Origin of the sequence: Pseudomonas lactucae (assembly GCF_016937615.1) — a bacterium.
Taxonomy (GTDB): Bacteria; Pseudomonadota; Gammaproteobacteria; order Pseudomonadales; family Pseudomonadaceae; genus Aquipseudomonas; species Aquipseudomonas lactucae.
The window spans coordinates 1-57,671 of the sequence record NZ_JAFHKI010000016.1 but is presented as its reverse complement, the minus strand read 5'-3'; the positions used below and the strand labels follow the sequence as shown (position 1 = coordinate 57,671).

Genomic DNA, 57,671 nt, shown 5'->3' with positions numbered 1-57,671 from the left:
AGATAGGAGCTGGCGGTACGCGACATGACCGCGCCCTGGTATGTCAGATGAACAAACAGGTTATTGACCAGTTGCGCGCGGACTTCGGCATTGCCCATGCCGCCGGAATGAGGGGCGCGTCCCGAGGTGTCATGCACATAGTTGTTGAGCAGCGTCAGGGTGTCGTGATGGCCCAGAAACAACCATACCCAGTAATGATGACCATCGCAGGTCGCGGAGTAGGGCGTGCGGCCGTCGAATTCGTTGTTGGAGATTGTCACATGGGTCGCGCTGCCCCAGCCGGTCACGATCATCTGTCGACCGATATGCGCAAAGGTGTCGTGATCGATCCATACGCCATCGGCATCGTCCAGCGTGAGTGCGTCGCCGCCCCAGACCACGCGGGGATTGATGTCCGAGAGGACCAGGTTGCGCACGATGACATTGTGCGCGCCGCTGCCGATGAACAAGCCCATGCCCTGGATACCGGCATGGGCGCCCACACCCAGCAGGGTCTTGTTCGAACCGATCTTCAAACGCTGCAAGCCTGCCTTGTCATACGTCACCGTGGCCGGCGGTTTAGACTGGCAAAAATGATTGGCGCCGTCGATTGCCCACTGCCCACCGCCGTGGGGGCAGGCGTTGGCCATGCAACCGGCATCCGTGACTTGGGCGCTGCCGTCGGACACAACCGAACCGCGAAAATCAAACGTATGGTCCAGAGCAATCACACGCGGGGTGTCATCGGTGCAATTGCCACGGGTGTCGAAGCTGGCGCAAAGAGCTTTTTTCAGTTCGTCCAGGGTTGCGGGATGCACGGTGCCAGCCTGGCCACCTCCGGTCACGTCTTTGGCAAAACCCTCGGCATGGCTTGCCCCCAGAGAGGGTTGCGCGACCAGCGCAGCGGCAGCTAACACGAGGGCTGAAAGACACTGGGGAATCGAGAACGTCAACGGCGGTTTCCTGAGGGTTCAATACAGGCGGCCAAGCCTTGCGAAACAGGCTCGCCATGATCTGAATAGGCGCGGTTATTTATCAAATGATTTAAGCCCGATAGTCATTGCCTTCAGCTGAGGTTCAGCAGGGCGTTATCAGCTAGCCGTTTTTAACCGGTTTTCGTCCGTCTCAACCCTGCCTCACGATGCTGCAGCCCGTTACCTTGGAGGTTGGTTGATGATCCCGAGGAGCGTTGCATGGACACCCCCTTTGAGTTGAAAGCTAATCCGCTCGACATTACGCAGCCCTGCGAAACCGAGACTGCCCAAGTCGCATTTGCGAAGGCCCGGCAGGCGTTCAGCACCCATTCTCAGCTGTCGATACGGGCACGTCTGGCGGAGCTGTCCAAGCTCAAACAAACGATTTTGGCCGATCGCTCGATGATCATCGCGCAGGTCATGCAGGAGGTGGGTAAATGTCGAACGGATGCGCTGGTCGCTGAAATTCTCGGCACCCTCGATTGGCTCAACTGGCTGGAAAGCAATGCCGAACGGCTGCTGAGGCCGGAAAAGGTCAAGACGCCGATTACGCTGCTGGGCAAGCAGTCGTTGCTGCTGCACGAACCCTTGGGCGTCGTGCTGATCATCTGCCCCTGGAATTACCCCTTCCATAACGCAATCACGGGCATCGCGGCGGCGATCGTAACGGGCAATGCGGTGGTCTATAAACCCTCCGAACATGCACCCTGCAAGGGGTTGGTCGAGCGCGTCCTGGCGTGTTCGCCCATTTTGCAAGCGCTGGTCCAAGTGGTGTACGGCACCGGCAGCCTGGGTTCTGTGTTGATCGATCAACAGCCGGCGAAGATCTTCTTTACCGGTAGCGGCCCCACCGGTAGCAAGATCATGGCCCAGGCCAGTCGCGAGTTGATTCCGGTCGAGCTGGAGTTGGGAGGTAAGGATCCGATGATTGTATTTGCCGACGCACCCATCGCACGCTCGGTAGCAGCGGCGCTGTGGGGCGGTTTCACCAACGCCGGGCAATCCTGCAGCGGGGTGGAGAGGCTGTTGGTGGAGCACAGCATACAAGATCGTTTTGTCGACAACTTGGTCAAGGAGGCGCAAAAGCTTGTTGTGCGTGTGGGCGATAATGGCGATGCCGATGTCGGGCGCATGACCGTCGATTTTCAGCGCGACAAGGTCATCGAGCATGTCCAGGATGCCCTGAACCTTGGTGCGCGCCTGCGATTTGGTGCCATCCCCAGTGCGAATTGCCTGACTGTGCAGCCGATTATTCTGGACCGCGTCACGCCCCGGATGCGGGTGTGGACCGAAGAAACCTTCGGGCCGGTGTTGCCGGTCATGGCCTTCAGCAGCGAAGCACAGGCCATTGAGTTGGCCAATGATACCCACTACGGCCTGTGTGCCAGTGTGTTTACTGCCAACCCGCAACGCGCGCTGCGGGTGGCCGGTGCGTTGGAAGTGGGTGGGGTGTCGATCAATAACGTCAACATGAGCGAGGGCAACCCAGGTTTGCCGTTTGGCGGCGCAAAGAAAAGCGGCTTCGGCAAACTGCGCGGGCCGGAGGGATTGCGGGGGTTCACCCGTAGCAAGGCGGTGCTGATCGACAAGTCCGGCAGCAAGATCGAAGCCAACTGGTACCCCTACACGCAGCGTAAATTCACGCTGTTCGAACGTTTTATTCAAGCGCTGTACGGGCCGCAACGCTTGCGCCTGCTGGCGATCGCCTGGCATGGCCTGCGGTTGGAAGCGTTCAGTCAAAAGCCTCGTGAGTGACGGTGGTCAAGCCCGCGTCTGGCGCGGGCCATGCCCGGTCCAGCGCTTGAACGCCTTGCGGAAGTTCTGCGCGTCGCTGAAGCCCACCTCATAAGCGACCTCATCCAGCGTCATGCGAACATTGCCCAGCAACGACAACGCGCGCTGCTTGCGCAGATCATCCAGAATGGCTTGATAGGGCCTCTGATTCTGCGCCAGGCGTCGGCGCAGGGTGCGCTCGCTCATGCACAGCTGCGCGGCTACGGCAGACAAGCTGAGGGGCGTGCGCAGATCGCGGCGCAGGATACGCTCGATGGATTCGACGAACTCGATTTCGCCGCCCCGTTCGGCACTCATCTCCAGCAACTCCACCACTTGTCGATTGCTCAACGCATCGTGAGTACCGATGGGGGTGTTGGCCCAGTGATTGGCACAGATAAACAGGTTGTCCTTGCAGTCGAAGTGCACCGGGCATCGGAACAGGTGCTCATAGTGGTCGGCGTAGGTGGGCCTTGGGTAAGTCAGCTCGATCGAGGACGGGCTGAACGCCGGGCCCGCGAGGGTACGCGCGATATTCAGGAGCATGCCGAAGGCTTCTTCCACCAGAAAGGTCAGGACCTCGGGTTCATGAAACGCGCAGGCGACCTGGAGCGTGATATGCCCTGGGGATTCAAGGTGTTCGAAGCTCAACAGCGCGCCGGTCTGCTTCTGCATGTCGATGCCCAGTGCGATCGCGTTGCCGAGGGTGGCGCTGGTCAACATCGCATAACCCACCAGGCCCATGGAGGCGATGGACTCGGTCGCGCTCATGTCCAGGCCCAGCCCTCTGTCGCGGCCCTGGGTCATGTCCAGGGCGCGCTTGATCATCAGGCACGCCTGAAGGATCGACACCCGGCTTTGCGGGTTGGCGAGGTCCGCGAGGTTGAAACCCAGCCCCAGGCACAGCCGATCCGGGTCCAGGCCCAGTTGCGCGATCAGCTGCGCCAGACTGCGCAGCAGGTTGACCGGTAAGTCGGCGGTGTGCCGCAGGGGACCGAGCATGCCGTACTCCTTGTCGCGCGGTTATTTGCCCAGCATCAGGCGGGTGACCAGGCGTGTCAGCCGCCCATACGGCGCCGCGACCTTATCGGACATATTGAAGGGGCTCAGCTTGAATACGCCGCGCGCATGGGACAGGCGCACAAACCCTTCATAGCCATGGTAGGCACCCGTGCCGCTTTCACCGACGCCACCGAAGGGCAGGTCGTCCTGGGTCGCGTGCAGCATGGTGCCATTGATCGTCACACCGCCCGAGCGTGTGTGCCGGACCACGTGTTCAACGCAGTTTCGATCGTTGGAGAAGCAATACAGCGCCAAGGGTTTGGGACGTGTATTGATAAATGCCAGCGCCTCGTCGAGGCTGTCATAGGCGACCACCGGCAACAGCGGGCCGAAGATTTCCTCGCGCATGATGTCGGTGCTCAGCGGCACGTCGGTCAGCAGGGTCGGTGGGATTTTGCGCTCGGTGGTCTTATCGAACGCGCTGTCCTGCCAGACCTTGGCCCCAGCCACGATGGCCTGATCCACCAGGTTCAACAGGCGCTCATAGTGACGCCGCGAAATAATCGAGGTGTAGTCTTTGTTGCCGTCGATGCTGGGGTACAGCTGCTTGGCCGCCGCCATCCATTCGGTGGCAAAGCGCTCGACCAGCTGGCGCGGTACCAGCACGTAATCGGGGGCGACACAGGTTTGCCCGGCGTTGAACAACTTGCCGATGGCGATCATGCGTGCGGCTTTTTTCAGCGGGAAATCAGCCGTGAGCACAACCGGTGACTTGCCTCCCAACTCCAGGGTCACCGGAGTCAGGTTGCGCGCCGCGGCCGCCATCACCAGGCGCCGACCTGGGAGGAACCGGTAAACAACAAGTGATCGAACGGCAGCTCACTGAAACGCCCGGCCAATTGCGCGTCGCCGATGACCACGGTGACCTGGTCGGCGGGAAAGGTCTTGGCCAGCAAGTATTGCAGCAACGCGGCGGTGCGCGGGCTCAGCTCCGACGGTTTGATCATCACCCGATTGCCCGCCGCCAGCGCTTCCACCAGCGGCGCCAGGGTCAGCGTCAGCGGATAGTTCCAGGGCGCCAGAATGCCCACCACGCCCAAGGGTTGATAGATCACCTTGGCCGATGCGGGCTTGAAGGCGATGCCCACCTTGCGTTTGCTGGGGCGCATCCAGGCTTTGAGGTGCGCGCGGATATGCTTGATGCCGTTGACGATGGGCATCAGCTCACTGAGTTGGGTCTCGGCGAACGAACGGTTGCCGAAATCGGCGCTCACCGCTTCCAACAGTTGATCATGGTGATCGCTCACCAGGCGTAACACCGCGTCCAGGGCAGCGATGCGCTGCGCGTAGCTGGGAGCACCCTGGGCATACACGGCGGCTTGTTGCGCGGTGAACAGCTCATTGAGCAACGGCACGGGTTCAAGCGAGGAGGGCAGGCTGCTGATGGGCTGGTTCATGACGGTATTCCTTGGGCGTGATGCCGGAAGAGGCGGGTTGGAGAGCGCGGGTCATCAGAGGAAGTTCTTGCCTTCGCCGCGATACGTCGGCACGCGTTCCATCACACGGCCGTTGCTGATCACTAGCAATTCATCGAAACGTTCACACAACTCGCCCGCCTTGGCGTGACGGAACAGCATCGGATCACCGATGTTCAAGGCGTCATCCAGGTTGCCCCGCAAGGGGGTCTGGACTTCGCCGGCGGCTTCGTTGTCGATCAAACGCCAGCCGCCAGGTAACCAGGGCTGGGGCAATCGGTCCTTGCCCGCAGGCCCGGAGGCGATGTAACCGCCGCCGGAACACACCATCACGCCGGGGGCCTGGGTGCGTGTCACGGGCAAGGCAAAGCCGGCGGCGGGCGTCAGTTCAAAGGCTTGGTAGTGGTCGAACAGAGTCGGCGCGTACAGGCCGGAGCCGGCCGCCAACTCGGTCACTGAAGGGTCGAGACGGGTGCTTTCAAAACTGCCCGTGCCGCCGCCGTTCACGAACCGCAAAGTGTGGCCGGCCCTGCGCAAGGCGTGCACCACCTGCTCACGGCGTTTATTGACCTGGGCAATGGAACGACGTTTGAGAAAACGGATGATCACATTCTTGATGGCTTGGCCCGGCACCGCGTCCATCAGCCCGGCGATCTGCCCTTCGTAGCCCATCAGGCCCTGCAGCTCGACGCCTTGCGAAGCGGCGATAGCGGTGGCCAGGGCCAGTGCACTCGCCTCGTCATTGATCGGCGAGCGGTGCACACCGAAGTACAGCCCTGGAAAAACCGAGGACATATCCAGATCGATGGCCAACGGCATGACCACGCCTTCCGTCACCGCGACCTCGTTGATCGCCTGCACCTGAGCCCGATTGTCGACCATCAGCGTAATCGAGCGTCCCCGGCGCAACTGGCAGGCGACTTTGACCAGGCTGCGCGCATCGACCGTCGGGTAGGCCACCACGATATCGTCGAAACCCAGGCTGGCCAGCCAGGCGGCCTCGGCGGCGGAGTAGCACAGCAGGCCCTGCACGAAGGGCGCTGCGCTCATGATCATCCGCATCATCTCCACCGAACGTATGGATTTGGTCACCAGCCGCACGGGCAGGCGCCCGGCACGTTTGCCCAACTGCTGGAGGTTGGCGGTCAGCGCATCCAGGTCGACGAACGCGGCAGGTAACCGCACCCCGTCCAGCACCTGGTGGTAATAGGCGTAATCGCGAGCGGGAAGCAGCGGGGCAGTTTCGACACGGCGCATGAAGGACCCAATGAGTTCAGCGGTAAGTGAAATGACGCGTGGTCTCGCCGCTGGGAGGGTAAAGCGTGCCTGGATGACGATGAAGGTGCGATGCGGCCGGCCAACGGGTTCACGCCGGCCATGTTCGCCCGCACTTCACTTCATGCGCTTGGAGCAGGCGCCAACCGATCCAGGTGGCTGACAATCATCGACGCGACCATCGCACATACATTTTTGGGGTCCATGGACTCATCGAACAACAGTTCGATCGTGGCGTGAATCATCTCCACCGCGACACGGGCAGCGGTGGCCAGCTGTTGAGGATCGGCCTGTGGAAATATCGCTGCGAGGATCTGCGCCTGTGCGGCGGACACCTTGCGGTGGGAGTCGAGCCGCACGTGCTCCAGTGCCGGTACGGCGCGCAACCCCTTGAGAATCCACATGCCGCCCAGCGTCGCCTGGGTGACCCGGTAGGTGTCCAGGATCAGCTCGGCGAGCGCCGACTCCAGGACTTCGGGCGGTCCGGACAACAGCTGCGGCGTGATCCAGTTGTCGATCAGGCCGTTCTGTTTCTCCAGCAGACGTTCACCCAGCACGCTCAGCAGTGCGTATTTGTTCGGAAAGTAGCGGTACAGCGCCGGCGGCGTCAGCCCGGCACATTCGCAGACCAGGTTGGTGGACAGGCGTTCGATGCCAACGTCGCACAGGGTCTGCGCGGTGGCGACCAGGATGCGTTCGTAGGTCTCGGTGCTGCGTTGCTGTGCAGGCGGCTTCTTGTGTTCCTGGGTTTTCCCGGTGGTGGCGGCGCGGGCGCTGGCAGTGTTGAGCTTGACCATAGGTACCTGGCAAAAAAGGGTGAAGAGTCAGCTTATCAAAATGAAAAAAAATGTTGCTGAGCTCGATAATGGTAGTTATAACTATCGTGTAGCGATGACTATCATAACCGATGCGTCGTTAGTGTGACGGTCTCTTAAAACAAAAAATACAGGTGACTACTTATGAACGCTCGGCAATGGCTTTTCCTTTCCCTGGCACTGGTGTGCTCTTCCAGCGGTTATGCGGCAGCGGGCCCACAGGAAGCCAAGGGCCTGTGGCTCACGTCGGAAAAGGACGCTGTGGTCAAGGTAGACGATTGCGCCGACAAGCCTGGCGCGCTGTGTGGAAAGGTGGTCTGGGTCAAGGACGTGGCCTCCACCACAAACGATTGCGGCGTACAGATCATGCAGCTGGAGCGTTTTGACCAGCAAGCGTGGCGCGATGGCTGGGTGTTCGACCCTCGTGATCATAAAAAATACAAAGGCGTCGTTCGGGTCAAAGAGGGAATCCTCAATGTCCGGGCTTTTGTCGGCACCGAGATTCTCGGCAAGACAGAGCAATTCGAACGCATTGCCTCACTGCCTCCTGCACCGGTTTGCACTTTGTAAATCCGACCTTTCTTGTAGGAGAGCCTCATGCGTGCAACAACACACCATTATCTGATGGCCGCCTTGCTGTGGCCCATTGTCAGCCCATCCCTGGCCTTCGCCGACGAAATGGCCAGCTATGCCATCGATGTCACGGCCAAGGCGGTATCCGACGTCCGCACTCGGGGCGTTTCGGATTCCTTGAATCATCCCGGCGCCCGCGTCACCGTTCAGGTTGCCCATGAAAGTGGCCTGGTCGCGCTTGCCGAGTTCACCACTGTCAGCAAAAAGCAGTTTCTTGAAGGTGATGGACTGGGCGTCTTGCTCGCCGGCGGTTATCGCTTTGGCGACCCGGAAGCGTGGCACTACGGCGTGGGCCTGGCGGCGGAGATGTTCCCGGGGGCGCAGTTCAAGGCGCCGAACAAATTCGACTTCGACACCTTCACTCCCACCGATGAACGCACGACCAACTACAACAGCCAGTTCGCTGTGCTGGAAATCGGCTACGGCGCGTTGGAGGGACGAGTCGCCAGGGTCTTGTCCAAGACCTATCGTGGCGCCAATACCGGAGGCGTGTGCGGGGCCCAGTTGCAGTTCCGCGATGACCCCACCAAGGGCCTTGAATGCTACGCCAAGGGCGATCGCAATTCCCGTGGCAGCATGCTCTATGACCTGGACTACAAATACGCACTCGGCATGAACACCACGCTCAAGCTGCATGCGGGCTATCAGCAAATCGTCAATTTCTCCGAAGCGAACGCGGCGGACTACGACATCGGCCTGATCCATCACTGGTGGGGCTTCGATTGGGGGCTGGACTTTGTCACCGCCAAGACGCGCGCGCGCGAGTTGTATATGGCCGAGGACGACGGGCATGTGCGCGCCACGGATGAAAACCGTTGGGTGGCGTCGATTTCGCGTACTTTCTGAGTAGACCTTTATGACTTCGCTTTTCTTATCCCGGACGCCTCAGGCGGCCACCGGTCTGGAGCAACTCGTTCTCGCGGTGGACCTCGGCACCTCCGGTTGCAAGTGCGCTCTGGTTTCACTGGAAGGCGATATTCGCGCATGGGCGTTTCACAGCGTGCCGCTGCATGTGAGCGGGTTGAGTGTCGAGCAGGAGCCGCAGGACTGGTGGGATGCCTTCCTGCGCGGCGCCAACGAACTGTTGAGCGCTGACCCGGTCAGGCGTCGCCAGGTGATCGCGGTGTGTTGTTCGACACAGAGCGAAGGCACGGTGTGCGTGGATCGAGACGGCATTGCCATTGGACGCGCGATGTTGTGGCTGGATAAACGCGGCGCCGGTGCGGTTAAAAAACGCATGGGCGGCGGGCGATTCAGCCTGGCCGGGTACGGGCCGCTCAAACTCTGGCGCTCACTGCGCCTGACCGGTGGCGTGGCTTCTTTGTCCGGCATGGATTCGGCCGGGCACATGGCCTACATCCTCGATCATGAGCCGCAGCGTTACGAGCGAACCCACAAGTTCCTCAACGTACTCGACTACATGAACCTGCGCCTGTCGGGTCGCTATTGCGCCACCAACGACTCGATGCTGACCGCCTGGATCACCGATAACCGTGACCCTCATCGTATCCGCTACGACGATGGACTGGTCAGGGCGCTGGGGATCGAGGCTGGCAAATTGCCCGATCTTGTCAGCTCCACGGATGTGATCGGCACGCTGCGCCCGGAGCTTGCCGACACCCTCGGGCTGGCGCGCGGCACACAGGTAGTGGCGGGCGCCGTGGACACCTCGGCGGTGGCGGTCGGCGCCTCCGTCAGCGATTTTGCCCCGCACCTTTACCTGGGCACTTCATCGTGGGTGGGCGCGCACGTTCCGTTCAAGAAAACCAGCGTGCGTCATCACATTGCGGCGGTGCCCAGTGCCGTCAACGGCCGCTACCTGGCGATGGCGATGCAGTCGGCGGCCGGCGCGAACCTTTCGTTCCTGCGCGACAAAGTGTTGTACCACCCGGATGAATTGCTCAGCGATGAACAGCAGCCGGATGTCTACGCCTTGCTCGACCGCATCGCCGCGCGGGTGCCGCCGGGGTCGAGGGGATTGATCTACACCCCCTGGCTGTGCGGCGAGCGCTCGCCGATCAGTGATCCCAGCCTGCGTGCCGGTTTGTTCAACCTGAAGCTGGAGCACTCACGCGAGGACATCATTCGCGCCTTCATGGAAGGGGTCGCGCTCAATACACGCTGGATGTTCGAGCCGTTCTCGCGCTTTCTCGGCCGGTCCAGCGACGTGATCGTGGCCACCGGTGGCGGCGCCCAATCCGACGTGTGGTGCCAGATCATGGCCGACGTTTGCGGACGCGTGATCCAGCAACCGCAGAACGCGATCCAGACCAACGCCCGTGGCGCCGCGTTCATTGCCGCGGTGGCGCTGGGCAAGCTGCAGTTTCACGACCTGTCGAGCCTCAAACGCCCGCATCGTCTGTTTGAACCGTCCCGTGCCAGTCGTGCGCTGTATGACGATCAATTCGCCACGTTCCAGGAAGTGCGTAAACGCCTCGCACCGCTTTATCGGCGCCTGAACCCCATGCAGGAGACTGCCTCATGAGTCATGTCCAACGACAAATCGTTGAGCTATCACAGCACCTGTGTCACCGCGGCTTTTTTGCGGCAACGGGCGGTAACCTCGCTTTGCGCATCGATGCGCAGCACATTGCGGTCACGCCGTCGGCCACCGACTATTTCACGATGCGCCCCGAGGACGTCTGTGTGCTGCGCCTCAAGGACTTGGCGCAACTCTCCGGTGACCGCGCGCCTACGGTTGAAAGCGGTTTGCATGCAAAGATCCTGCGCGCCCGCCCGGATGTGCAGTGCAGCATCCATACCCATCAACCCGTCGCCAGCGCCTGCACCTTGCTCGGGGAACCGCTGGATGTCCCGGACCCCAAGCTGTGGGACTCCCTGGGCAAACATATTCCCATGGTGGGGTACGCGCCCTCCGGCTCCAACTGGTTGGCCGGCAAGTTCGGCCGCACCATTCGCTGGGACTACAACGCCTACCTGATGCGCAACCACGGTGTGCTGTGCTGTGGCCCGGATATCGAGACGACCCTGGCGCGCCTCGAGGATCTGGAAACGTTCTGCCGTGACTACCTGCTGCGTCACATCAACGAACAGTCCCGCACCCAATCACAGTCACCCGCCGCCGTGGCACGCCTGGTCGCTGCGCTGGCGCGGTCCAGCGCAGCCGACGCTCACTTTTCTTCCGAGACCCCATCATGAACAAGCCTCTTGATCCCATCACACTGCCTGCGGTAACAGACTCTGCGGTTTCCCAATGGCCGGATGTCGATTCGCTGTATCGGCGTTTCGATGCGCTGGTCAAACAACCGATTCGACCCTTGAAGCGCGACGCGCTGAACAAGGTCATGGGTTACTTCGACGAACGCTGCCAGGGATCGCGGCGACTCTCCGAGGAGGCGAAAAAATACATACCCGGTGGCGTGCAGCACAACCTGGCATTCAACCACCCATTCCCGCTGGCCATCGCCCAGGCCAAGGGCGCGCACCTGACCGATGTGGACGGCAACCGTTATATCGATTTTCTCCAGGCCGGCGGGCCGACCTTGCTGGGCTCCAACCACCCGGCGATTCGTGAGCAGGTCAATCGCATCCTCGACGACTGCGGCCCGGTCACCGGCCTGTTGCATGAATACGAGGTGAAGCTGGCGCAATTGGTCTGCGAACTGATGCCCGGCGTCGACATGGTGCGTCTGCTGGGCTCGGGTACCGAGGCGGTCATGGCGGCGGTGCGTCTGGCACGTGCCTATACCCGCAAGAAATGGGTGATCAAGATCGGTGGGGCGTATCACGGCTGGAGTGACCAGTTGGTCTACGGCATGCGCTTGCCGGGCACCGGTCGCATGGAGGCCGTCGGCATTCCGCGTGGCGCCACGGCTCACACCCAGGAGAGCCCGCCGAATAACCTGGACGCGTTGCGGCGGCGCTTGCAGATCAATCGCCTGCGCGGCGGCACGGCGGCGATCATGGTGGAACCCTTCGGCCCGGAAAGCGGCACGCGTCCGGTGCATCCGGATTTCAACCGCCAGTTGCGCAAGCTGTGCGACGAGTTCGATACGCTGCTGATTTTCGACGAAGTGGTCACCGGTTTCCGTGCCGGTCTGGGCGGTGCACAAGCGTATTTCAATGTGATGCCGGACATCACCGTGCTGGGCAAGTGCCTGACCGGGGGCTACCCCATGGCGGGTGCGATCGGCGGGCGCAGGGATGTCATGCAGTTGCTCGCCGGTGGCATCGGCACTTCGGCGCGGCGGGCGTTTGTCGGCGGTACGCTGTCAGCCAACCCGTTGTCCTGCGTGGCGGGCTACTACGCGCTGCTCGAGGCGCGCAAACTGAATGCACCGGCGCTGGCGGGGCGTGCCGGCGACCGCATGCGCAAAGGGCTGGAAGAAATCATCAATCGCCGTGGCTTGCCATATGTGGCCTATAACATGGGTTCGATCGTGCATTTGCAGACCTCCGGCGTGCTGTTGCTCGACACCAGCAACCCGCTCAAGCTGCTGCGCGCGCGCAATGAGGCCAAGTCACGCAAGCACATGATGGAAGAGATGGGCGCCGCGTACACCGCGCACGGCTTGATCACGCTGGCCGGCAGTCGGATCTACACCAGCCTGGCCGATACCGATGACGTCATCGACGACGCGCTCGAGCGATTCGACGCCGTTTTCCAACTGGTGTGAGGAGAGCACGATGCAGGATGTACTGCGACAACAATGGCTGGAACTGCGCCAACGACTCATCGGCCTGGTGCAGGCGGGGGGCAGCGTCTCCTTGCGTATTCCAGGCAAGGAAAGCATGTGGTGGGGGCAGTTGACTGACCTGGTCCCCACCCGCATCGACTGGCCGGTGCATGCCATGGGGGACAGCCAGACCCACCATGTGGTCTACCATGCCCGCTCGGACGTCGGCGCCATTCTGCTGGGTGGGGGCGACTTCGCCAACAGCCTTGCGGACTTTGGCGGGGTCATGCCTATTCTGTTCGATGAGCAGGCGCGGCATATTGGTCATATGGGCGTGCCGGTGGCTTCGATCCAGGACATTGCCACGGGCTTGCAGCGCGGTGGCAACGCACTGTTGATCAAGGGCGTGCCCGCGGTCCTGGGCACCACCGGTGCGCGAATGGCGATGAATGCGCAGCTGTTTGAAAAGTGCGCCAAGGCCTTCACCCTTGCCAAGGCGTCCGGGGTCAGGATGACGCTGCTGCCCTGGTGGGTGGTGCGGGTGGCCAACAGTCGTTTGATGAAAGACGAGAAACGCGCGACGCAGTGCTTTGCCAGAGGCGAAATTCCGCCGGAAAACCGTGGTTACTAAAAGACCCTTCAAGAGGTGTAACGCCATGCACATGTCGTCCGCTGTTTCCCGTAAACACCTGAGCGCCGCTTTGGCGCTGGGCTCGATCGCTGTGCTGATGGTGGGGCTGCAACCCTTGCTGCTGGGGGAATTGCTGGAGCAAAACCGTCTGTCACTCGAGGGTGTCGGTCTGGTCGCGATGGGCGAAATCCTTTCGTTGGGTTTGGGAGTGGTCCTGGGGGATTTATTGCGTTCGGTGTTCAGCCTGCGCGTGATCACGGTCGTCGCCATTCTGGCGGCATCGGGCATGGATCTGGTCACGGCCAATACCACCGGGGATGGCGCGCTGGCATTGACGCGGTCGTTGGCCGGGTTGGCCGAAGGCCTGCTGCTATGGGGCACCGTCAACTTGATCATCCAGGGGCCGGCGCCTGATCGCGTCGCCGGTGTGTTCATGGTGGTGCAAACCCTCGGCCAGGCGCTGGTGGCGGCGGTGCTGGCGTACTGGGTATTGCCGCTTCAGCGCACCTCGTCTTTTGGCTTCGTGTTCCTGGGGGCACTGACGGCGGCGTCCCTGGTGTTGGTTCGGTGGCAGCCCACCCGGCTGGCCAGTCAGCAAGCACAGTGCAACGCGGATGCGGGTTTTTCATGGGGCCTCAACCATGTGTTGCTGCTGGGGCTGGCCTTCATGCAACTCAGCGCCATCGGTGGGTTGTGGGCCTACCTTGAGCCGCTGAGCAAATACGTGGGGCTGGATGCACAAAACGCACAACTGCTCGTCTCCGGCACATTGCTGATGCAGGTCCTGGGCGGGTGCCTGGGGATTGTGCTGGTGCGTCGCGTCTCGGATTTCGGATTGTTGGCCGTCGCCGCGGTGTTGTTGGGCGGCATTGCCCTGGGCATGTATTTGTCCGCCGATATGGGCGTTCGGCTATTTCTCGCGTTGTGCGGCGCGTTTGGCCTGGTCTGGCTGATGCTGACGCCGTTCCAGGTCCGTATCGCACTGCAGCTTGATCCTTCGGGACGCGTCGCGGCGCTGGTGCCGGGAATGCAACTGTTGGGGTGCGCCTTCGGGCCTTTGATGGCGTCGCAGTGGGTGGTGGGGGAGAACGCTCAGTACGTGTTGCTGGTCAGCGCCGTGTTCTCGCTGATTGCCCTGACCTTGGTTGGTTTGCTTCGCCGATGCCCGGCGAGCAAGCGCGTCAGTTTCGCGGGCAAAGTGGTGTTGGTGGTGGGCGCGTCCTCCGGCATGGGCCGTGGGCTGGCGGTGCGTCTGGCGCAGGAGGGCGCCTGTGTGGTGGCCACGGCCCGACGCAAGGAATTGCTGAGCGACCTGCAACTGGAAATCACGCTTCAGGGGGGACAATGCCGGGTTTCGGCGGTGGATGCCCTGAATGTACAGGCCGCCGCCGGCCTCGTGGATGAAATCGTCGAGCACTATGGCCGGCTCGATGTGATCGTGCTCAATGCCGGCGGCGCGCCCGCGTTGGATATGCGCGAAATGAAAGCCGCCGACGTCACCGCGTACATGCGCTCGAACTACGATGTGGTGGTCAACTACTTGTTCCCGGCCCTGGAACAGATGAGTCGCCAGGGCCATGGGTTTGTGGTGCACACCAACTCCCTCGCGGGTTTCCTCGGCGTGACCTTGCAAGGGCCCTACAGCGCAGCCAAGGGCGCACTGCGCTTGCTGATCGATACCTGCCGTATCGAGTTTGGCGGCCGTGGCATTCGCTTTCTATCGCTCTACCCAGGGTTTGTCGCCACCGCGCAAACGGCGAACGATGGCATGCCGGCACCGCTGGAAATTTCCGAAGCGGCAGCCGTCGACCATATGTTGTATGCCATGCGCAGTCAGCGCTGGGACTACTTGTTTCCCTGGCCGATGAGGTGGGTGATCCGCCTGGCCAGAGTCATGCCCAAGTCGCTCACATTGTGGGTGTTGCGCAAGGAACTGCCGAGCGCGCAGGTGGCGGGTGCGCAATGTGAGGCACGCATGTCACTGAATAAACCGGGTTGACCCTCAACGCCGGCGCTGTTCGCTGGGCAAGGTGCCGGTCCACCGCTTGAACGCCCGCCGCAGCACGCGGGCGTCGCTGTAGCCGAGGGTATGGGCAACTTGCGCCAGGGTCATGGCGGTATTGCTCAGCAAGTCGCGGGCGCGTTCGTGGCGGATCTGGTCGAGCAATTCGCTATAGGAAACCCCGGAGGCTGTCAGACGGCGGCGCAAGGTGCGTTCACTCATGTTCATCTGGCTGGCAAACGCCTGCAGTGCCTGCGGATCGTCCAGGTGGGTGCGAATATGGCTGCGTAGCGTTTCGATCAGCGCATCGAAACTCACGCCACGGTTGAGCAATTTGTCGAGTTTGGCGCGCAGAGGCGCACAGGTGATGTCGTCATAATCGGGCAAGCGCGTGGTCAGCCAGTGAGCCTGGCTGATCAAGCGGTTTTTGCCGGCCTTGAACTTGATGGGGCAGCGAAATACCCGGCTGTAGGTATCCGCATAGGCCGGGCGTGAATAGGCCAGTTCGACGCGCAGTGGCGTGAAGCCCTGGCCCACCAGCCGCCGCACAATGGCCACGGCGCTGGAAAACGCCTCTTCCACCAGAAACGGCTCGATGTCCAGGTCAAACACTTTGGGTTTGACCTCAATGATCAACGCCTCTTTCTGCCGGCTGGCTTGATGCTCCATCAAGGCCCCGGTGTCACCCTGATGCTCCAGCCCGTAGCTCATCGCTTCGCCGAGGGTCTTGCAGGTCAGCATCGCCAGCCCTGCAAAGCCCCATGACACCGGCGTCTGCCGTATCCCCGTCGATAACCCCAGCGCCGGATCGCCCATGGCCCGCTGTGCGCGGGTGATCAACGTGCGGGTCTGGCGGTAGGACAAGCGCATGTCCAAGTCCAGCAGTTCCTCATAGCCGAAGCCCAGCCCGCGGCAGAGGCGCTCGGTGGACAGCCCGCTTTCACTGACCAGGCTGAGCAAGGCGCGTGCAACGTTGGGCACCACCACGGCTTCGTTGTGCTGTGGGTGCTGGGTCCAATCGTGGGCGTCACCGGCTGTCTCGAACATGGGCAGGACTCGTGGCTTGTGAACAGGCGGGTATCGGGGCGCTAATTTGTCCGGTAAAGAACCCTTCCTGACCGCCAAAGTCCCGTTCCTGGATGATGCGTGCTTTAAATTCCAGGTTCAAAGCCTATCTAACAATAAAGGAAGGAATTAGCCATGAGTGCGCTCGGGAATACCTCTGTGATCGATCAGGGCGACAGCGTTTGTATCATCGGTTCGGGGGCGGGTGGTTTAAGTGCGGCGCGCGCCCTGAAAGCGCAAAACATCGCCTACGATCAGTTCGAGCGGCACGCGCAAGTGGGTGGCATCTGGGACATCAATAACAGTGGTACACCGATGTACGAGTCGGCGCACTTCATCTCTTCTCGTGACTTGTCCGGCTTCGTCGGTTTTCCCATGCCCCGGGATTACCCGGACTACCCCTCACACCGTCAAATCGCTCACTACCTCAGGAGTTTCGCCGACGCCTTCGGCTTGCGCGAGGCGATTCAATTCAATACCTCGGTCAGCCTGATCGAAAAAGACCCTGAAAACCGCTGGCGGGTGACGCTCAGCGACGGTGTTGTAAAACGCTATCGCTGGGTGATATTGGCCACCGGTACCAACTGGAAACCGAACCTGCCGTCATTCCGGGGTGAGTTCAACGGCGAAATCCGTCACTCCAACACGTTTAAATCCGGGCGTGAGTTCCAAGGCAAACGCGTGCTGGTGGTCGGTGCCGGCAATTCAGGCGCGGATATTTCCTGCGAGGCGGCGATCCATGCCGACCAGGCCTTTATCAGCATGCGTCGCGGCTATTATTTCATTCCCAAGCATGTGTTCGGCATGCCGGTCGACAAGTTCAACGAAGGCCCGCATTTGCCGTTGTGGTTGGCGCGGCCGGTGTTCAAAGGGCTGTTGCGCTTGTTGGTCGGCGACTTGACACGCTGGGGGCTGCCGAAGCCGGATCACGCGTTGTTCGAAACCCACCCGATCATCAATTCGCAACTGCTGCACCATCTGCAGCACGGCAATATTTCCGTGCGCAAAAACATTGACCGCTTTGAAGGCGACAGCGTGGTCTTTGAGGATGGTACTCGCGAGCAGGTCGACCTGGTGCTGTGCGCGACGGGCTACCAGTGGGGGGCCGATTGCGCGACGTCAGTTTTTCGAGTGGAAGAACGGGCGCCGCTGATGTACCTGTCGATGTTCAGCCGCACCCACCGCAACCTCTGCGCCATTGGATACCTGGACCAGAACTCCAGCGCGTTCAAAACCTTCGATACCCAGGCGCTGACCCTGGCCGCGTATTTCCGTGCGCAGCTTGAAGGCTCGGCGACGGCCTTGCAGTTCGAACAACTGATCCAACGCGATGAGCCTGACCTGAGCGGCGGTATTCAATTCGTCAAGTCGGACCGCCATGCGGTGTATCTGGACGCGCGCGCCTTCCTTGCCTACCTGGAAAAGCTGCGCGCCGACCTGAACTGGCCAGCCTTGGGCGAGCATACCTACGATGCCCTGAAGCAGTCCTCTCGTCAGGCAATGACGACACCCCAGCCGGCGCCGGTATTGCAGGAGGTCAGCGTCCATGGCGAGTAATCGGATGTTTACGGGCTGGGTTGCGCTGATCACTGGCGGCGCGGGTGGATTGGGCCGTGCGATTGCCGCCGCGCTGATCGGGCGCGGTATCAAGTGTCTGCTGGTGGACATCGACCCTGATCGCCTGGCACAGGCAAGCAGAGCCCTTGGACCGATGGCACTGACTTACCAGGCCGACCTGACGGACGCCACGGCGCTGGAAGGGCTGATCAACCATGTGCATGATGAGTTTGGGCGCCTGGACCTGCTGGTCAATAACGCCGGGATACTCAGCAACACGCCGTTCGAAGTCCGCTCAATGCAATCGATCAGCCATGAAGTGCAGCTCAACATGCTGGTGCCGATCGCGCTGACTCAGGCGCTCCTCGGGTTGCTGCAACAGGCTGTTGACGGTCGGGTGATTTCCATCGTGTCGGTGGGTGGGTTATTCCCAATGCCGGAAACCTGTATTTATTCGGCGTCGAAGTTCGGTCTGCGCGGAGCGATGCTGTGCCTGGGGCTGGATGGTAAACGGCTCGGCGTCACGTTCACCATCGTCAACCCATCGGCCACCGAAACGCCGATGCTGATGCGTGAGGCGATTGAGGACGGTAACAAAATGCAGTTCCTGGACCCACCGCAAATGCCCGAGGACGTGGCTCAAACCGTGCTCAAGGCGCTGGATAAACCTCGCTTGGAGATGTTCGTAAGACCGAGCGAATCCTGGACGGCACGCCTGGTGATGCTGGCTCCCGGTATCTTGCCCCGGGTGTTGCCGCTGTTTCAGCGCAAAAGCGAAACCGGCCATCGCAACTACCTGGTTTCCCTTGAGCAGCGGGGCTTGATAACCCGCGAGGGGCACGGCTGGCGCCTGAAGTTGCCGGAGAACTGATTGTGCCTTGCAGACGCACTGACTTTGCATCAGCCTCCGGCCAGTATCCCCAAGCCCAGAGTCCAGCGCTGAGCACTGGACTGACTTTATTGCAAGGGGCCCACTACTTGCCGATAACGCTCTTCCCCTTGCGGCGTCTGGCGGGTCAGCTTGATCTCCAGGCCAAGAGGGTCGTTCTTGCGGTTGCCGGCGAGCTGACGCCAGCCTTTGCCGGCTTCCCAGAAGCGTACCTGCAGGTCACTGATGCCGGACAACGCAGCCGCTGCTTTTTTGGGCGCAGGTAAGGGGTATCGGTCACTGGCCGCTGATGTGGCGCGGTACAAGGTGTCGCCGTCCAACCACCAGCGTACGCGTTGCAAACCGATCTCTGGAGGTGCTGCGCTACGGATGACGTCCAGTTGAAAATCATGATTGTCGGAGCTGCGAACGCTGACTGCCGGGAGGTCGTCGGGCTGCTCATCCTCGGTCAAGCCTGGGGTGCGCAGTTCGATACTCGCGCGCAGGGCCAGGTCGCGTTCCAACTGGTTCAATGTGCGCAATAACGCCTGGGTCTGTTCCGTACTGCTCTGCAGATGGCTGTCGGCCCGGCTCACGCTGTCGAGGCCGCGCCAAGCGATAAGGCTGACAATGGCCATCAGCATGATCGCCACCATGACCTCTATCAGCGTAAAACCGTGCTGGTCTGTTTTCATGGTTCGTTCGCCACGCGAACTTGCCCGGTCGCGGTGAGTTGAACTGTGAGTTGGTGCTGGCCATCCGAGAGCCGCAACTGGAGAGGGGAGGCGAACCATTCGGCATTCACTACCACTCGTTGCCTGGGGGTTACGCGCACGCTCATTGACGGGGTTTCCCAGGCCCGAGGACGCAGTTGCGGGTCGTTCACAAAATGATCCCAGCCGTGGCCTGATTCGCTGCGACGACTGAAGTGAAACCCTTTATTGTTTGCCTGCCAGGTGATTGGGCGGCCGTCGGCACGGGCTTCGGCCTGGGCGATTTGCAGCCGTTGGGCCACTTGGTTGGCGTCCTTGCGCAGTAACTGCAAGCCATTACCGATGAGGTCAAGGACACTCCGATTATCTACAGCAAGCCCGAAGGCTATGAGACGGTGCGCTATCCGCTGTCCGGGTTCCTGGGCACTGAACCGGACCGCGTAGCCACGGCGGCGCACAACGCGCAGTTCCAGGACCCGGCGAAGAACATCACCTACCTCAACGATAACGTCAGTACCTGGCTGAGCGGCCAGATCAAGATCGGTGGCAAGTGGCGCGGCGAGGTGTTCAGTCGCTTCGAAGCCTGCCTCGACTCTCCGAACTACACGCTGTTCTCCAATACAACCTCCGCCGGCGCGAAGAACGACGCGGACCCGGAGGGCCACCACAATGTACCGCTGGAGGAACCGCACAACTTCATGCACTTGGCAGTCGGCGGTTTCGACTACCCGGGGCAGGGCGACAGTTCAGCGATCCCCGGGGCCAATGGCGATATGGGCGAGAATGAAACCGCCGGCCTGGACCCGATTTTCTTCTTCCACCACTGCTTTATCGACTATGTGTTCTGGACGTGGCAGCGCCGACAAGGGGCCACCGATGAATTCAGCATCGACCCCAAGGATCCCGGCGCCACTTACTATAAGCCCGACGGTGTGCAGCCTCCTGCGGGCGGCGCCGGCCTGGACCCGAACGCCATCCTGAGCCTGGATACCACCCTGGACCCCTTCGTCAAGGCCGATGGCAAACCCTTCACCACCCGTGATTGCTTCAATATCGAGAAGCAACTGGGCTACGTCTATGGCGTCGGTTCCCTGGATGCCTATGCCCAACCCGCCAAGCAGTTGCTGTTCAAGGCCGAGGTAGCGCAGCCAACTGGCAAGACCTTGCGCATCAGCCGTATCAACCGAGCGAAAATCCGTGGTTCGTTCCTGATCTCGGCCTACGCCAAGGTTGACGGCAATCGCGAGTACCTGGGTACCCGGCCAATACTCAGCCGTTGGCACGTCGAAGGTTGCATGAACTGCCAGACGCACCTGGAAGCCAAGGCCACCTTCAAGCTTCCACTCAACGCCGATAACTCGACGATTGACGAAGACAGTATCGAGGTGGAAATACAGACCCGTGACACGGTCCTGAAGCAGCCAAATACGGCAGGTCTGCTCAGCACCGGCAACGCCGCCACTGCGCACGCGCCGTTCAAGCTGGAAACCTACTGATCCATAACGGACTCGCCCACTGCTGGCGTGGCGGCCGAAGGCAATCTTCGGTCGCTGCGCCTGACCGTCCAGGCCGGATGCTTCCCGTCCGGTTGGCTGGTTTGGAGTGGCCCCCCAGCGCTCTATTTATCAGTTCAGTGTGTTGCTGAAATCACGCAGGCGCACGTCGCTCAGGTTGCCGGTCGATGCCAACAGGTGCAATTGGGCCATCAGAATGGCATAGCGCTGTTGGGCGAGGCGTTGCTGGGTATCGGTGACTTTCTGCCGGGCATCCAGTACGTCGGTGTTGATACGTGAGCCGGCCTCGAAGCCGTGGGTCACGGAGGCGAGGTTGATCTGGCTGGAGTTGAGTGCCTGCTTGAGTGCCTGGTATTGGCTCATGCCGTTGGTCACTTGCAGATAGGCCTGGCGTGCCATCAGCCCGGCGCTGCGGCGCGCATCTTCCACCTCATCGGCCGCCTTGCTTTGCAGCGCGTGGGCTTCACGCACGCGGCTGCTGGTGCGGCGCCGCCGTAGAGCGGGACGCTCAGTTTGACCCCCACCACGGTCTGGTTATAGCGATTCTCCGGCAGCGTAACATCGTACACTTCACCGCCGACCGAGGCGAAACGGCCATGGGCGGCGATCAGATCAAGGGTCGGCAAGTGACCGGCCCGTTCCTTGTCGATGTCCATTTCGGCCAGGCGCTGGGCAATCTGCGCGGCCTGTACGGCGAGGTTTCCCTGTTGCGCACTGTTAGCCCAATCCCCGATGGCCGCGGGCACTGGGGCACTGAACTGCAGCTCTTTATCTGACCACGGCCGGGCCTGTGCGGCGGTCAATTGGGTGAGCGTTTCGTTGGCGATATCCAGTGCACCACGCGTGGCAATCTGTTCGGCGAATGCCTGGTCATACTTGGCCTGTACCTGCGCGAGCGCGTTGGCGGTGGTGGCGCCGTCGGCCAGCAGCCGCTTGCTGCGAGCCTGGCTCTCGCGCAGCGTTTGCAATTGTTGCGTGTGGGTATGCAAGAGTTCCTGATTGAGCAGTACGTCGAAATAAGCGCGGGCGACGCGCAGCATCAGGTCCTGGCGCGCCTGTTCGGTGTGTACCTCACTAGCACTGATCAACAGCTTGCTCTGGTCGTGGGCGATTACGTTCTGCCAGCGCAGCAGGGGTTGTGTGAGGACTACGGCATAGGCATTGGTGTTATTGCGATTGCGGTGGTAGTCGGACGAATCTTCGGCATCGACCCAGGCCGCGCCGCCGGTGACGGACAGGTCCGGCAGCAGGTTGGCACGGCTTTGCGGTTCCTTTTCCGCCGTGGCCAATTGCTGGGCCTGGGCGGCGGCGAATCGCATGTCGTGGGTCAACGCCTTTTGGTACAGGTGATACAAGTCATTTGCCGATGCCTGTGCGGACCCGCAGGCGAGGGCCAGCCAGCACAGGGGCGTGAGCAGGGTGGTGGTTTTGAGAGGCAGGCCTGGAATACGCAAGGGGTGTGCTCCACTGAAAAAATTATCGACTGGGGGGGCTTCTGCGCATCATCAGCACCATGGGGATACCGATAGCCATCACGGCTCCCAATGTGCCGAACAACATGCTGAATGCCAGCATTTGCCCTTGTTCGCGCGCTTGCAGGTAAGGCATCAGGGCTACGGCTTGTTGATGGCTCGCCAGGCCCAGGGAGAGAAACAGCGGGTCGGTTTCCACGCCTCCCCAGCCGCTGGCGACGAGGCTGGATTCGGTGACATGTTCGGATAGCAGGCGGTAGCGCTCCCACGAGAACCGCGTGAGCAAGGTGGCGGCGATGGCGATGCCAACGCTGCCGCCCAGTTGGCGCATCAGGTTCAGTACACCCGAGGCGCCGGAGATCAGTGTCAGCGGCAGGCGACGCATTGCCAGGTTGGTCAGCGGCACGAAGATCATGCCCAGGCCCAGGCCGCGGATCACCAGGGGCCAGTAAAGCGTGCCCGGGTTACTGTCGAGGGTGAACTGGGTGTGCAGGAACATCGCATAGCAGTACATGACGATGCCCAGGGTGACGAACACGCGCTCGTCGATCCTGTTTTCCTGGGACAGTTTGCCGATCACCAGCGTGCTGATGGCGCTGGCCACTGCCCCCGGAAAAATCACCAGCCCGCTCTGGTACGCGCTTTGTGCCAACAGGGTCTGCAGGAACAGCGGCACCATGAACAAGGTGCTGTACAGCCCGAAGCCCACGCAAAACGCACAGATGCACCCCATCAGGAACTCGCGGTTCTGGAATAGCGCGACGTTGACGATCGGGTTGGCCACACGCCGCTCCCACCAGAAAAAGCCCACCAGGCTGAAGCTGCTGAGCAACAGGCAGGCGACGGTCCAGTTGGACGCCATCCAGTCCCAATGTTCGCCGCGCTCCAGCAGGATCTGCAGGCTGCCGACGCCCAGAGCCAGCAAGCAGAAGCCGCTGTAGTCGACGCTGGTGGGTTTTTGCTCGTTGGGCGAGTCGCTGATACACAGCCAGCACAGCAGCAAGGCCACGGCACCGATGGGCAGGTTGATCAGGAAAATCCAATGCCACGACAATGTGTCGATCAGATACCCACCGACGGTGGGACCCAGGGTCGGCCCCATCATCACGCCCACGCCGTACAGCGCCATGCCGCTGCTGACCTTTTCCTTGGGGAATACGTCGTAGATGATCGCCTGGGAAATCCCCAGCAAACCGCCGCCCGCCAGGCCTTGCAGCACCCGGAACGCGACCAGTTGCCAGAGCTCTGCAGACATCGCGCAACCCAGGGACGCCAGGACGAAGAGCGCGGTCGATACCAGGTAATAAGTACGCCGCCCAAACCACGCCGACAGCCAGCCACTCACCGGCAGAATCACCACGTTAGCCACCACGTAACCGGTGGAGACCCAGGAAATCTCATCGACCGACGCACCGTAGGTGCCCATCAGGCTGGGAATCGCCACGTTGACGATGGTGACATCGAGCAACTCCATCATCGACACCAGCGTGACGGTGAACGCAATCAGGTAGGGAGACCTCATAGCGTCTGGCTGGCATTGTGGGGTGTGGCGACTTCGACAAAGGCGCTCATGCCCGGGCTCAACAGCGCCCTGTAGTCATCGGGCACACCGGTGAGCGCGATGCGTACCTGCACACGCTGCACCACCTTGGTGAAGTTGCCCGTGGCATTCTCCTGGGGCAGCAATGAGAACTTCGCCCCGGTGGCCGGTGCCAGGCTTTCGACGACGCCGTCGAAGGCGCGCCCGGGGAATGCGTCCACCGTGACGCGGGCATTCTGGCCGACACGCACGCGACCCACCTGGGTCTCTTTGAAGTTGGCGATAATCCACAGCGGGTCGGTGGCGATCAGGCTCATGAGCTTTTGCCCGGCAACCACGAACTGGCCGGGCTCCACCTCTTTTTTCGAGACAATGCTGCGCACCGGCGCGGTCTGGCGGGTGTCGTTGAGCTTGATCCTGGCTTGTTCCAGCTCGGCTTGCGCGACCGCGATCCGATAGTCCTGCACCTTGAGCTCGGCCTTGTTGGCGAGGGTGCTTTGGGCGGCGGCCTGGACATTACTGCGCGCCACTTCCTGGGCATGGCTGAGGGCGTCGAAACGCGCCTTGGCCACCTCCTGGTCCTGAGTGCTCAGCACGCCCTGCGCACCCAGGCGACGGGCACGCTGGTAGTCGTTGCGCGCCTGCTCAAGGTTGGCGCTCGACTGAGCCAGGGCCGCCTGCGCGGCCTGGCGCATGGCAATCGCACCGAGAATCTGGCTGTCCAACGCGCCCGGAGCGCCCGCGCGTCCGGCGGCCGCAAGCAGCGCTTGCCATTGCGCTTCGCGCTGCTGCAGCTGGTACTGATATTCGCTGTCGCGAATCTGAAATAGCAGGTCACCGCTTTGTACCGTGACGTTGTCCATCACCGGCACACTGATCACTACGCCCGACAGCCTGGCCCGCACCGGGATGATCACCCCGTCCAGTTCCGCATTGTCGGTACTCACGTAGGTGCTGGAATACTGCCAGCGTTGCCAGCCCAGTAGCAGCAACCCGCCGACCACGACGACGCATAGCGTCAGTTTTATCAGCTTGCCTTTGGTCATGTGGTACTCCCTGTCGTTGCGCGTCGGTGTCAAGCAGGCTCGGAAACTGTTTCGACCTCACGCACTGGACGGTTCGCAGTGGGCCGGGCCTTGTCCAGCAGGAACTGGTGCACGCCATTCCACAGGTCAATGCGCGAGTTGATCGCGGTCCTGGCGCTTTCGACCATGTGCAGGTGTTGCGCGGGGGTGGTGACAATTTCGGCGATGATGCGCTTGGCTGCCGGGCCGTGTTCGTCACCATCCATCTCGATGTGGCGCTTGAGGTAGTACGTGAGCATCGGTACATCGTTTTCACTGACCGACCATTGCGACAGCAGCCGCCCAAACATGTCGGGGATGATGTCTTCGCGACCAAAGAAAAAGTACGCCAGCACCGCTTCGGTAGTGCCGTGTTGTGCAACATCAAGGGTCTGGCACATGAACACCTTGGCGGCCGTTGGAATACCCGGGTCGTTGAGCGCCTTTGCCAGGGGCACCCTGGCTTGGATGGCGGCAAGGAAGCGGCGGAATACGGTGCTGTCGGCGCCGATTTCATCCATGGCCGTGAGGTACAGGTCCAGGTGGCTGATAAAACCACCGTCGGGGTGTTCGTCGGTTTCTTCACCGACCACGATTTCATTGATCAGGCGGGCGGCGGTGATGTGTACCGGCGGCACCCAGGGCAACTCCACACAGGTGAGGTCGCGCTGGATGCGCTTGAGCAGGGTCATGAAGTCCCATACGGCGAACACATGAAATTCCATCAGTGTGCGCACGTCTTCCACGGTGCGGATATTTGCAAACAACGGGTGACCGAACAGCTGCTCGCGCTCGGTTTCAATGTGGCTATCGATATCAAAAGACATGCGTGCTCCTGCGGCCTGAAGGTTCAGGCGGGAAATACAGTGGGAAATTAAGGGTGTGTGTCGCTGACCGTGTTTCCACGGTAGGGGTGGCGACTGGACGCGTATCGGAAAGACCGGACGAAGTGCTTTTCCAGCAGGTATTGCCGATCTGCGTACCACCCCGCGTCCAGCAGCTGGCGGTGTACCTTGGGCAGTCGCCAGCACGGTACCGCGGGGTAAAAATGATGCTCCAGGTGGAAGTTCGAGCCGGCGTGCAGCCAGGTGTTGAGGCGTGAGGTCCGTGAACGCGCGGGTGGCAGTTGATGGCCTGCGTCGAAAGCATGTTCCTGATAGGCATTGACCGCCGAGATCAGAAACGCCATCGCCAGGCTCAGGGAAAACCCCAGCAACAGCCCGTCGACACGCCACATGGCCAGCCCGTAAACGCCGAGCCAGCCAGCCTGGCAGGCGATATTGCAGCGGGCCAGACGTTGCACCTGAACCGCGCTCAACGGCAGTGGCGAGGGCGTGCTCAGTGGCCCGAACGCCAGGCGCCAGGTGGCCTGCATATAGCTCAGGGTGGCCATCAAGCGCGACAGGGTGATGCGGCTTGCCAGCGTGTGGTAGCGCGAAAAGAGCCGATAGTCCGGGTCCTTCTCGCTGTTGCTGTAACGATGGTGTTGCCAATGGTCCACGAAGTAACCGGTCACACAGAACCCCGGCAGCAACGCACTGGTGGCAATGCCCAGGTAGCAGCTGTGCAGGGGGTTTTCACTCAGGTTGAAGTGGAAACCTTCATGCCCGAGGATCGCTTGCAGAAACAGCCCGTATCCGGCCAATACCACCAGCGGCGAACACACCGCCACCCACAAGGGTGAGGCTGTGTTCGCCACCCACACAAACAGCGCGAGTGGCAGCAGGTACAGGCACAAGGCGTAGGCGATGATCAGCAAGGACTCTCTCGGCCGGGCCTTGAACAAGGCACGGTCGAGGCGCAGCTGGGGCTTGGGGTGCAGGTGGCTGGCCATTGGCGACGGCTTACTCGATCAGTTCAGGGTTGAGCACCAGATGGCCGCCACGCGTGAGCGTGCGCAGGCGCAGGGCGATAAAGGCATCGACCACGCTTGGCATACTGCGCGCGGTGTACATGGCCAGCGTGCCCATGAACGTCAGCCCACGGTTGCGCAGGCCATTTTTCTGGCAGGCGCGCACCAGGCCGCCAGCGGCCGCATCGAGTTTTTCTTCGAGGGACAGCAGGGTCTTGTCGCCCCACTTGAACGTCACCAGGCGCTTGACCGACAGGCCCACACGCTGCGCCGGCAAGTGGATCGCCGTGTCGATGAACCCCGGGTACACCGTGACCACGTCAAGTTCCCCGCGGTACTGCATGCGCAACACGTCCGAATAAGCGCTCAGCGCGCGTTTGCTGGCGGCGTAGGCGGCCACGTAGGGCGCATTCACCAATGCAAACAGTGAGGACACGTTGACCACTTTGCCGCGCTTGCGCAGCAACCCCGGCAGGAACCCCGAGACCAGTTGCCAGGGCGCGAACAGATTGACATCGACCGCGCGGGTCACCTCAGCGGTGACCCCGGTTTCGCCACGTTCCAGGGTCAGGGTGCCGGCGTTATTGACCAGGATGTCGATGTCACCGAAATCGGTGCTGATGGCGCCGATCACGGTGGCCAGGGCGTGACGGTCGCACAGGTCGACTTGATAAAACGCGTCCAGCAACCCGTCGTCTTGCGGCGCGAGGATGTCGATACCAATCACCGTGGCGCCTTGTTGCTTGAGCTTGCAGGCTGCCGCAAACCCCAGGCCGCGTGCGGTACCGGTGATAACAATGATTTTTCCGAGCAGGTTCATGAGTGCGTTCCGGTCATGCTGAAGGTTGAGTCGGACAAGTAGGTGTTGAGGTGGGTCGCCATCGAGATCTTCGCCGGCGGATGGAACTGCAAGCCGCGGCAGGCCATCAACCCGTTGGAACTCAGGTTGCTGGTGATGAACGCCATCCCGCCCAGCATGGCGTGGGCCTGGTCGGAGAGCTGGGCAAGCCGCTGTTCGATGCCATAGCGCACCAGCAGCAGACGGGCCAGCACGTTCGGCAAGTCCTGCGGGTTACGCTCGATATCCAGGGCGGCGCCTTCCAGCGCGCTGATCGCCAATTGCAGGTCGGCCGCCAGGTCCACGCGGTGATGCGCGGTCCAGCGTGCGGCGTTTGTCACCGACTCGATCAGACCAGCGCAGGCCCCGACATAGGAGGCGCAAATCAACAGTTCGAACCAGATAAAGCCCACGGTCTGCACGTCACCCAGCAGGTGTGTATAGCCTGCGGAAAACAGCATGCGCTCGGGTACCAGGACTTCGTTGAGGCGCACTTCGATACTTTCCGCGGCGGCCAACGCGCTGTTCTGCCAGAAGGCGCTACGGCTGATGCCGGGTGCCGTGGCAGGAATCAATGCGACCATCAGCTCTTCGCCATTCGGGGTCTGGCGGATGTAGCTGGCGGTGAGCAGGTCCATCGACTGCCCGAGGCAGCAGGGCTTTTTGCTGCCGCTGAGCAATACCCCTTCCGGGGTGTGCACCGCCTGCATCGCCGAGTCAAGGATGCCCGCCCCTGAAGTGCCTTCGGCAAACCCCGAAGACAGCAGTAAGCGATTTTGTGCGACGGCCGCCAGCAACAGACCTTCGGCGCCGCCGCCGTTTTGCGTGAGTGCCAACAAGCTCGCCACGGAAAACTGGTGCATGGTGCTCGCTACCGCCAGCGAGGGCGATCGGGCTCCCAGGGCGATCTGTACATGCATCGCGTCGAAGATGTCCGCACCCAGCCCGCCCGCTGCAGGGTTGACCAATAAGCCTACCGGGCCATGTCGCTTGAACAGGGCGATGACGTCGCTCTGGGGCGTTTCGCGTTCGGCGCAGGGGATGGCTGCCAGGCGCTCGTCAAAACCTGGTGCGTAGCGTTGAAGCAGGGCGCGTGAGCGGTTTAGCAATGACAGTGACATGGCTCAGGCCTTCAAATAGCTCGCCGGAAACAGGCCGGTGATGATCGAGTGGATATTGTCCCGGATGGCTTGTTTGGCCACGGGGTCGAGCATGTCCGCGAGCATTGGCAGGCCCAGGTCGAAGCGTGATTTAAAGGTGATGATCGCGTCCTTGCCGTCCGGCAAGACGTGCCAGGTGCCGGAGAAGTGATCGACATCGCCGGCCATTTGCTCGAAATGAATCTCCCGGGTGTCGGCATTGAAGGTGTCACGCTCCTGCCACTTGAGGATGCCGCTGTGGAAGTTGACCTCCCACGAGGTGAACGACACCTGCTCGCTGACCTTGTTGATGGTGATGTTGCGCACCGATTCGCAGAGTTCTTCGTAGTTGCTGAAATCGCTGATCACGGCAAACACTTCATCTGCGCAGGCATGAGGAATATGGGCCTGCACGTTGACTTCTTGCATGGGGAGAATCTCCATTCAAAGGGGGGGCATTGAGGTGGTCAGCGCCTGGGCGAAACCTTCGATCAACCAGTTGCAGTCCTGGGCGGTCAGCAGCGGCGACGGCGTGAGCCTTAGCACCCTGTGGTCATTGAGCGAATGGCAGACGATGATTCGCTGCTCGATCAGGGCCATGACCATGTTGGCGGTGATTGAGGCGTCGGCGAATTCAAAACCCAGCAGCAAACCGGCACTGCGCAGCACGACGCGCTCGGTCCAGCCCCGTTGCTGCAACAATGCGCTGAAGCGGGCGTGCAGGTCCTGGCCCAGCAACCGGGCACGCGCCACCAGGTCTTCCTGCACCATGACTTGCAGCGTGGCCTGCACCGCCGCCATGGCCAGCGGGTTGGCGCCGAAGGTCGAGGTATGGACCGTGGGGTTGCGGTTGAAGGGCGCGTAGATCGCGGGGCTGGCGACCATCGCACTGACCGGCACGCAACCCCCGGACAGGCTTTTACCCACCAGCATGATGTCGGGCACTACCTGTTCCAGATCGCAGCCCCACCAGAAGCCGGTGCGGCCCAGGCCGGACTGGATCTCGTCGATAATGAGCACCGCACCATATTGATCGCACAGTTCGCGCACGCGTCTGAGGTAGCCCGATGGCGGCAGGATCACCCCGGCTTCGGCCTGGATCGGTTCGAGGATCACGCAGGCCTTGTCCGGTGATGCGCGCAGTTGCTGTTCCAGTGCGTCGCTGTCGCCGAACGGCACGAACTCGCTGTCGCTGAGCAACCCACTGAACGGCTCGCGGTAGCTTTCGCGGCCGGTGACGGCGAGGGCGCCGAGGGTCTTGCCGTGGAAGCCGCCGAGGGTTGACAGCGTGCGGCGGCAGCCGTTGAGGCGGGCGAGTTTCAAGCCGGCTTCAGTAGCCTCGGCGCCCGAGTTGCAAAAGAACACATAGTCCAGATTACCCGGGCACTGCGCGGCCAGGGCATGCGCGGCCAAGGCCTGTTGCGGGTTGAGCAACAGCTTGCTGGCCAGGGCGTTTTGCTGCAGTTGCCGAGTGACCGCTTCCACGACCACCGGGTGGCCGTGGCCGAGGAAAAACACGCCATAGCCGCCGGCGTCCAGGTACTGGCGGCCCTGGTCGTCATAAATGTAGACGCCACGGCTGGATTGCTCGATCGGCAGGTTCATCAGTGAGGCGAGGCGTGCGTAGCCCGAGTTAACGTGCTGGCGCAGGTACTGGTCGACCTGTGCGGCGTCAACGGTGGGCTCAATGACCATCGGGTTCATGCTGCGCTTGCCTCTGTGGACAGTGGCACCGGCTGTTTGAGCACGCGGGTCAACGCCCCCAGCTTGGGCGCCAGGTGGTTGAGCGACAGCAGTAACTCACGGCTGACGTCACGCTGACTGAACGCGGGCTCGCCGAGTAACTGCGGCAACGATGTAGGCAGCGGCGTACGCAGGCAGGCATAGCGGCACAACTGGGTGGCGCGGGTCAGGGCGGCCTGGATATTGCCACTCAGCGCCGGCAGAAATACCGGGCGGATCAAGCGTTCATAAATGTCCGGCGCCATGCAGCGTGGCCGTGTGAACGGCTGCGCCTGGGCGTCCATGGACTGGCACATCAGGTCCAGCAGGCCAGTGAGATCGAGGGCCTGGGGGCCGCTGGTGAGAAAATAGTCGTCGCCGATCAAGCGCTGGCGCAACGCGTTGGCAATCGCCTGCGCCGCAACGTCACGGGCGATCAGGTCGATATAGCCTGCAGGTGGGCAGGGCACGATGGGCAGCACGCCGGACATCATCAGCCCCATGGTCATATGGAAGCCCTGGAAGTTGGGCATATGCCCGGTGTCTGCGTCGCCGATGATGATGGACGGCCGAAAAATCGACACATCGATACCGGCCGAGCGCACCAGGGTTTCGGCCTGGCGCTTGGCGACTTCGTAAGGGGTCTGCGCTTGCACACCTTCGTAATAGTCGCAGGGATGGGTAAAGGCGGTGCTGATGTGATACAGCGGCACCTTGGCCTGTTGCACAAAAGCCACGACGTTTTCGGTGCCAAGGTAGTTCACCGAAAAGATTTGATCGACATCGCCATCCAGGCGGGTCACCGCTGCGGCGTGGATCACCCAGTCGACACGCTCAAGCAGCGCGGCATAAGCGTCGGCAGCCAATCCGAGGCGAGGGCTGCAGATATCGCCCTTGAGCACTTCCACCCGTGGATCGCGGATGCGGCTTTTGCGCGCCAGACAGACCAAGTGAACATCCTCTGCCAGGCAGTCGATCAATGACTCACCCAGTACGCCTGAGCCTCCTGTGAGAAGGACGGTTAATTTTTGCTGTGCTGACATGTAGGGCGCTTCCTGCGGACTCATCGAAAGAATTAACGGGGCGTTTCGCCAAATCGCAGGCATGGGGGCCCGGGCGAACACGTGTGTATTCACTTTCGGTGGCGCTGAGATCCTCGGGGGAGCCAATCAGCGCTTAACGTTTTCGCGAATAAGATGCGATCGATATTGGCTTTTTGATATCAACGCGTCTTGAATGAAACGCTTGTCTTGCGCAAAACCTCGGCGGCGGTGCGCGGCGTCATGCCAATCATGCGGCGCATCATGCGGGCCAGATGCGCCTGGTCGGAGAAGCCACCGTCGGCGGCGGCGTCCGATAACGTCGAACCGCCGGCCAGGGATTTGGAGGCTCGCTCCAATTTGTTCCAGATGATCCATTGGGAGAGGGAGACCCCCATCTGGTGGGTGGCGACGCAGCGCAGGCGTGGGCTGGACAACCCCACCGCATGGGCGGCGCGACTGACGCTACCGGGGCCGTCGCGGTCCAGGCGCAGCATATTCAAGGCTTTGGAGAGCCGATGGTCGATCGGTGGGGTGATTGCCAGCAAACGCGAGAGAGCGTCGACAAAGTGCGGGAGGGATGCGGTATGGCGAAAGCACTCCAGCAGTTCATCACTGGCCAGGGCGATGCCATTGTCTTGCAGCAACGCATTGAGCGCACGGCCCAACGCAGTATCCGGACTGACATACACAAACGCCACCGGATGACTGTCGGCCACGGCGCGGTGTTCGACGTTGGGGCCGATGATCACACCCGCAGCACGGATCAACTGCCCGGGCAGCTCCAGAGTCACGGGTTGGCCTACGCCGATGCACAGTTGGATGGCGACATGGGAGTGGGCAGTGTTTTGATCCGCACGGCCAATGTAACCGGCCCATGAGTCGCCAAAGGTAACGCTGCCATCCCACATTTAAGGTCTTCCCTGACGCATTGGGTGATTGTTCTACGCGTGCAGGGTAGGCCTGCACAGGTCCGGATTCAAGCATTGAGCGCGGGCTTACCGTAGCAATGCTGCACAGGCGGGCCTGGTTGCCGCTCAGCAACACAGGGCGGTGTGGCGCACGGCCAGGGCTTTGACCGTGACGGCTGTATCGTCCTTTATACGCCGTCGTTGAGAGGCATCGCACAAAAGCGCTGGGCCCAACGATGCGCTTCACGAAATTGATGGACCGTCGAATAGTCGCTTCGACTGGCGAGTGCTTCAACGGCGGTTTTACGCAAGTCGCTGCCTTTATCCACGATCCAGACCCCCGGTTCACGGTCGCGCAGGGCCATTTCACCGAAACGGGTGGAGATGACGGGCAAGCCGAGGGCGCGATACTCATAGAATTTGATCGGGTCCACCGAGGCGGTCAGGCGGTTGAGCTTGAAAGGGATCAAGCCTACCGAAAACGTCGCCATGGCCGCGATTGCGTCGGCATGGGAGCAATCGGGAAGCAGCTCGATATTGTCAGGCAATAGGCATGAGGTCGGCGTGAAGAGCGGGCCGATCAGCCGGATCCGATTGGCTGGATTGGCGCGCGCCAGCGCGATGACCAAGTCCCAGTCGAACCAACGACCCAGCGTGCCGACGTAGCCGAGGACCTGTTGTTTGGCGCCCAGGTCCAGGCTTTCGATCGGCGCCAGTGCTTGCATGTCACAGGCATTGAGGGCCAGTTGTACAGGGTTGGTCATGCCCAAAAGTTTGTCGCGAAGCGGGGTGGAGGAGGCCATGACGTTGGAGATCCGCCGAATGAGTTGAGCCTGGCGGCGCTCCATGGCCCGGCGCGACAGGCCCTGATAAAACGCCGGAAAATCATCCATCGCATCGTAGACGGCGTGGCTTCCAGGGAGCCGCGCCAACAGTTGCAGGGCAAGTTCGGAAGGTTTTCCGACACACAGCATGCAGGGCCCTTGCGCACAAAATGCCGCGGCTTCTTTGAACAGGTTGCGCCACAGTTGCGTGAGCAGCAGTGCCGAGCCTGGAAGGGGCTCGATGGGTAAGCTGCGCGGCTTGCGCACGTGCAACCAGGGTGGAGGGGCAGCACTTTGTTCATGGGCGACGGGCGGCGCGCGCGTGAAATCGCTCAGTGTGGGTAAGCGTGTCGGATACGGATCGATCCACAGCACCGGCTCGCCGGTCTGCTGGTGATACCAATTGACGAAGTGATGGGGGCGCTGGCTGAAGCTGGCCCAAGGCACCGCGGACAGGTAAATCATGCGCATGGCTGCAAGTACCGGCGTAAAACATTGATGACGCAAAGTACCGTGTGGGTCATGCCTTTTGATGTCCTATCAGTGTCGCAAGTGAGCGGGCTATCCGGTCCGCGTTGGCCATGAGGGTCAGCGTGTGGGATTTCTCGGTGAGGCGGGGCAGGCAGGCGCCGTCGACAATATGCACGCCGCGAAGGCCTGCGACTTCGCCAAGGCTGTCGGTCTGTCCGATCCTGGGCGCCGCGTGCATGGGCAAAGTGCCCGCATAGTGGATATCCGCACCCGGCCTGCCGACGGTGAAGCTCATGGGCATCAGCAGCGCGCCCATCTTCCAGTAGATCCGGCGCAGCTTTGTCTCGGCGGTTTTCATCAGCTCAGGTAACTCGGGATGCGTGTGGCCGTTGATCTTCAACGAACCGTCGTGGCGCAAGATCGCCGTGTTGTTGGACAGGTGGCCGGGAAGGAAGATGTTGCCGACGACGCACGCGTTGAGCAGGTTTTTCAGCAGTTCGATGCTGTAGCGTTTGCTCAGCGCAATTCGGCTGACGAATTCGGTCATCGGCAAACCCGTGGTGCTGAATGTTGAACCGAAGGCGGTGGCGCTGGGCGTCAATGCCAGGGCGAATGACAGCTGGCCCAGGCCGAATGCCGGTACCCTGGGCGTTCCGAGCATTTTCGGCAGCCACAGCAGGAAGGCTGCCGTCGGCGATGACAGCAGCGGTACCGGGGCCGAGTGCTTCAGTTGCTTGAGGGCGAGCCGGGTCGAGGCGAGGGTGCCCGCCGCCAACAGCAAGCGGGTACCGCAGAAGCGCTGGGCGGAGCGAGAGTGGCTGATCGTCCATGAGCCGCCCTGTTGCTGCAGGTCCTCCACCAGAAAATCCTGGACATGCCGGAACCCCGGGTATTGCTTGAGCTTTTGTAGCTCTTGCGATGCGCTGTACAGGGCCTGATTGCCACACCCCCACAAGCAGTTTCCAGACAGGTCGCAGGCCTTGCGCTCGTTCATGGGCTGACTCAACACGGCTACCCTGGAGCGACCCAGGCGAAACCCCAGGTCGGGAAACGCCGAGCGGCGCCGGGCGTAGCGATCGAGCAGGCGCTGATGCAGCGAGTCCAGTGGCAGGGGCGGTTGCGACCACGCATCAAGTCCGAAGTAGCTTGAGAGATCGTCGTCGAGTCGGCCGCTGATACCGATCCGGCGAGCGACCGTTTCGTAGGACCTCTGCATATGCGAATAATCGATGGGCAGTCCGGCAAAGTCACTGGCTCCCAGCGTTGCCACACCGCAACCCCAGGCATTGGACAGACCGCCGGTGGCCAGTGAACCGATGCCGATAAAATTGTCGGTGTCGATGCGATTGCCGGCGCTGAAGCCCTCGAAGACATGCGCGTGGGCCGGCGTCTTGAGCTTGGGCGAGACGGCGTCCAATCGGTTCAGCGCATGGAACTGTTCGCCGATCATCCATTTCCACTGATGTTCGTCGTTGGCCCTGGCGCTGAGAAAGGGCCCCGGCGGTAACGTCGCGCACGCTGTTTCGGTCTGGGCATCGACCATCAGGACGTTGAGGCCCGCCTGGACCAGCGGATAGGCAGCCGACGTGCCGGCCGGGCCACTGCCGATAATGATTACATCGAATTCAGGCTTCATGGCGGGCCTCACTCCCAGACAACAGCCGGCGAGCCAAGGGGCGGCAGGCCAACGCGGCTAGCGTCCACACCAGTGCTTTGAACGAGGTGAGCCCCAGCGCGATTAATGCGCTGAACAGGCTGCGCGGTGGCTGGGTGCCGAGGAACACCTGGGCGCCCTGGGGGCTGGCTTCGGCAATCGCGAGTGCAATCTGCAGGCGCCAGGCCAGCGCCTGGCCGTCGGGCGTATGCAGCACGCCGGGGTTGTCCAGTAGCGCCAGCAGTATCGGCCAGTGCTTTAGCCAGCGTGAGTGAAGGATGGCGCCGCTGCTGCCGGCCTGTTCCAGTGCGCGGGCGTAGCGGCTGACCAGGCTTCGTTGCGGCGGGCGTTGAGCAGGTAGCTCAAAAGCATCGTGGCTTCCTGGAGCAGTGCTCGACGTTGTCCGCGACCGGATCGATGCATGCCGTGGGCAAGGGGGCGCAAACGGATACCGAGTTTTTGCAGCGAACCTTCGCTGTCCATAGGCGGCAGTTGAAGCAGGGAGAAAATTCGCTCCAGGCCCGATTTTGTGCTCAAGGAAGACCCCAATGACACCCGCAATAGCCGCAGCAATGGCACCGGCAGCGGAACAGGCAGGCGCATGGCACGCACCCGGTGCACGGCAATCGCCGCCAGGAAGCGGTCAAAGGCAATCGGCTCGATGGCGCCCAGGCAGAAGACTTCGCCACCCAGGTCGTCGCGCTCGACAACGGCCAGTATCGAGGCCGCGAGGTCGTCGACATGGATAGGTTGCACGCCAGGCGCCGGCATGAGGACCGGCATGAACGGGCTTCGCCGAACCAGCCCTGACAACAGGCCAAAGAGCCCGCGTTCGGGGCCACCATAGACTTGGCCGGGACGGATGACGGTGCCCCCGGCGGCCAGTACATGCTGTTCGATGCGCCATTTGGTCCGGCCATACACGCCAGGGGCCGTGGCTTGCGCGGTTTGACTGGAGATGAAAACGAACCTGGCGCCGCCTTGTCGGGCAGCATGGATCAGCGCCTGGGCTGCCTGTATTTCGGTTTCCGCGCCTGTGTGAGCGCCCGTTGAGGTGTCGGCCGCCAGATGGATCAACGCCTGAGTGTCGGCTGGCCACTCGGGGACCGGCCCCCCCAGATCATAAGGCAGCCAGGCATAGGCCGCGGGACACGGTTGGCGCGTGGCGCATATGACCTCGTGGCCGTTTGCCGCAGCGAGGGCTGACAAGCGTTGTCCGATGTAGCCTGTCGCGCCGGTAATCAATAGCTTCATCGTCATGTGCCTTTGGCGCGGTCAGTGGGAACAGGCCGGGGCGTATCGGAATGAAACACGAACAGTTTGCTGATCGAGTAGGTCAGGGCCACGCAGATCACATCGCTGATAAGTTTCACCGGAGCAGGGCTATTGATGAAATACAGCCCCAGGCTGAACAGCGCCGAAGCCACCGGAATATTGAGGGCGAGCAATGAGAAATAACGCACGGCTTGCGCCTTGCCGCTGGCGTGGGTCGACTGGAACGTGAAGTGGCGATGCAAAAAGAACGCGAACACACCGGCGACCATTTTGCCCGTGATGTTGGCCAGGACGGGGTAATCCTGAAACAGCGTCATCAATAGCAAAAAGGTCCCCATGTCCAACGCATAGGCCATGAGTTGGATGGCGCCATACCGGACAAAGGTCAAGACCGCCTCCTGATCACCACGATGTGATGCAGCGCCATTAGCCGTCTCAGCGGATACAGGAGTTTTTCTACGACTTTGAGCACCGGGATCAGCGCATCAGGCAGCAACTGGCGAAAGTTCAGGCCGCCCGAAATCAAGTAGCGCAGGTAATTGCCGCAGACTTCCTGGTGGACGATTTCCAGGCCCGGATGCTTGTGCTCGAACGCCTGCTTGTCGCGAACGAACACGATGTAGCTCAGCGCCTGGTTGGCACCGTTCATGGGGCCGGTCGAAGGGGTTTCCCAAGAGGGGAAGTGCTTGTCGAACCCTTCGGACTTGAACAGGCGTTTATACAGAAAGGCGGCAAAGGGGCCGTGAAAAGGCTCGATCAAAATGGCGCCGCCGCCGATCTTCAGTGTTCTTTCCAGTTCCGTGAAAAACCGCTCGGGGTGAGGGAAATGGTGAAAACAGTTCTGGCCATAAAAAGCCCTTACCGACTGATCGTCCAGGCTCATCGCCTCGGCGTCGAGCGCCATGTCCAGGGTCTCGGTCGCGACGATGTCCGTAGCCAAGACTTCAGGGTACGAATTGCGCATGGGCGCGATGCCCGCCCCGAGTTCCACGTCAAGGCCCTGGACCTTGAAATAGCGGTCGGCCAAGCGATGAAACCCATGGTGGAACTCGACGAACACGTCCCGCAGCATCCGTTTGCGCTCAAGCACCTTGCCGTGAAGTTCGAGGCGCGCGTAAGCATCGACATCCAAGGTCTTGAGCGATGGGTCCGATAAAAAATCTCTCAGCGCTTTAATGAGTGTTCTTCCCGCAATGAGGGGGCTTTGCCCCGCTTGTAATGGCGTGGCCTGCTGGGCACCGAGGCGATGTCATAGCCGAGAAACGCCATGATCAGCTGTAAACCCATGAGCATGGGCAATGCGCTGAGCATCACGGTTCCGGCCGGTGTCGCGATGCCGTGCTGTGCTGATTCGTACCAGTGATAACTGCCAAAGAGGATGCCGAAGACGAACATCACCATTCCGAGCGGCAATTCGATTGAAGCCAGGGACATGTCGCGCAGGTAGTAGTTGTAGAGCACGCGTTTGGTGAAATTGCGCACATGCTTGAACAGGAACTCGCCGACGATTTTCGAAACGTTGAGATGACTGACTTCGTCGCCGTAGCGGGCCTCCATCGGAATATCCACCACCACCGCGCGCAGTGTATTCAGGCGGAACAGGATGTCGGTTTCGAAGAAGTAGCGCTGACTGAGTTTGTCCAGGGGCAAGAGCCTGGCGACGTCACGGTGAATCGCCGTGTAGCCGTTAGTGGGATCGAACAGGTCCCAATAACCCGTCGACAGTTTGGCCATCAGCGACAATACCGCGTTGCCGAACAGACGCAGCCGCGGCATAGACTGGACCTCTTCCAGGTCAAAAAAACGATTGCCCTTGGTGTAGTCGGCTTCGCCCGCGAGGATCGGGTCGATGAACAACGGGATCAGGGCCGGGTCCATCTGGCCGTCGCCGTCGACTTTGACGATGATGCTCGCGCCGTCGGCGAGGGCGGCTCGATAGCCGGTCATGACCGCGCCGCCCACGCCTTTGTTGACGTCATGGGGCAGCACCCGCACCCGAGGGTCGTTGCAGGACGCCAGCACATGCTCGCCTGAGCCGTCCGGGCAGGCATCGTCAATGACATAGATGCGCCAGACCTGCGGCCCTATGGCCTCTATGACACCCATGATGTGCGCGGTGACCCGATAGCTGGGAATGACCACGGCGACGCGTTGTTCATCCGTGAAAAGCGCTGTTTTCGAGTTCATCGATATCGCCCGTTATTGCCTGAAGGAAAGTGACTTGAACGCCACCGGCGTGTCGGTATGCCCGGACGCATAAATGATTGCGGACGTGGCATTGGCAGGGGCAACGACGTTCATCTCATGGGTCTCCCATTGCGTGGTGCAGTCAAACGTTTCGATGCGGGTGGAAATGAAATCACCGCGGTCGTCCATCCAATTGACCTGGATTCTTCCGGTGGTGGCGGTTGTCGCGCAGCGCGCGGTCACGCTGTTGATGTAGGTCATTCCCGGCGTCACGGCGACGCGCTGTGTTGCCGGCGTGTTGACGTTGACGGTGAGGATGTTGCGCGACGCGTCATAGGTTGTCGGTGACGTCAGGCTCCAGCCCTCGAGGCTGGACAAATCCGGGTTGAGCAGGTGTTCGTGGTGCGTAACGTCGAGTTTTCGCAGGTCCAGGTCACCCAGTCTGGCGTACGACGTGGACACCGCAAACAGCCGCTCGAGTGGCGCCTGGGGCAGGGCCTTGAGGTCGATCACCAGCCAGCTCACCCTGCGCTGGCGCAGGCGCTGGGCAAGCTGCGCGGGAGAGGTCGCTGTGTCGAATTCGCCTTTCCACTTCAGGTTGTACCAGGAGGCGTAAAGGGCATCGCCGTGCAAACCGGCCATCAAGGGCGGCGCAAAGACCGCCACGGGCTGATCGCCATTATTCAAGACGTTGACGGTGTCGACCATGTTTCGGATAGGCAATCGCTGCGCCAGATAGGCGTCCCGACCGGCCTGGCTCAACAGTGCCGAGGGGTTGATGTCGCCATAGTAAGTCGCCGCCTGAATGAAGCGCGTATTGGCCAGGATCAACACGCTGGCGGCCACGATGGCGAGGCTGCGCGGAAAGATCCGGGTGTCGGAAAAGGGCAGGGCCAGGATTACTGAGAAGAGCGCGAAGGAAGGGAACACATAACGCAGATAGGCCGTGGAGTGGAACGTCAGGAACAGTGCGCCGGCGCCGATCAGCAGGATGCACAGGGCTTTTTTATTGCCGCTCAACAGCACGGCGACGGCCGCCGTGGGCAGTAACAGCCATTGAAAGCCTGCCGCACCGATGCGCCCTTCAATGAACTGAGGCGAATTGAAGACCATGCGGTAGAGCGTGTCCCAGCTCATGCCTGTACCGAACGTGGCCGGCGGTTTGAAATCCAGGCTTGGCCAGAGCGGCGAATGGAAAATCGCGTTGAAAAACGGGAACACGGGGTTACCGGTCAAATACCAGGCCGAGACGTAAGGGGTAGCGCCGGCCAGTATCAGGCCCGCACTGCCCAGCAGGAGCGTCTTGGCCAGCCCCTGGATGGCCCAGGCTTTGTAGTGCAGCAAGAGCACCACCAGCAGCACCGGCAGGATGCTCAGCGTCACAGCTTTGGTCGCCATGGCGAAGCCCAGCAGGATGCCGGCCAGAACCCATTGCGATAGGCGCTCCCCGGGCTCCGGCGTGAAGCGTGAGACCTTCAGGATCGCCAGTGTCCCGGCCATCATGAACGCGGTCCATGCCGACTCTATGTGCAAGCTGCTGCTTTCAGCGAAGGCAAGGGGCGTCGACAGAAAGATCAGGCTGGCCAGACGGGCACTGGTGGCAGAGCCTGCGGCCCAGAGCGTCAGGCTGCGGATCTGCCACGCCACCAGCAAGGTGAACGCGCTGTTGATCAGGCGCGCGGCTGTTTCGCCGCCCAGCATATAGACATTGCTGTAGATCCAGTCGGCCAGCATGGGCATGACCGCCCACACGTAGGTGTTCGCATCGAACGACCATTGATGCCGCTGTGCCAAGTGTGACGGGACGAAGAGGTGCATGGCCAACGCGTCATGCCCGACCTCCGGCATGAAGGCGACCAGCACATACAGGCAGGCGAAACTGCAGATCAGTACGTCAAGCCCGGTCTGCAAAGGTGTTTGCGCGCCACGGTCGGCCTGCAGATGCCCCAGCAGTTCACGCCCTATAGATACGACGTGTTTGCGCCCCAGCAAAAGTGGTAATGACAACAGCGCGCCATACAGCCACGGGTAGTTGATCGGCACGTAGGCCGCCAGACCCGTCAGGGTGCCGAACGTACCTGCCCCCACCAGCAGGTGGACGCTCCAATCGGCCGATACGGTTTGCCGGAGCATGCACGTGCCGAGCACGGTCGCCGACAGCGCGAAGGTCGCCACGACAATCACCGGCCCTGTCTGCGCACAGGCAATGGACACGCAGGCGAGCAAACCCAGGCAGAGCACGAACGGTGGTTTGCGGGTGAAAACGGTCAGGGCGGTCAGTGCCGCCAACGCCAGCACTATCGTGCGGGTGCTGCTGTTCATGGACGCCAGTTCAAGCGTCGCAAACCCGTACGTGCCAACCACCACACTCGCCAGTAAAACGGACAGCACTACTGCATATTTCAGGCTGTATCTGGGCAAAATATTGTCTCTGTTGTTCAGCACCTCAGTGCGATGCAAAGGCGGGCTTACACGTCTCGGTATGTATGTGGGACCCAGGAGCCCCATTTGCTCTCGTAGATCGCGCGGTTTTTCTCGAAAAGCGCCTGTTTTTTCGCGGCTCCCAAGGCGTTGAACGAGGCAGACATGTGGTGGTGAACGAAGACGTCTTCGGCGCAGGCCGCACGCATGCCACGACGTTGTACGCGACGGCAGTAATCGTCATCCTCAAAGAACCCCAGGCCATAGTCTTCGCACAGGCCACCGACTTTTTCGTAGGTCGAGCGCGGGAACATCACGCAGAAAAACGCCAGGGTATTGATTTCGAACCACTCGCCCATGCGGGCGCGGGTCATCTGCGCGGCTTCGGCGGGCATGTCGTCTATCCGCTCATACCGGGTGCTGACTTTGGCTTCATTGCCGATGTTGTTGGTGATCGGGCCGATGATGCCGATTTCCTTGTTATCGCGCAGGTGGCGAAGCAGGCCTTTGATCCAGCCGGCAGTAACGACCGTGTCGTTGTTCAGGACCACCAGATACTCGCCACTGGCCGCTGCGAGGCCCAGGTTGTTGCCGGCGGCAAACCCCTTGTTGTCCGCGTTGAGGATGACGATTCGGTCTGGATGCCCGTCGGCCCAGGCAGTCAGAAAGGCGGGGGTCTGGTCGCTGGAATGGTTGTCGACGACGATGATTTCCAGGTTCGGGTAGTGGCTCTGGGTCAACAGGCTGTCGAGGCAGGCTTTGGTCAGTTCGAGATTGTTATAGGTCAACACCACGACGCTGACTTTAGGTTCGGGCAATGTCGCGATGGCCTTGCGCAGGCTGTTGGCCCGATGCCGCCAGGTCTGGCCCCGGGCAAACGATTGACGCGCCTGCACCGTGGAGCGGGCCTCCGGGAGTGCTTTCAAGACATCGCGTAGGGTCGAGATGAACTCAGTCGGCTGTTCAACCGCCCAGACCCGTTTGCCGAACTGGCTCAACTCCGGCAGCTTCACCGACACCACCGGTTTTCCCGCGCTCAGGTATTCATAGACCTTGACCGGGTTGGTGGCGAGGGTCAGCGGCATGACCTTGAACGGCAGCAGGCAAACGTCCATGGCGTGCAGATAGTAGGGCAGGGAGGCATACGGGACCTCACCCTCCAGGACCACATTCGGGCAGGTCTTGAAGTGTTTTTTGGCCTGTACGATATCGCTGCCGATCAACAGGATCAGGTGCTGCGGGAAGGCTTGGGCGACTCGCTTGACCAGGCCCAGGTCGAACCATTCGGCAATGACGCCGTAGTACCCGATGATCTTTCTGTTGGCGGGATCTCGGTAGAGCTTGTCAGGGCGCTGGCTGAAGAAGCTGAACTCACAGGCGTTGCGGATCACTTCCACATTGCGATTTTCCCGCTTGCCGTGTTGTTCGATCCAGTCGGATGTCGCCACCAGCAGATCGGCCCTGCGCATCAGGGCGATTTCAAGGTCGAGTAATGCCTGGGCAACGTTGCCGAAGCCTTCGTGGTGATCCATGCAGTCATAGACCAGCGTCGAGTTGGGGACACGCCTGGCCAGCGGGAACCAGTAGGCGTGCTGCACAATGCAGTCCACGGGACCGACATTCGCCCATTGCAGCAGCATGGCCAGGCCTTCGCACAATTGACGAATCGCGACCGCTGAAGGAGGGGCGTGATAGATAGCCGGTGCGCCGCTCACCTTGAAGCGGATCTGGAACAGCCGGTTGGAACCTTCCAGCGCCTCTACTTCGAAGCCGGGGGCATCATCGTCGATAAAATGGTTCGAAATATAGAGCGTGGTCTGCCCCGCCCGGGCCAGTTCCTTGGCCAGGTTCTGCGGGCGCTGGATGCGGAAATGCCAGTCAATCACACCGAACATCAGGATCATGGACTGCCCGGGGCAAGGCGGCACTTCAAGGTGTGCGTGGGGTGGCACGTAATGCTGCGCAGTGAGGGCGGCCGGCGCCGAAGGCTCGTCCGGCGTTACCTTGGCGGGTTTGAACCAGCCTCGAAGGCGACGCGCCAACGTGCGTTTCTGCTGTGCGGGGAAGGGCAGCCAGCCGTAGACCCGGCGCGACCATTTATACAGCTGCTTGCGTATCGAATAACGCAGCGGTGAGCGCTCGATGGCGCTGCCCCAATCAGAAAGCTTGACCAGCTCGGCCTGCTTCGTCGCCAGTTGAGCGCGCAGGTCCACCGCCCAATCGGAAAGCGCGACAGCTTCGCGTTCTTTTGTCTGGAGCAAGGCTTCGGCGTCCTTTAGGCGTTGCCGGGTCTCGCGCAGTTGTTCGAGCAGTCGCGCGTTCTCCTTCTCCTGAACTGCCACGCGGGTGTGAAGCGGTTTGGACTCACGGTTCAACTGTTCGATAAGCCGGTCCCGCTTCTCGATTTCCTTGACCAGTTGCATCGCTTCAATGGATCTGGAGTGGGTGGAGCGGGTCAGTCGGTCAATGCAATCAACAAGGCGGTTGATCTGGTCCATGCGGTTCTTTTCGTCCTTGAGTCGATACGGTCAACCCACGCTCGATTTTTCAGGATCGATGCAGGTTTCAAACTACAAACCGTGCGCTGCTTTGAGCAGTGCCACGCACCAGCATAGACGCTTATGGGAGGAGCGCCATGAGCAACTCACTCAAATGACATCGGCAAAGCCTTTGCGTGTCTTCTGAAACCAGGCGAAACCGGCGCAGGCAATCAGCACGGACACGGCCGAATAAACCGCCAGGTGTTCCCAGTGCGGTGGCCTGCCCCAGTACAGAACCTCGCGGACCATCTCCACCGGCAGCGTCAGGGGATTGGCCTGCAGGGCGATCTGATAGCCGTGCGGCAGCGTGGAGAGCGGATAGAAAATCGGTGAGAGAAACAGCATCGCTGTGACGATAATGCCGATGAACTGGCCAATATCGCGCAGGTAAACGCTGATCGCTGCGAGAAACCAGGAGATCCCCAGCGTCATCAGCACCAATGGAAGAAGCACCACTGGCAGGAGCAGTGCGGTCAACGGCGGGGTTCCGAACAGGACGATATAGAAAACCAGCCAGGCCAGGACGCTGACACCCATGTGAAACAGCGCCGCGCCGAGGGACACCAGGGACAGGGTTTCCAGCGGAAAGACATTTTTTTTGACGTAGTTGGCATTGGCCAGTACCAGGCCCGGTGCACGGTTGATGCATTCGGAAAACAGGTTGAATACCAGCAGGCCGGCGAACAGCACCAGGGCGAACTCGCTCCGGGATTCACCACCGCCAGCCCAGCGGGCCTTGAACACCACACTGAACACGAAGGTGTAGACCACCAGCATGAACACCGGCGTAAAGAACGACCACAGGATGCCGAGCACCGAGCCTTTGTAGCGACTGATGATTTCCCTGTGGATCAGCACATGGATCAACACTCGATTGATCAGGACACTGTTGATCATGGCGGCAGGGGACAGGCGGAACGGCTGCATGGGTCTTGATCCTTAAGACGATATCGGAGGCTACTTGAATCGCATCGCTTTTGAGACTAGGCCAAGTTTGGATTCGCTCGAAGTTTTTTATCCAATCTGTGCTTAACTCATCCGCAGCAGCCAGCGAAGGACTGATTCACAGTGTCGCAATAATGGTCGAGATTCATGGAAGGGCTTTGCCGATGTCGTTTGAAGTGGCCATCAGCGCCAAAAACCTGAGCAAGTGTTATCAGATTTACGAAGCGCCCAAAGACCGTCTGTTGCAGATGCTGGCGTGTGGCAGGAAGCAGTTCTATCGTGAGTTCTGGGCCCTGGACGATGTTTCCCTGACCATCGCAAAGGGGGAGACCGTCGGTATCATTGGCCGTAATGGCTGTGGTAAATCCACCTTGTTGCAACTGATCTGCGGCACCTTGATGCCGACCCGGGGCAGTGTCCAGGGGCATGGCCGGATTGCCGCGTTGCTTGAGTTGGGGTCGGGCTTCAATCCGGAGTTCACCGGCCGGGAAAACGTTTATGTGAATGCGGCGGTGCTGGGCTTGAGCCGCGCTGAAATCGACGCGCGTTTCGATGACATCATCGCCTTCGCCAACATCGGCGACTTTATCGACCAGCCCACCAAGATCTATTCCAGCGGCATGCTGGTACGGTTGGCGTTCGCCGTTTCGGTGTGTGTCGAGCCCGAGATCCTGATCGTCGATGAGGCGCTTTCTGTCGGCGATGCCTCCTTTCAATTCAAATGCCTGAACCGGCTGGAAGAACTGGCCGCCAAAGGCACGACCCTGCTGTTCGTGTCCCATGACATGAGCATGGTCAAGCGTTTCTGCCACCGGGTCATCTATCTGCGCGCGGGGCGGGTCGTTGCCAGTGGCGCGCCCGATGAAATGGCCGAGCTGCACTTGCTCGACATGCGTGACGAGCAACGTCGCTGGGCCAGTGGCGGGGCCGTACCGGTTACGCGCAAGTCGTTCATGGGCGCTCAGGAGGGGATTGCCTTTGGGACCGAAGAGGGACACATCAGCAGCGCCTGCTTCACCAACACCGGGCAACTGAGCTCCAGTTACCTGTATGGCGACGACATCGAGATTCGCGTCGAGGCGTTGCTGCATGAATCGATCACCCAGCCCAACATCAGCTTTACCGTTCAGGAGGCCAGACTGCTGGTGATCGGCGGCGGTAACTTCGCGCTGCAACCAGGCCCGGTCGAAGACGGCTGGCGGCGTACGGCGATCACCGTGCGCTTCCCGGCCAAACTCGCGCAGGGGCGTTATCACGTCACGCTCAAACTGTTGCACGGAGCCACGGAAGACACTTCGCAGTTGATCGAGAAACAGGTCGCGCTCCTGGCGTTCGACATGTTGCCGAACAACCAGAGTTTTCTGGGCATGGTTGACCTGGGGTTGCAGCGGGTTGAGTCGCTTGCCGCGACGTGCGGGCCTCAAGGCGAGAAGGCGTTGCCTGAGCAACTGGGCGAGCGCACTTGGCAGGTCGCTATATTTGGCACGTTTGACGTCGAAAACTACGGCGATCTGCTGTTTCCGATCATCGCCGAGGCGGAGCTTTCCCGACGCTTGGGTTCAGTCAACCTGCAGCGGTTTTCCTATCATGGGAAAACCGGCCCGAGTGGCCCTATGCGGTCACGTCGCTGACGCAATTGCCGCAGGTAGCGGCCAGCCTCGATGGGGTTTTGATCGGCGGTGGTTTTCTGGTCCGATTCGATAAAGTCGTTGCCCATGGCTATGGTCCGCCAACCGCGGATATCCATCATCCCACCGGCTATTGGCTGACCCCTGCACTGATCGCGCTGCAACACGGGGTGCCCGTCATGTGGAACGCTCCCGGAATGCATTGCAACGGTATTCCCGACTGGGCTCGGCCGTTATTGACCATGGCCCTCGAGCAAAGCCCGTATGTGCGGGTACGTGATGCACTCTCGCGCGATACCCTCGGCGCGCTTACCCGGCAGGCCGAGATCGAGGTGCTGGCGGATACCGCATTCGGTTTGCCGCGCCTGATCGATGAACAGCAGCCCTCTGCCGAGTTCATTCGCCTATGCGAGCACGCGGGGCTGACCGGGCCCTATATCGTGATTCACGCCATTCATGTGGTCGAACCCTTTGTAAGACTGTTCGAAGAGCATCCCCAGGCGTTCCAGGACTATCGGTTCCTGGTGGTGCCGATCGGCCCGGTGCTGGGCGACGATCCTTCGGTCATCGCCGCACGCCTGCCGGGGGCCATCACCTTGTCGTTCTGGCCGGAACCTTTGCTCATGGCTGAAATACTCAGCCAGGCACAGGCAGTGATCGGGCATAGCTACCACCTGGCGATCACCGCCCTGGCCTTTGGCGTCCCGGTGTTTTGCTCGGCGGACCTGACCACCGGCAAGTACACGGCACTGGCCGGGTTCGACTCGCTGCACGCGCTGCCGGACGTGGCGACGGTCGATCCTCACTGGTTTCTCTCGCGGGTGGGCAAGACCCGTCCATCGCCTGCGGCCTGTGCGGCGGCGGATCAGTTGGTCGAGCATTGGGATCGTGTCGCGGCGATCATCCGCCAGGGTAAAACGTCGTCTGCGCCGGCGTTGGGGGCGTTTCTACAGCATCTGCCCACTCTGCTCGAAGCCGCCGCCGAGGGCCGTGACTCAGCGACCACCGAGTGTCCTGCAAGCGCCGTTGCGCCGCCGCCCGAGGTTGTGGAACCCGCGCAGAACCTGGCGGCATTAGAGGCGCTTGCCCAGCAGCAACGGATTATCCAGCTCGATCAACAACTGGCCCTCAGCGACGCCAGGATGCTGGCGATGCAGAACTCCCATTCATTCCGAATGACCGCACCACTGCGTTCCATCGCCCGTGGTATCAGAAACCTGACAGCGAACAAAAACCGACCATGCTAGATCTCTCTCGACTCACACCCGCGGCGCTAACGACTCATCCCTTTTCCTGGGCTCAAATCGACAAGCTGTATTCGGTCGAGGATGGCGCTGCGTTGGCGGCGTCTTTTCCGCACGATCACTTCAAGACGGTGAGCGGTTATGGCGGCGAGAAAAACTATGACTATGAGGCGCGCGCCCTGGTGGGCATGGGCACCGGTACCATCGTTTTTCCCGAAGCGCTCAGCGAGGCGTGGTTGAGGCTGGCGCAGGATCTGGGTTCGGCCGCCTATCGAGAGGCCATGTCGCACCTGAGCGGGATCGATCTGCGCAGCGTGCCAATGGAGGTCAACGTATTTCATTACGGCCCCGGCGCGAGCCTGGGCGCTCATCCGGACCTGCCCGACAAGCTGGTCACGCATATCCTGTATTTCAACGAGTCCTGGGACCGCAACGACGGCGGCTGCCTGAACATTCTGCAGCGCAACGACCCCAGTGCCGTGGTGGCGGAGATCGAGCCCCTGGTGGGTAATTCAGCGATCCTGGTGCGCTCGGATAATTCCTGGCACGCCGTCACACCAGTGGTGAATGGCTGTCATTGCTCACGGCGCAGCCTCACTGCAACGTTCTACCGACCGGGGTCCGTCAGCTCTCTGTGGCCGCCGGGTGACAGCGCTGAGCTGCATGGGTACCTCCGTGCTTAAGCTCGACAATAGCTTGATCGACCGCGACGCCGCCTTGGCCCAGAGAGATGCGGCCATTCATGAGCGCGACAGCGCGCAGGCAAAAGTCGACTTCCTGCAAAACACCCGTTCGTGGCGTTTCACTCGGCCACTGCGCACGCTGTTCCGATGGTGGCGCTATGGTTTTTCCGCGGCGCCGGAATTTCCCGAGCGTGCGGTTGCAATGGTCTACCCGGCGGCGCCGCAGCCGTTGCCGAACGTTAAGGTGGACGCTGATTTCACCACGAAAGGGCGCCTGGATATTCTCTGCTTCGCCAACATCGATTGGGCCGCGCGTTTCCAGCGACCGCAGCAGTTGATGAGCCAGTTTGCGAACCAGGGTTATCGGGTGTTTTATATCGTCCCCTCCAGCGTGCCGGAACCGGGGCAGCTCTATCACTTGACCGCGGTGGCACCCAATGTCTTTGAAGTGGCGCTGCAGCGCGATGTTCAAGAAGCGTATTACGAAAAAATAGTGACGCCCGAGAATCATCAGGCCTTGTTGCGTGCGATGGCTGCCTTGGTCGCCGATATGCAGATAAAAACTGCCCTCTCGGTAGTGCATATCGCTTACTGGAGCCCCGTGGCGCTCAGCCTTCGAGCCACGCATGGCTGGCGCATTCAGTACGATTGCATGGATGACTGGGATGGTTTTCCGAACATCGGCGAACAACTACTGAGTGAGGAGAAGACCCTGATTGCCCAGGCCGACCTGGTGACCGTTTCCGCCGCACTGCTTTACCAGAAGTGGTGCGCGCATAACCCGCGTTGCCTGCTGGTGCGAAACGCGGTGGATTTCGCTTTTTTCCGGCAGCATTGTTTTGCCAACGATGTGTTGAGCGGGCTGGTCGGCCCGGTGATCGGCTACTACGGTGCGCTGGCGCAATGGCTGGATTATCCCCTGCTGGCGGCGTTGGCGGACCGGCGACCGGAGTGGAACTTCATCCTGGTGGGGGACGTTTTCGTCGAGGACCTCGCGGGCCTTGAGCACAAGCCCAATGTGCAGTTGCTGGGCCGCAAGCCTTACGCGCAGATGCCGCTGTACCTGGATCATTTCGATGCGTGTCTGATTCCCTTCAGGCTCTACAACGTGACGCATGCGGTCGACCCGGTGAAGTTCTACGAATACATCAGCGCAGGCAAGCCGGTGATCTCCACGCCGCTGGCAGAGATGAGCCTGTATAAAGACCTGCTGTACTTTGCAACCGGGGTCGATGAGTTCATCGAGCAGATCGAGCGGGCCCTGGCCGAGCGCGACCTGGCCCTGCACAAGCGACGCGTGGAACTTGCCAGGGCCAATGATTGGAAAGATCGGTTCAATAGCCTGCAACAGGCTATCGTCGGGCTGTACGAAAAGGTCTCCATCGTGCTCGTGACCTATAACAACCTCAATCTGACCATTCAATGCGTCAACAGCATTCTGCGCAATACCGCCTGGCCCCATTACCAGCTCATTGTTGTCGACAATGCTTCGGATGATGGTACGGCTGAGTACCTTGAACGCTTGCGTCAGGCAGTGCCGACGACCCGCGTCATCCTCAACTCGGACAACCGAGGTTTCGCTGCGGCCAACAACCAGGGCCTGCGGGAAGCCGATGGCGACGTCCTGCTGTTGCTCAATAACGATACGGTCGTCCCTGGCGGCTGGCTGGACCCGCTGGTCAGGCATTTGCGTGATCCGAGCATTGGTCTGGTCGGGCCGGTCACGAATGCGGTGGGCAACGAAGCGAAAGTCGAGGTTTCCTACACCGACATTCAACAGATGCAAGCGTTTGCCGATCACTACACAGCGGCACGCCCGGGACACTCGTTCGATATCCCGATGCTCGCGATGTTTTGTGTCGCCTTTCGCCGAAACATCCTCGACGAGGTGGGGTACCTGGATGAAACGTTCGGCATCGGCATGTTCGAAGACGACGACTACAGCCGTCGCGTGCAAACGGCCGGCTACCGGACGGTGTGCGCCGAAGACGCGTTTATCCATCACTACGGGCAGGCCTCGTTCCGAAAATTGATCGCCAGCGGCGAATATCAGGCCCTCTGGGACAAAAACCAGGCGTACTTCGAAAGCAAATGGGGGGCGTGGCAAGCCCATGTCCATCGGGATGAGGCGGGCACGGTAAAGAAGGGAGAGGGTTAGGTCGCGCAGGCGCTGGCGTTTCAGCGCCCAGGCAAGTCTTCATGCGCCAGCTGAAACGTTCTCGGCGCAAAGCCCAGCCGGTCGCAGGCGTCCGAATGATCGAACACCAGGTCCTGATTCATCCGCGCCACCAGCGCGCTTGACAGATGCCGGTAGCGCGGCAGGCTCCGCAAGATCGAAACGCCGAGGCTCAAGGTCTTGGCGGGCACCGGCAGTATTCTCTGTGGACGCCCCATGGCCTGGAATATTCGTCTCACCATCGTGTGATAAGGCAACACCTCTGCGCCCGAGAGGGTGTAACCGCCACTGGGCAGGTCAGGTGCGCTCATCGCGCGCAGGCACGCCTGGATCACGTCATGCCCATGCACCGGTTGGCGCAATCCGGTTGCGCCACCGATCAGCGGGAAAAATCCAAAGCGTTGAATGAAGCGTGCTATCTGCGAGATGTTCTGGTCGCGGCCAAAGCCATAGATCAATGTTGGTCGCAGGATCACCCACTCGATCTGGCGTTGCGCCGCCCACTGTTCGAGCGCCTCTTCTGCGTGTATCAAGCGTTGCGCCAGGGCCCGTTCTCGCGCGTCGGGTGATGCTTGCTTGGCGAAACGGCTTGTGGAAGACAGCACTACAACGCGTTTGACAGAGGTGCCGGCCAAGCGCTCCAGATAGGCGGGCAACACCCAGATAGGCGCAAACGACACAAAAGTGTCCAGCTCCAGTGCGTGCCAATCGTCGGCTTGACGCCAGTTGACGCCAGGGCAGGGCACCTTGGGCAGCGCTCGGCTGAAGGCGTTCGTCGAGTGCCCGATGGAGGCCAGCAATGGCAGGGTGCGCTCGCCCAGGAAGCTGGAAGCGCCGAATATTCCTATGCGCAATCCAGGTCTCTCATTTTGGGGACCATGCATTTTTCAGGCGGCTCGTCGCGTGGCGAAGGACCACCAGGCAGAATCGAAACCAGACCCCAACCACCACACTGAACCAGAGGACAGCCGGATATTTGCTGCGGAAAAACTTGCGATAGAAACGCAGGAACCCCCGGTGCTTGTGCCATTCGACGAAATACGGACGATGCTGACTGCAGCCACCGAATACATGCATCACCTGGGCATCCGGCACGAACAGTACGCGCCAGCCGGCCTGATGGAAGCGCATGCACCAGTCCAGGTCTTCGCAATGAAGGAAATACTCTTCGTCCCAAAATCCGACGCTCTCGATCGCTTCGCGCTTGACCAGCATACAGGCCCCGGAGATGGCTTCGACGACAATGGGCGCGGTGGGTAGTGGCTCCTTATGCAATAAAAAATCGGACCACACCGAATGGGAAAGTCTCGACAGCCGCGAAAGCCCGAAAGCCCGCATGAACGCGCGCCTGGGCGTCGGGAACACTCGGCGCCCGCCAGGTTGCTCGCTTCCGTCCTGATTGGACAGGAACCCTCCGACCATGCCGATCCGCGGCGCGCTGTGCAACGCCAACAGCAAACGGTCTATCGCGTCGGCGGCCACTACGGTGTCCGGGTTCAAGAAAAACAAATTGGGGGCCATTGACAGACGAGCACCTTGGTTGCAGGCCACGGCGAAGCCCAGATTGGCGGCATTGCGTAGGACTCGAAGGGAATCGCGACCAGCGTGGACTCGCTCCAGTCGCATCAAACTGTCATCGTGAGAGTCGTTGTCCACCACGATCACTGTGCAAGCACCGGCGGCAAACGCCGACGCTACGCACGCCAGCAACAGGTCACCGGCGTTGTAATTGACAATGATCACATCGCATTCGCCATGTCGAGACGATGTAACCGAATCCTCAAGAGTGAGCAGGTCCTCTGCTTCCAACTTTATTACTCCCTGTACAGACCTGGATGCGTACGGGATCGCAACTGCTCAGGCCTTCATCCAAGATAGCAGGTCCGTGCTTTCGCACCAGTTCCTCAAGTGCGTGCCGGGCGGCGTCACGGACTGGCTTTCAACCGGTCAGGGCATTCTCCTTGTCACTCCGTTGCAAACCGCTGCCTTTTGATACGGTACATATCGCCATCTGCATGGCTGAGCAGCGTATCGGCGTCCGTTCCGTCGACCGGGTAGACAGCCACGCCGATACTGCAGGACGGCATTTTGAGCGCACCAAACTCGGCGCCCAACGGTTCGGCCATCACCGCGAGTATCTGCGCCACCTTGACGGCAACGGCATCCGGCGTCGGGCTATCGGCCAGCAGCACGGTGAATTCATCGCCGCCCATCCGCGCCACCAGCTCGTTCTTGCGCAGGCAGCGCTCCAGCCGTCGCGCAATCACACACAGCACACGATCACCCACGGCATGCCCATGCACATCGTTGATAGCCTTGAAGTCGTTGATGTCCACAAACAATAACGCCAGGGGCTGGTTATGCGTCTGTGCGCTGTGCAGGGCGTGTTCCAGTCGATCGTTGAACAGTAACCGATTGGTGAGGGCCGTCAGCGGATCATGATGGGCGAGGAACCGTAACTCTTCCTCGGCCTGGGTGAGCGCTGTCACGTCACGTGCCACCCCGATCCGCGCGCCCACCTCCTGGGACCAGAAGGCGGCCCACAGGATATGCACGATACTGCCATCCTTGCGGATATAGCGGTTGCGAAAGTCGACATGGGCCTGGCCATTCATGACCCGGACAATGGAGGCCCTGGTGCGTGCCAGGTCTTCAGGGTGCATATAGCGGGTAATCAGGGTGCCCCTCAGCTCATCGGCCGAGTAGCCGAGCAGTGCCTCACAGGCATCGCTGACAAACGCAATCTGGTTTTCACCATCAACGACAAACACCGTATCCAGCATCAGGTGGATCAGTTTGGGGTACAGCGCTTGCAGGTCTACGGGCATGGGACATCCGGCCATCCGGTTCGTATCGGCTGATGATAGCCCGATCATCAGCGGAGGCGTTGAGCTATCCCGCACATTTTTGCTGCCTGCTTGCGCGCGCCCTCACTGATGGATTTCGGTCACCGACATGGTGAAAACCAATCGGGACCTGCCCGCATTCGCATAGCGGTGCGCAACGTCGGTCCTCGCCACCGCCGAACTGCCCGCGGGGATGATCAGCTCGGTTTCCCCGACCACGCATTTGAGCGTGCCTTTCTCCACATGGAACAACTCAAGCGTGCCTTGCGGGTGCCCTTGCGACGAAAAGGACTCGCCTGGAAACATTTCCCAGCGCCACAGTTCGATCATGTTCGGCCCCGAGGTACCCGCCAGCAGCCGCGCTGTCCCACCCAGCTCGCCGGTCCAGAGCGTCGGGATGTCCTGACTGGCGATCATGTGGGCGGCCGGCACGTCCGTCACGTTGACGATATCGGCGACGGACAAACCCAGCGCCGCGGCGATTTTGCACAGAATGCCGATGCTTGGGTTGGCGGTGCATTTTTCAATTTCGACCACCATGCCTTTGCTTACGCCGGCACGCCGGGACAGCTCGTCCAAGGTGATGCTCTGCGCCTGTCGGGCCTGCTTGAGGGTACGTGCGACGGCCAGGCTCACGGCTTGAGCATCGGCGCCGGGGGCGGTCGTTTTACCGGTCTTTTTGGTCATGGGGGAGGGGGCATGCGCTGAAGTTGGGGGGATTCTGGGTGCTTATCGGCGCTGGCGTCAATCCGTGCGCCGGCTTGTGGGTGTTGGTCGATATATTGACTTTTTTGGTCGGCGCTGACTAGCATGAAATCACCTGTGGAATGCTGGAGACTCTTGATGCTGTCCGTATTGCCGTTAATTGACCAGGCCGTGGTGACACTGGCCCCGCAGTTCCGCGCGCTGAGCATTGTGGTGCAGGCGGCGCCGCTCACGCATCCAGGCGTTGCGCAAGAAGCCTTGGAGCGTGCTTGCCGATCAGTGCTGGCGGGCGGCCCAAGCTGGGGCGATGCGCATCTGGCCGCCTGGGCGGACACCTTTCGTGCCTTCGGCGCCAAACCGCAACGCACACCGTGTTCGGCGCAGGCATTGCGCAAGCGCGTGCTCAAGGACGGCCACTTGCCGAGCCTGGACCCGATTGTCGACCTCTACAACGCCATCAGCCTTGAGTACGCCATTCCCGTTGGCGGGGAAAACGCGCAAGCCTATATGGGCCCCCCACGGCTGGTGGTCGCAGAGGGCACAGAGCCTTTTGACACGATGAAAGAAGGTGCCCCCGCCTACGAATATCCGGACCCCGGCGAGGTGGTATGGCGTGATGAAAAAGGCGTGACGTGCCGTCGCTGGAACTGGCGGCAAGGCGCCAGGACCCGGCTGGACGCCGATGCCAGGCACATGTGGTTCATCCTCGAAAGTCTGCCGGCCATGCCGCTTGAGGCCTTGACCGAAGCCGGCGACACGCTGATCGAAGGCTTGCAGCGGATGATGCCGGGTGTGCAGATCGAGAGTTCACTGATCGGCCCTGGGGCCTCCTGACCATCAGTCTGTTGGTTGCTGCGCGCACGCCAAGGATGCCGTCATCTGCGCGTGGCAGACCTCAAGGATTTCATCGGCCAGCGCAGCGTCATCCGGGCAGGCACGCGACAACAGGATCGCGCCGACCGCCTGTGCCAGCAGGCCGATCATTTTCGCGCGCGACGCTCCAGGCGGCGCATCGGCGGGCGAGGCACACTTGCCGCCCAACGTCTGCAGCATGCCTTCTATGCCTTGGGCAAACGCGACCTTGAGGTCATCGGGCTGACGCGCCGCATCGGCACTCAAGGCGGCCAGTGTGCAGCCGTCGCCGCGTCCGTCGCGGTGCTCCCTCGACACGTAAATATCGATGAAACGCTGAATATCCAGCGCCTGCACGCCGGTCAGCGAGCGCGCAAGGCTGCTGGCGGACGCTTCGGCCATCAGGTCGGCCTTGGAGCCGAAATGCTTGTAGAACCCGCCATGGGTGAACCCCGCAGCCGCCATCAGGTCAGCCACGCCCACCCCGTCAAAACCGCGTTCGCGAAACACCGCCGAGGCTGTTTCGACGATGTGTTCCCGATTTGCCTGGGCCTGAGCCTTGCTCACTCTCACGTGCAACACCTCTCGTGTGCGCTCAAAAACAGGGTTCGATGATACATAGATGTTGATCGTAATCAAAGCTGTTGACAGTTTAGATTTCGATCATCATCCTAATGGCAAGCGGCACGACTGCCTCATCAACCGACATGGAATACGCATGACATGAGCGACCTGAATTTGTTTACCCCCTATACGATGGGCGCCCTGACGCTAGCAAATCGTGCGGTGCTTGCCCCTCTGACCCGCAACCGTGCCGGCAAAGGCCTGGTGCCCAGCGAATTCGCCGCTGCGTATTACAGCCAGCGCGCGTCCGCCGGCTTGTTGATCTCCGAAGCCTCGCAGATTTCCCGGCAGGGGCAGGGCTATCAGGACACGCCTGGCATCTACACCTCGGCGCAGATCGAAGGCTGGCGCGCGGTGACCGAGGCCGTGCACGCCAAGGGCGGCAAAATGTTCCTGCAACTGTGGCATGTGGGCCGTGTGTCGCACGTCGACCTGCAAGCACAGGGCGCCGCACCGGTCGCGCCTTCTGCCTTGCGTGCGGCGACCAAAGTGTTCGTCAACAACCGCTTTGAAGACGCGTCCGAGCCGCGCGCACTGGAGACCGCTGAGCTGCCGGGCATCGTCAACGATTTTCGCCAGGCGGCGGCCAATGCGCTGGCGGCGGGCTTCGATGGTGTGGAGATCCACGGCGCCAATGGCTACTTGCTGGACCAGTTCATCAAGGACGGCGCCAACCAGCGCACCGATGCATACGGTGGTTCGATTGAAAACCGCGCACGCCTGTTGCTGGAAGTCACGGCAGCGGTGGTGGCCGAGATCGGTGCCGAGCGCACCGGCATTCGCCTGTCACCCGTGTCGCCGGCCAACGGCATTTCGAGCAGCGACCCGCAAGCGCAGTTCGACTACATCGTCGACCAGCTCAATGCGCTGGGCATCGTTTACCTGCACGTGGTCGAAGGTGCACCGGTGGCCCGCGCGATGTGGCGCCTTTCGATTTCGCCGGTTTGCGCCGACGCTTCAAGCACACCTATATCGCCAACAACGGCTATGACCTGGGCCTGGCTACCTCGCGCCTGGTTGAAGGCAAGGCCGACCTGATCGCCTTCGGTCGCCCGTTCATCGCCAACCCGGACCTGGTGGCACGTCTGAAGACCGGCGCGCCTCTGGCTGCCTTCAATCCGGCCACGCTCTATGGCGGCGCTGCCGAAGGCTACATCGACTACCCGGCGCTGGCCGAGTCGAACTAGGCGCAACCATTTCCCCCACCGTTAGCTAAAAAAGAGACACGCTCATGACTACCCGCCCTACCGTTCTCATCACCGGCGCCTCCACCGGCATCGGTGCCGTTTATGCCCAGCGCTTCGCCCAACGCGGACACGACCTGGTGCTGGTCGCACGCGATCAGGCCCGCCTGCAGACCCTCGCCAGCCAGTTGCGCAGCGAATACGCGGTTGCCGTCGATGTGCTGCAAGCGGACCTGACCCAACTCAGCGATTTGAACCACGTCGAAGCGCGCCTGCGTGATGACGCCAGCATCGGTATCCTCATCAACAACGCCGGCGCCGCGCAGTCGGGCACCTTCATTGAGCAAAGCACCGACAGCGTCGCGCACCTGGTCGCCCTCAACACCACCGCGCTGGTGCGCCTGGCCAGTGCCATCGCCCCGCGCCTGGCCAAGGCGGGCAACGGCACGATCATCAACATCGGTTCGGTGGTCGGCCTGGCGCCGGAGTTCGGCATGACGGTGTACGGCGCGACCAAGGCGTTCGTGCTGTTCCTGTCCCAGGGCCTGAGCCTGGAGCTGTCGCCCCAGGGCGTCTATGTACAAGCCGTACTGCCGGCCGCCACCCGCACCGAGATCTGGGACCGCGCCGGTATCGACATCAACACCTTGAGCGAAGTGATGGAAGTCGGTGATCTGGTGGATGCCGCCCTGGTCGGCTTCGATCGTCGCGAGGCGGTGACCATTCCACCGTTGCACGAAGCCGAGCGCTGGGATGCCTTGCAGGGCGCGCGCCAGGGCCTGCTGTCGCAGATCCGCCAGTCGGCGGTTGCGCAACGTTATCAACCCCAGGCGTGACCTGAAACCATAGGTATCTACACAACTGACTGCTCTTGTGCTGTTGCTCTGGCTCTGGCTTTTGATTTTGATCTTGATCTCAGGC

The 57,671-nt window shown here is 61.2% G+C and carries 51 protein-coding genes and 2 pseudogenes (1 of these 53 running past the window's edge); 18 read left to right on the top strand and 35 right to left on the bottom strand.

Annotated elements, in window-relative coordinates; translation table 11 throughout:
- Positions 1-932, bottom strand: partial view of a pectate lyase family protein gene (locus tag JWR98_RS03700; protein WP_482822917.1) — the 5' portion only. It extends 316 nt beyond the left edge of the window; 932 of the gene's 1,248 nt are visible here — the first part of the coding sequence; its start codon is at positions 930-932; its stop codon lies beyond the left edge, outside the window.
- Between the two features lie 240 nt (positions 933-1,172).
- Here JWR98_RS03700 and JWR98_RS03695 point away from each other — a divergent pair, with 240 nt between their 5' ends.
- Positions 1,173-2,708, top strand: a complete 1,536-nt coding sequence (locus tag JWR98_RS03695) for an aldehyde dehydrogenase family protein (RefSeq protein WP_205489309.1) — start codon at positions 1,173-1,175, stop codon at positions 2,706-2,708.
- Positions 2,709-2,714: 6 nt separating this feature from the next.
- Here the strand turns inward: JWR98_RS03695 and JWR98_RS03690 are convergent, their stop codons facing one another.
- From JWR98_RS03690 to JWR98_RS03675, 4 genes and pseudogenes are all read right to left on the bottom strand, one after another.
- Positions 2,715-3,728: an AraC family transcriptional regulator gene (locus tag JWR98_RS03690; protein ID WP_205489308.1), complete on the bottom strand. Its 1,014-nt coding sequence runs from the start codon at positions 3,726-3,728 to the stop codon at positions 2,715-2,717.
- A gap of 21 nt (positions 3,729-3,749) precedes the next feature.
- Positions 3,750-5,185, bottom strand: a pseudogene (locus JWR98_RS03685) (coniferyl aldehyde dehydrogenase).
- Positions 5,186-5,239: 54 nt separating this feature from the next.
- On the bottom strand, positions 5,240-6,460 hold the full coding sequence (locus tag JWR98_RS03680) for an amino acid deaminase/aldolase (RefSeq protein ID WP_205489307.1): 1,221 nt from the start codon (positions 6,458-6,460) through the stop codon (positions 5,240-5,242).
- Positions 6,461-6,600: 140 nt separating this feature from the next.
- On the bottom strand, positions 6,601-7,275 hold the full coding sequence (locus JWR98_RS03675) for a TetR/AcrR family transcriptional regulator (protein WP_078732573.1): 675 nt from the start codon (positions 7,273-7,275) through the stop codon (positions 6,601-6,603).
- Between the two features lie 162 nt (positions 7,276-7,437).
- On the opposite strand from JWR98_RS03675, the gene JWR98_RS03670 reads away from it, so the two are divergent.
- The 7 genes from JWR98_RS03670 to JWR98_RS03640 are packed head-to-tail and all read left to right on the top strand — an operon-like array spanning position 7,438 to position 15,193.
- Positions 7,438-7,863, top strand: coding sequence for a DUF2147 domain-containing protein (locus JWR98_RS03670; RefSeq protein WP_003173760.1), 426 nt, complete (start codon positions 7,438-7,440; stop codon positions 7,861-7,863).
- Positions 7,864-7,890: 27 nt separating this feature from the next.
- Positions 7,891-8,772, top strand: a complete 882-nt coding sequence (locus JWR98_RS03665; protein ID WP_205489306.1) for a TorF family putative porin — start codon at positions 7,891-7,893, stop codon at positions 8,770-8,772.
- Positions 8,773-8,782: 10 nt separating this feature from the next.
- On the top strand, positions 8,783-10,411 hold the full coding sequence (locus tag JWR98_RS03660) for a xylulokinase (protein WP_078732574.1): 1,629 nt from the start codon (positions 8,783-8,785) through the stop codon (positions 10,409-10,411).
- Entirely contained in the window at positions 10,408-11,085 is a 678-nt protein-coding gene (locus JWR98_RS03655; RefSeq protein WP_078732576.1) for a class II aldolase/adducin family protein, read from the top strand. Before JWR98_RS03660 ends, JWR98_RS03655 begins: the two co-directional genes overlap by 4 nt.
- The gene (locus tag JWR98_RS03650; protein ID WP_078732577.1) at positions 11,082-12,563 is read left to right on the top strand and encodes an aspartate aminotransferase family protein; all 1,482 of its coding nucleotides are present in this window, start codon (positions 11,082-11,084) and stop codon (positions 12,561-12,563) included. The genes JWR98_RS03655 and JWR98_RS03650 overlap by 4 nt, the downstream gene beginning before the upstream one ends.
- Before the next feature lie 10 nt (positions 12,564-12,573).
- Positions 12,574-13,194, top strand: coding sequence for a hypothetical protein (locus JWR98_RS03645; RefSeq protein ID WP_078732578.1), 621 nt, complete (start codon positions 12,574-12,576; stop codon positions 13,192-13,194).
- Between the two features lie 25 nt (positions 13,195-13,219).
- A complete protein-coding gene (locus tag JWR98_RS03640) occupies positions 13,220-15,193 on the top strand; it encodes an SDR family NAD(P)-dependent oxidoreductase (RefSeq protein WP_078732580.1) in 1,974 nt (657 codons plus the stop codon).
- 3 nt (positions 15,194-15,196) lie between these two features.
- On the opposite strand, the gene JWR98_RS03635 is transcribed toward JWR98_RS03640, so the two are convergent.
- A complete protein-coding gene (locus tag JWR98_RS03635; protein WP_205489305.1) occupies positions 15,197-16,243 on the bottom strand; it encodes an AraC family transcriptional regulator in 1,047 nt (348 codons plus the stop codon).
- A gap of 153 nt (positions 16,244-16,396) precedes the next feature.
- Between JWR98_RS03635 and JWR98_RS03630 the strand changes: the two genes are divergently transcribed.
- Both JWR98_RS03630 and JWR98_RS03625 read left to right on the top strand, forming a co-directional pair.
- On the top strand, positions 16,397-17,818 hold the full coding sequence (locus JWR98_RS03630; protein ID WP_205489304.1) for a flavin-containing monooxygenase: 1,422 nt from the start codon (positions 16,397-16,399) through the stop codon (positions 17,816-17,818).
- Positions 17,808-18,689, top strand: coding sequence for an SDR family NAD(P)-dependent oxidoreductase (locus JWR98_RS03625; RefSeq protein WP_205489303.1), 882 nt, complete (start codon positions 17,808-17,810; stop codon positions 18,687-18,689). Before JWR98_RS03630 ends, JWR98_RS03625 begins: the two co-directional genes overlap by 11 nt.
- A gap of 86 nt (positions 18,690-18,775) precedes the next feature.
- Here the strand turns inward: JWR98_RS03625 and gspJ are convergent, their stop codons facing one another.
- Together gspJ and JWR98_RS03615 are read right to left on the bottom strand one after the other, a co-directional pair.
- Positions 18,776-19,381 carry a type II secretion system minor pseudopilin GspJ gene (gene gspJ / locus JWR98_RS03620; RefSeq protein WP_205489302.1) on the bottom strand — a complete coding sequence of 202 codons (606 nt, stop codon included), beginning with the start codon at positions 19,379-19,381 and terminating at the stop codon, positions 18,776-18,778.
- Entirely contained in the window at positions 19,378-19,788 is a 411-nt protein-coding gene (locus JWR98_RS03615; protein ID WP_256858179.1) for a GspH/FimT family pseudopilin, read from the bottom strand. Before JWR98_RS03615 ends, gspJ begins: the two co-directional genes overlap by 4 nt.
- Positions 19,789-19,794: 6 nt before the next feature.
- On the opposite strand from JWR98_RS03615, the gene JWR98_RS03610 reads away from it, so the two are divergent.
- A complete protein-coding gene (locus tag JWR98_RS03610) occupies positions 19,795-20,895 on the top strand; it encodes a tyrosinase family protein (protein ID WP_205489301.1) in 1,101 nt (366 codons plus the stop codon).
- A 129-nt stretch (positions 20,896-21,024) separates the two neighbouring features.
- On the opposite strand, the gene JWR98_RS30365 is transcribed toward JWR98_RS03610, so the two are convergent.
- The 22 genes from JWR98_RS30365 to JWR98_RS03510 all read right to left on the bottom strand — a co-directional run bounded on the left by JWR98_RS30365 (position 21,025) and on the right by JWR98_RS03510 (position 44,790).
- Positions 21,025-21,384, bottom strand: a complete 360-nt coding sequence (locus JWR98_RS30365; protein WP_482822914.1) for a TolC family protein — start codon at positions 21,382-21,384, stop codon at positions 21,025-21,027.
- Positions 21,312-22,367 (bottom strand): TolC family protein, encoded by a 1,056-nt coding sequence (locus tag JWR98_RS03605; protein ID WP_482822913.1) that lies wholly within the window; start codon positions 22,365-22,367, stop codon positions 21,312-21,314. Before JWR98_RS03605 ends, JWR98_RS30365 begins: the two co-directional genes overlap by 73 nt.
- Positions 22,368-22,389: 22 nt before the next feature.
- Positions 22,390-23,907, bottom strand: coding sequence for a DHA2 family efflux MFS transporter permease subunit (locus JWR98_RS03600; RefSeq protein ID WP_205489300.1), 1,518 nt, complete (start codon positions 23,905-23,907; stop codon positions 22,390-22,392).
- Positions 23,904-24,971 (bottom strand): HlyD family secretion protein, encoded by a 1,068-nt coding sequence (locus JWR98_RS03595; RefSeq protein ID WP_205489299.1) that lies wholly within the window; start codon positions 24,969-24,971, stop codon positions 23,904-23,906. The genes JWR98_RS03600 and JWR98_RS03595 overlap by 4 nt, the downstream gene beginning before the upstream one ends.
- A gap of 29 nt (positions 24,972-25,000) precedes the next feature.
- On the bottom strand, positions 25,001-25,816 hold the full coding sequence (locus tag JWR98_RS03590; protein WP_078732589.1) for a DUF3050 domain-containing protein: 816 nt from the start codon (positions 25,814-25,816) through the stop codon (positions 25,001-25,003).
- Between the two features lie 47 nt (positions 25,817-25,863).
- The gene (locus JWR98_RS03585; protein ID WP_078732590.1) at positions 25,864-26,823 is read right to left on the bottom strand and encodes a fatty acid desaturase family protein; all 960 of its coding nucleotides are present in this window, start codon (positions 26,821-26,823) and stop codon (positions 25,864-25,866) included.
- A 10-nt stretch (positions 26,824-26,833) separates the two neighbouring features.
- Positions 26,834-27,661: an SDR family NAD(P)-dependent oxidoreductase gene (locus JWR98_RS03580; RefSeq protein WP_078732591.1), complete on the bottom strand. Its 828-nt coding sequence runs from the start codon at positions 27,659-27,661 to the stop codon at positions 26,834-26,836.
- Complete coding sequence (locus JWR98_RS03575; protein WP_078732592.1) at positions 27,658-28,800, bottom strand: acyl-CoA dehydrogenase family protein; 1,143 nt, start codon at positions 28,798-28,800, stop codon at positions 27,658-27,660. Before JWR98_RS03575 ends, JWR98_RS03580 begins: the two co-directional genes overlap by 4 nt.
- Positions 28,801-28,803: 3 nt before the next feature.
- Entirely contained in the window at positions 28,804-29,247 is a 444-nt protein-coding gene (locus JWR98_RS03570) for a type II toxin-antitoxin system RatA family toxin (RefSeq protein WP_078732593.1), read from the bottom strand.
- 15 nt (positions 29,248-29,262) lie between these two features.
- Positions 29,263-30,522 carry an aspartate aminotransferase family protein gene (locus tag JWR98_RS03565; RefSeq protein ID WP_205489298.1) on the bottom strand — a complete coding sequence of 420 codons (1,260 nt, stop codon included), beginning with the start codon at positions 30,520-30,522 and terminating at the stop codon, positions 29,263-29,265.
- On the bottom strand, positions 30,519-31,583 hold the full coding sequence (locus tag JWR98_RS03560) for an SDR family oxidoreductase (RefSeq protein ID WP_205489297.1): 1,065 nt from the start codon (positions 31,581-31,583) through the stop codon (positions 30,519-30,521). Before JWR98_RS03560 ends, JWR98_RS03565 begins: the two co-directional genes overlap by 4 nt.
- Before the next feature lie 179 nt (positions 31,584-31,762).
- Entirely contained in the window at positions 31,763-32,491 is a 729-nt protein-coding gene (locus tag JWR98_RS03555) for a helix-turn-helix domain-containing protein (RefSeq protein ID WP_078732596.1), read from the bottom strand.
- Positions 32,492-32,679: 188 nt separating this feature from the next.
- Positions 32,680-33,786 (bottom strand): glycosyltransferase family protein, encoded by a 1,107-nt coding sequence (locus tag JWR98_RS03550; RefSeq protein WP_205489296.1) that lies wholly within the window; start codon positions 33,784-33,786, stop codon positions 32,680-32,682.
- Between the two features lie 49 nt (positions 33,787-33,835).
- Complete coding sequence (locus JWR98_RS03545; protein ID WP_078732598.1) at positions 33,836-35,422, bottom strand: FAD-dependent oxidoreductase; 1,587 nt, start codon at positions 35,420-35,422, stop codon at positions 33,836-33,838.
- Complete coding sequence (locus JWR98_RS29220) at positions 35,412-35,657, bottom strand: hypothetical protein (RefSeq protein WP_225908540.1); 246 nt, start codon at positions 35,655-35,657, stop codon at positions 35,412-35,414. The genes JWR98_RS03545 and JWR98_RS29220 overlap by 11 nt, the downstream gene beginning before the upstream one ends.
- Before the next feature lie 41 nt (positions 35,658-35,698).
- Positions 35,699-36,694: an NAD-dependent epimerase/dehydratase family protein gene (locus tag JWR98_RS03540; protein ID WP_225908539.1), complete on the bottom strand. Its 996-nt coding sequence runs from the start codon at positions 36,692-36,694 to the stop codon at positions 35,699-35,701.
- A 2-nt stretch (positions 36,695-36,696) separates the two neighbouring features.
- Positions 36,697-37,104 carry a GtrA family protein gene (locus JWR98_RS03535; protein WP_205489295.1) on the bottom strand — a complete coding sequence of 136 codons (408 nt, stop codon included), beginning with the start codon at positions 37,102-37,104 and terminating at the stop codon, positions 36,697-36,699.
- Complete coding sequence (locus JWR98_RS03530; protein WP_205489294.1) at positions 37,101-37,847, bottom strand: class I SAM-dependent methyltransferase; 747 nt, start codon at positions 37,845-37,847, stop codon at positions 37,101-37,103. Before JWR98_RS03530 ends, JWR98_RS03535 begins: the two co-directional genes overlap by 4 nt.
- A gap of 32 nt (positions 37,848-37,879) precedes the next feature.
- Complete coding sequence (locus JWR98_RS03525) at positions 37,880-38,902, bottom strand: glycosyltransferase family 2 protein (RefSeq protein ID WP_078732602.1); 1,023 nt, start codon at positions 38,900-38,902, stop codon at positions 37,880-37,882.
- A 12-nt stretch (positions 38,903-38,914) separates the two neighbouring features.
- Positions 38,915-41,224 carry a phospholipid carrier-dependent glycosyltransferase gene (locus tag JWR98_RS03520; RefSeq protein ID WP_225908538.1) on the bottom strand — a complete coding sequence of 770 codons (2,310 nt, stop codon included), beginning with the start codon at positions 41,222-41,224 and terminating at the stop codon, positions 38,915-38,917.
- A 146-nt stretch (positions 41,225-41,370) separates the two neighbouring features.
- Positions 41,371-43,821, bottom strand: coding sequence for a glycosyltransferase (locus tag JWR98_RS03515; RefSeq protein WP_078732604.1), 2,451 nt, complete (start codon positions 43,819-43,821; stop codon positions 41,371-41,373).
- Positions 43,822-43,971: 150 nt separating this feature from the next.
- Complete coding sequence (locus JWR98_RS03510) at positions 43,972-44,790, bottom strand: ABC transporter permease (protein WP_205489292.1); 819 nt, start codon at positions 44,788-44,790, stop codon at positions 43,972-43,974.
- A 182-nt stretch (positions 44,791-44,972) separates the two neighbouring features.
- Here JWR98_RS03510 and JWR98_RS03505 point away from each other — a divergent pair, with 182 nt between their 5' ends.
- From JWR98_RS03505 to JWR98_RS03490, 4 genes are read left to right on the top strand one after another with little or no spacing between them, the layout of a single operon-like run.
- Positions 44,973-46,439 carry an ABC transporter ATP-binding protein gene (locus JWR98_RS03505; RefSeq protein WP_205489291.1) on the top strand — a complete coding sequence of 489 codons (1,467 nt, stop codon included), beginning with the start codon at positions 44,973-44,975 and terminating at the stop codon, positions 46,437-46,439.
- Between the two features lie 5 nt (positions 46,440-46,444).
- Complete coding sequence (locus JWR98_RS03500; RefSeq protein WP_205489290.1) at positions 46,445-47,683, top strand: polysaccharide pyruvyl transferase family protein; 1,239 nt, start codon at positions 46,445-46,447, stop codon at positions 47,681-47,683.
- Entirely contained in the window at positions 47,677-48,363 is a 687-nt protein-coding gene (locus JWR98_RS03495) for a 2OG-Fe(II) oxygenase (protein ID WP_205489289.1), read from the top strand. The genes JWR98_RS03500 and JWR98_RS03495 overlap by 7 nt, the downstream gene beginning before the upstream one ends.
- Positions 48,356-50,521 (top strand): glycosyltransferase, encoded by a 2,166-nt coding sequence (locus tag JWR98_RS03490; RefSeq protein ID WP_205489288.1) that lies wholly within the window; start codon positions 48,356-48,358, stop codon positions 50,519-50,521. The genes JWR98_RS03495 and JWR98_RS03490 overlap by 8 nt, the downstream gene beginning before the upstream one ends.
- A gap of 20 nt (positions 50,522-50,541) precedes the next feature.
- Here the strand turns inward: JWR98_RS03490 and JWR98_RS03485 are convergent, their stop codons facing one another.
- From JWR98_RS03485 to JWR98_RS03470, 4 genes are all read right to left on the bottom strand, one after another.
- A complete protein-coding gene (locus JWR98_RS03485) occupies positions 50,542-51,393 on the bottom strand; it encodes an NAD-dependent epimerase/dehydratase family protein (RefSeq protein WP_205489287.1) in 852 nt (283 codons plus the stop codon).
- Between the two features lie 10 nt (positions 51,394-51,403).
- Positions 51,404-52,348 (bottom strand): glycosyltransferase family 2 protein, encoded by a 945-nt coding sequence (locus JWR98_RS03480; RefSeq protein WP_205489286.1) that lies wholly within the window; start codon positions 52,346-52,348, stop codon positions 51,404-51,406.
- Positions 52,349-52,503: 155 nt separating this feature from the next.
- Positions 52,504-53,367, bottom strand: coding sequence for a sensor domain-containing diguanylate cyclase (locus JWR98_RS03475; protein ID WP_078732610.1), 864 nt, complete (start codon positions 53,365-53,367; stop codon positions 52,504-52,506).
- Between the two features lie 102 nt (positions 53,368-53,469).
- Positions 53,470-54,072: a helix-turn-helix domain-containing protein gene (locus tag JWR98_RS03470; RefSeq protein WP_078732611.1), complete on the bottom strand. Its 603-nt coding sequence runs from the start codon at positions 54,070-54,072 to the stop codon at positions 53,470-53,472.
- A 156-nt stretch (positions 54,073-54,228) separates the two neighbouring features.
- Between JWR98_RS03470 and JWR98_RS03465 the strand changes: the two genes are divergently transcribed.
- Positions 54,229-54,924, top strand: a complete 696-nt coding sequence (locus JWR98_RS03465; protein WP_078732612.1) for a B3/B4 domain-containing protein — start codon at positions 54,229-54,231, stop codon at positions 54,922-54,924.
- Positions 54,925-54,927: 3 nt separating this feature from the next.
- On the opposite strand, the gene JWR98_RS03460 is transcribed toward JWR98_RS03465, so the two are convergent.
- Positions 54,928-55,515, bottom strand: a complete 588-nt coding sequence (locus JWR98_RS03460; protein WP_078732700.1) for a TetR/AcrR family transcriptional regulator — start codon at positions 55,513-55,515, stop codon at positions 54,928-54,930.
- A 150-nt stretch (positions 55,516-55,665) separates the two neighbouring features.
- On the opposite strand from JWR98_RS03460, the pseudogene JWR98_RS03455 reads away from it, so the two are divergent.
- Both JWR98_RS03455 and JWR98_RS03450 read left to right on the top strand, forming a co-directional pair.
- Positions 55,666-56,753: pseudogene (locus JWR98_RS03455) on the top strand (alkene reductase).
- Positions 56,754-56,797: 44 nt separating this feature from the next.
- The gene (locus JWR98_RS03450; RefSeq protein WP_205489285.1) at positions 56,798-57,586 is read left to right on the top strand and encodes an SDR family NAD(P)-dependent oxidoreductase; all 789 of its coding nucleotides are present in this window, start codon (positions 56,798-56,800) and stop codon (positions 57,584-57,586) included.
- Positions 57,587-57,671: the final 85 nt, after the last annotated feature.

Bases quoted from the DNA above. Each gene is read 5' to 3' on its own strand.
- JWR98_RS03690 (WP_205489308.1), bottom strand. From the start codon at position 3,728: ATGCTCGGTCCCCTGCGGCACACCGCCGACTTACCGGTCAACCTGCTG.
- JWR98_RS03625 (WP_205489303.1), top strand. From the start codon at position 17,808: ATGGCGAGTAATCGGATGTTTACGGGCTGGGTTGCGCTGATCACTGGC.
- JWR98_RS03525 (WP_078732602.1), bottom strand. From the start codon at position 38,902: ATGAACTCGAAAACAGCGCTTTTCACGGATGAACAACGCGTCGCCGTG.
- JWR98_RS03495 (WP_205489289.1), top strand. From the start codon at position 47,677: ATGCTAGATCTCTCTCGACTCACACCCGCGGCGCTAACGACTCATCCC.
- JWR98_RS03640 (WP_078732580.1), top strand. From the start codon at position 13,220: ATGCACATGTCGTCCGCTGTTTCCCGTAAACACCTGAGCGCCGCTTTG.
- JWR98_RS03655 (WP_078732576.1), top strand. From the start codon at position 10,408: ATGAGTCATGTCCAACGACAAATCGTTGAGCTATCACAGCACCTGTGT.
- JWR98_RS03570 (WP_078732593.1), bottom strand. From the start codon at position 29,247: ATGCAAGAAGTCAACGTGCAGGCCCATATTCCTCATGCCTGCGCAGAT.
- JWR98_RS03465 (WP_078732612.1), top strand. From the start codon at position 54,229: ATGCTGTCCGTATTGCCGTTAATTGACCAGGCCGTGGTGACACTGGCC.
- JWR98_RS03515 (WP_078732604.1), bottom strand. From the start codon at position 43,821: ATGGACCAGATCAACCGCCTTGTTGATTGCATTGACCGACTGACCCGC.
- JWR98_RS03595 (WP_205489299.1), bottom strand. From the start codon at position 24,971: ATGACCAAAGGCAAGCTGATAAAACTGACGCTATGCGTCGTCGTGGTC.
- JWR98_RS03680 (WP_205489307.1), bottom strand. From the start codon at position 6,460: ATGCGCCGTGTCGAAACTGCCCCGCTGCTTCCCGCTCGCGATTACGCC.
- JWR98_RS03545 (WP_078732598.1), bottom strand. From the start codon at position 35,422: ATGAAGCCTGAATTCGATGTAATCATTATCGGCAGTGGCCCGGCCGGC.
- JWR98_RS03590 (WP_078732589.1), bottom strand. From the start codon at position 25,816: ATGTCTTTTGATATCGATAGCCACATTGAAACCGAGCGCGAGCAGCTG.
- JWR98_RS03575 (WP_078732592.1), bottom strand. From the start codon at position 28,800: ATGTCACTGTCATTGCTAAACCGCTCACGCGCCCTGCTTCAACGCTAC.
- JWR98_RS03670 (WP_003173760.1), top strand. From the start codon at position 7,438: ATGAACGCTCGGCAATGGCTTTTCCTTTCCCTGGCACTGGTGTGCTCT.
- JWR98_RS03550 (WP_205489296.1), bottom strand. From the start codon at position 33,786: ATGCGCATGATTTACCTGTCCGCGGTGCCTTGGGCCAGCTTCAGCCAG.
- JWR98_RS03660 (WP_078732574.1), top strand. From the start codon at position 8,783: ATGACTTCGCTTTTCTTATCCCGGACGCCTCAGGCGGCCACCGGTCTG.
- JWR98_RS03540 (WP_225908539.1), bottom strand. From the start codon at position 36,694: ATGAAGCTATTGATTACCGGCGCGACAGGCTACATCGGACAACGCTTG.
- JWR98_RS03695 (WP_205489309.1), top strand. From the start codon at position 1,173: ATGGACACCCCCTTTGAGTTGAAAGCTAATCCGCTCGACATTACGCAG.
- JWR98_RS03665 (WP_205489306.1), top strand. From the start codon at position 7,891: ATGCGTGCAACAACACACCATTATCTGATGGCCGCCTTGCTGTGGCCC.
- JWR98_RS03520 (WP_225908538.1), bottom strand. From the start codon at position 41,224: ATGAACAGCAGCACCCGCACGATAGTGCTGGCGTTGGCGGCACTGACC.
- JWR98_RS03510 (WP_205489292.1), bottom strand. From the start codon at position 44,790: ATGCAGCCGTTCCGCCTGTCCCCTGCCGCCATGATCAACAGTGTCCTG.
- gspJ (WP_205489302.1), bottom strand. From the start codon at position 19,381: ATGAAAACAGACCAGCACGGTTTTACGCTGATAGAGGTCATGGTGGCG.
- JWR98_RS03580 (WP_078732591.1), bottom strand. From the start codon at position 27,661: ATGAACCTGCTCGGAAAAATCATTGTTATCACCGGTACCGCACGCGGC.
- JWR98_RS03555 (WP_078732596.1), bottom strand. From the start codon at position 32,491: ATGTGGGATGGCAGCGTTACCTTTGGCGACTCATGGGCCGGTTACATT.
- JWR98_RS03565 (WP_205489298.1), bottom strand. From the start codon at position 30,522: ATGAACCCGATGGTCATTGAGCCCACCGTTGACGCCGCACAGGTCGAC.
- JWR98_RS03450 (WP_205489285.1), top strand. From the start codon at position 56,798: ATGACTACCCGCCCTACCGTTCTCATCACCGGCGCCTCCACCGGCATC.
- JWR98_RS03675 (WP_078732573.1), bottom strand. From the start codon at position 7,275: ATGGTCAAGCTCAACACTGCCAGCGCCCGCGCCGCCACCACCGGGAAA.
- JWR98_RS03630 (WP_205489304.1), top strand. From the start codon at position 16,397: ATGAGTGCGCTCGGGAATACCTCTGTGATCGATCAGGGCGACAGCGTT.
- JWR98_RS03560 (WP_205489297.1), bottom strand. From the start codon at position 31,583: ATGTCAGCACAGCAAAAATTAACCGTCCTTCTCACAGGAGGCTCAGGC.
- JWR98_RS03475 (WP_078732610.1), bottom strand. From the start codon at position 53,367: ATGCCCGTAGACCTGCAAGCGCTGTACCCCAAACTGATCCACCTGATG.
- JWR98_RS03600 (WP_205489300.1), bottom strand. From the start codon at position 23,907: ATGAGGTCTCCCTACCTGATTGCGTTCACCGTCACGCTGGTGTCGATG.
- JWR98_RS03505 (WP_205489291.1), top strand. From the start codon at position 44,973: ATGTCGTTTGAAGTGGCCATCAGCGCCAAAAACCTGAGCAAGTGTTAT.
- JWR98_RS03470 (WP_078732611.1), bottom strand. From the start codon at position 54,072: ATGACCAAAAAGACCGGTAAAACGACCGCCCCCGGCGCCGATGCTCAA.
- JWR98_RS03585 (WP_078732590.1), bottom strand. From the start codon at position 26,823: ATGGCCAGCCACCTGCACCCCAAGCCCCAGCTGCGCCTCGACCGTGCC.
- JWR98_RS03645 (WP_078732578.1), top strand. From the start codon at position 12,574: ATGCAGGATGTACTGCGACAACAATGGCTGGAACTGCGCCAACGACTC.
- JWR98_RS03650 (WP_078732577.1), top strand. From the start codon at position 11,082: ATGAACAAGCCTCTTGATCCCATCACACTGCCTGCGGTAACAGACTCT.
- JWR98_RS03635 (WP_205489305.1), bottom strand. From the start codon at position 16,243: ATGTTCGAGACAGCCGGTGACGCCCACGATTGGACCCAGCACCCACAG.